General features: G+C 65.2%; 54 protein-coding genes and 2 pseudogenes. 44 read left to right on the top strand and 12 right to left on the bottom strand.

Features of this window, described 5'->3' with window-relative positions; genetic code table 11:
- From AC3IFE_RS04530 to AC3IFE_RS04490, 9 genes are all read left to right on the top strand, one after another.
- A partial coding sequence (locus AC3IFE_RS04530; RefSeq protein ID WP_489189726.1) for a type VI secretion system Vgr family protein occupies nt 1–2,076 on the top strand: 2,076 nt, incomplete at its 5' end.
- A gap of 3 nt (nt 2,077–2,079) precedes the next feature.
- Nucleotides 2,080–4,020, top strand: coding sequence for a T6SS effector phospholipase Tle3 domain-containing protein (locus tag AC3IFE_RS04525; RefSeq protein WP_489189725.1), 1,941 nt, complete (start codon nt 2,080–2,082; stop codon nt 4,018–4,020).
- Entirely contained in the window at nt 4,020–4,733 is a 714-nt protein-coding gene (locus AC3IFE_RS04520) for a T6SS immunity protein Tli3 family protein (RefSeq protein ID WP_489189724.1), read from the top strand. Before AC3IFE_RS04525 ends, AC3IFE_RS04520 begins: the two co-directional genes overlap by 1 nt.
- A gap of 13 nt (nt 4,734–4,746) precedes the next feature.
- Nucleotides 4,747–5,487 (top strand): T6SS immunity protein Tli3 family protein, encoded by a 741-nt coding sequence (locus AC3IFE_RS04515; RefSeq protein ID WP_489189723.1) that lies wholly within the window; start codon nt 4,747–4,749, stop codon nt 5,485–5,487.
- A gap of 82 nt (nt 5,488–5,569) precedes the next feature.
- Complete coding sequence (locus AC3IFE_RS04510; RefSeq protein ID WP_089469356.1) at nt 5,570–5,827, top strand: PAAR domain-containing protein; 258 nt, start codon at nt 5,570–5,572, stop codon at nt 5,825–5,827.
- Entirely contained in the window at nt 5,824–7,236 is a 1,413-nt protein-coding gene (locus tag AC3IFE_RS04505) for a hypothetical protein (RefSeq protein WP_489189722.1), read from the top strand. The genes AC3IFE_RS04510 and AC3IFE_RS04505 overlap by 4 nt, the downstream gene beginning before the upstream one ends.
- A gap of 215 nt (nt 7,237–7,451) precedes the next feature.
- Nucleotides 7,452–7,778, top strand: a complete 327-nt coding sequence (locus tag AC3IFE_RS04500) for an ArsR/SmtB family transcription factor (RefSeq protein ID WP_489189721.1) — start codon at nt 7,452–7,454, stop codon at nt 7,776–7,778.
- A complete protein-coding gene (locus AC3IFE_RS04495; RefSeq protein ID WP_489189720.1) occupies nt 7,775–8,206 on the top strand; it encodes an SRPBCC family protein in 432 nt (143 codons plus the stop codon). Before AC3IFE_RS04500 ends, AC3IFE_RS04495 begins: the two co-directional genes overlap by 4 nt.
- On the top strand, nt 8,203–8,643 hold the full coding sequence (locus tag AC3IFE_RS04490) for a DUF1801 domain-containing protein (protein WP_489189719.1): 441 nt from the start codon (nt 8,203–8,205) through the stop codon (nt 8,641–8,643). Before AC3IFE_RS04495 ends, AC3IFE_RS04490 begins: the two co-directional genes overlap by 4 nt.
- Before the next feature lie 177 nt (nt 8,644–8,820).
- Here the strand turns inward: AC3IFE_RS04490 and acnA are convergent, their stop codons facing one another.
- The 5 genes from acnA to AC3IFE_RS04465 all read right to left on the bottom strand — a co-directional run bounded on the left by acnA (nt 8,821) and on the right by AC3IFE_RS04465 (nt 15,986).
- Nucleotides 8,821–11,538: an aconitate hydratase AcnA gene (acnA, locus tag AC3IFE_RS04485; protein ID WP_089469360.1), complete on the bottom strand. Its 2,718-nt coding sequence runs from the start codon at nt 11,536–11,538 to the stop codon at nt 8,821–8,823.
- Nucleotides 11,539–11,590: 52 nt separating this feature from the next.
- Nucleotides 11,591–13,042, bottom strand: coding sequence for a bifunctional 2-methylcitrate dehydratase/aconitate hydratase (locus AC3IFE_RS04480; RefSeq protein WP_489189718.1), 1,452 nt, complete (start codon nt 13,040–13,042; stop codon nt 11,591–11,593).
- Between the two features lie 22 nt (nt 13,043–13,064).
- Entirely contained in the window at nt 13,065–13,577 is a 513-nt protein-coding gene (locus AC3IFE_RS04475) for a hypothetical protein (protein ID WP_301739157.1), read from the bottom strand.
- 230 nt (nt 13,578–13,807) lie between these two features.
- Nucleotides 13,808–14,815, bottom strand: coding sequence for an HpcH/HpaI aldolase/citrate lyase family protein (locus AC3IFE_RS04470; RefSeq protein ID WP_489189717.1), 1,008 nt, complete (start codon nt 14,813–14,815; stop codon nt 13,808–13,810).
- Nucleotides 14,816–14,999: 184 nt separating this feature from the next.
- Nucleotides 15,000–15,986, bottom strand: a complete 987-nt coding sequence (locus AC3IFE_RS04465; protein ID WP_006479357.1) for a malate dehydrogenase — start codon at nt 15,984–15,986, stop codon at nt 15,000–15,002.
- A 297-nt stretch (nt 15,987–16,283) separates the two neighbouring features.
- Here AC3IFE_RS04465 and AC3IFE_RS04460 point away from each other — a divergent pair, with 297 nt between their 5' ends.
- From AC3IFE_RS04460 to gltA, 7 genes are all read left to right on the top strand, one after another.
- On the top strand, nt 16,284–17,099 hold the full coding sequence (locus tag AC3IFE_RS04460; RefSeq protein WP_489189716.1) for a GntR family transcriptional regulator: 816 nt from the start codon (nt 16,284–16,286) through the stop codon (nt 17,097–17,099).
- 167 nt (nt 17,100–17,266) lie between these two features.
- A complete protein-coding gene (sdhC, locus tag AC3IFE_RS04455; protein WP_059582807.1) occupies nt 17,267–17,683 on the top strand; it encodes a succinate dehydrogenase, cytochrome b556 subunit in 417 nt (138 codons plus the stop codon).
- 4 nt (nt 17,684–17,687) lie between these two features.
- A complete protein-coding gene (gene sdhD, locus AC3IFE_RS04450; RefSeq protein ID WP_006487767.1) occupies nt 17,688–18,056 on the top strand; it encodes a succinate dehydrogenase, hydrophobic membrane anchor protein in 369 nt (122 codons plus the stop codon).
- 3 nt (nt 18,057–18,059) lie between these two features.
- A complete protein-coding gene (gene sdhA / locus AC3IFE_RS04445; RefSeq protein WP_089469365.1) occupies nt 18,060–19,835 on the top strand; it encodes a succinate dehydrogenase flavoprotein subunit in 1,776 nt (591 codons plus the stop codon).
- Between the two features lie 21 nt (nt 19,836–19,856).
- On the top strand, nt 19,857–20,558 hold the full coding sequence (locus tag AC3IFE_RS04440; protein WP_006479352.1) for a succinate dehydrogenase iron-sulfur subunit: 702 nt from the start codon (nt 19,857–19,859) through the stop codon (nt 20,556–20,558).
- A 6-nt stretch (nt 20,559–20,564) separates the two neighbouring features.
- Nucleotides 20,565–20,837 carry an FAD assembly factor SdhE gene (locus AC3IFE_RS04435; RefSeq protein ID WP_089469366.1) on the top strand — a complete coding sequence of 91 codons (273 nt, stop codon included), beginning with the start codon at nt 20,565–20,567 and terminating at the stop codon, nt 20,835–20,837.
- Between the two features lie 66 nt (nt 20,838–20,903).
- The gene (gene gltA, locus AC3IFE_RS04430; protein WP_089469367.1) at nt 20,904–22,205 is read left to right on the top strand and encodes a citrate synthase; all 1,302 of its coding nucleotides are present in this window, start codon (nt 20,904–20,906) and stop codon (nt 22,203–22,205) included.
- Between the two features lie 90 nt (nt 22,206–22,295).
- Here the strand turns inward: gltA and AC3IFE_RS04425 are convergent, their stop codons facing one another.
- Nucleotides 22,296–23,273: a helix-turn-helix domain-containing protein gene (locus AC3IFE_RS04425; protein ID WP_489189715.1), complete on the bottom strand. Its 978-nt coding sequence runs from the start codon at nt 23,271–23,273 to the stop codon at nt 22,296–22,298.
- 70 nt (nt 23,274–23,343) lie between these two features.
- Between AC3IFE_RS04425 and AC3IFE_RS04420 the strand changes: the two genes are divergently transcribed.
- The 5 genes and pseudogenes from AC3IFE_RS04420 to AC3IFE_RS04400 form a co-directional block, all read left to right on the top strand.
- The gene (locus AC3IFE_RS04420; RefSeq protein ID WP_489189714.1) at nt 23,344–23,733 is read left to right on the top strand and encodes a VOC family protein; all 390 of its coding nucleotides are present in this window, start codon (nt 23,344–23,346) and stop codon (nt 23,731–23,733) included.
- Between the two features lie 111 nt (nt 23,734–23,844).
- Entirely contained in the window at nt 23,845–25,095 is a 1,251-nt protein-coding gene (locus AC3IFE_RS04415) for a DUF1479 domain-containing protein (RefSeq protein WP_489189713.1), read from the top strand.
- A 209-nt stretch (nt 25,096–25,304) separates the two neighbouring features.
- Nucleotides 25,305–26,063 (top strand): dimethylarginine dimethylaminohydrolase family protein, encoded by a 759-nt coding sequence (locus AC3IFE_RS04410; protein ID WP_489189712.1) that lies wholly within the window; start codon nt 25,305–25,307, stop codon nt 26,061–26,063.
- A gap of 98 nt (nt 26,064–26,161) precedes the next feature.
- Nucleotides 26,162–26,626 (top strand): Lrp/AsnC family transcriptional regulator, encoded by a 465-nt coding sequence (locus tag AC3IFE_RS04405; protein WP_489189711.1) that lies wholly within the window; start codon nt 26,162–26,164, stop codon nt 26,624–26,626.
- A 102-nt stretch (nt 26,627–26,728) separates the two neighbouring features.
- A pseudogene (locus tag AC3IFE_RS04400) lies at nt 26,729–27,139 on the top strand (amino acid permease); the annotation flags it as partial.
- A 96-nt stretch (nt 27,140–27,235) separates the two neighbouring features.
- On the opposite strand, the gene AC3IFE_RS04395 reads toward AC3IFE_RS04400, so the two are convergent.
- On the bottom strand, nt 27,236–27,961 hold the full coding sequence (locus AC3IFE_RS04395; RefSeq protein ID WP_489189710.1) for a glutathione S-transferase: 726 nt from the start codon (nt 27,959–27,961) through the stop codon (nt 27,236–27,238).
- A 402-nt stretch (nt 27,962–28,363) separates the two neighbouring features.
- Between AC3IFE_RS04395 and AC3IFE_RS04390 the strand changes: the two genes are divergently transcribed.
- The 8 genes from AC3IFE_RS04390 to asd all read left to right on the top strand — a co-directional run bounded on the left by AC3IFE_RS04390 (nt 28,364) and on the right by asd (nt 35,073).
- Complete coding sequence (locus AC3IFE_RS04390) at nt 28,364–29,182, top strand: hypothetical protein (protein WP_489189709.1); 819 nt, start codon at nt 28,364–28,366, stop codon at nt 29,180–29,182.
- Between the two features lie 41 nt (nt 29,183–29,223).
- Nucleotides 29,224–29,982, top strand: a complete 759-nt coding sequence (locus tag AC3IFE_RS04385; protein ID WP_489189708.1) for a Tat pathway signal protein — start codon at nt 29,224–29,226, stop codon at nt 29,980–29,982.
- A gap of 214 nt (nt 29,983–30,196) precedes the next feature.
- A complete protein-coding gene (gene leuC / locus AC3IFE_RS04380) occupies nt 30,197–31,606 on the top strand; it encodes a 3-isopropylmalate dehydratase large subunit (RefSeq protein WP_301739166.1) in 1,410 nt (469 codons plus the stop codon).
- Between the two features lie 3 nt (nt 31,607–31,609).
- Complete coding sequence (locus tag AC3IFE_RS04375) at nt 31,610–31,756, top strand: entericidin A/B family lipoprotein (RefSeq protein WP_089469376.1); 147 nt, start codon at nt 31,610–31,612, stop codon at nt 31,754–31,756.
- 68 nt (nt 31,757–31,824) lie between these two features.
- Entirely contained in the window at nt 31,825–32,475 is a 651-nt protein-coding gene (gene leuD / locus AC3IFE_RS04370) for a 3-isopropylmalate dehydratase small subunit (RefSeq protein WP_089469377.1), read from the top strand.
- Between the two features lie 79 nt (nt 32,476–32,554).
- Nucleotides 32,555–33,622 (top strand): 3-isopropylmalate dehydrogenase, encoded by a 1,068-nt coding sequence (leuB, locus tag AC3IFE_RS04365; protein WP_011548096.1) that lies wholly within the window; start codon nt 32,555–32,557, stop codon nt 33,620–33,622.
- A gap of 124 nt (nt 33,623–33,746) precedes the next feature.
- The gene (locus tag AC3IFE_RS04360) at nt 33,747–33,866 is read left to right on the top strand and encodes a hypothetical protein (protein WP_006756675.1); all 120 of its coding nucleotides are present in this window, start codon (nt 33,747–33,749) and stop codon (nt 33,864–33,866) included.
- Between the two features lie 85 nt (nt 33,867–33,951).
- Nucleotides 33,952–35,073: an aspartate-semialdehyde dehydrogenase gene (gene asd, locus AC3IFE_RS04355; RefSeq protein WP_069618461.1), complete on the top strand. Its 1,122-nt coding sequence runs from the start codon at nt 33,952–33,954 to the stop codon at nt 35,071–35,073.
- 78 nt (nt 35,074–35,151) lie between these two features.
- Here asd and AC3IFE_RS04350 read toward each other — a convergent pair.
- A pseudogene (locus AC3IFE_RS04350) lies at nt 35,152–35,226 on the bottom strand (flagellar basal body rod C-terminal domain-containing protein); the annotation flags it as partial.
- Between the two features lie 32 nt (nt 35,227–35,258).
- Between AC3IFE_RS04350 and AC3IFE_RS04345 the strand changes: the two are divergent.
- The 13 genes from AC3IFE_RS04345 to AC3IFE_RS04285 all read left to right on the top strand — a co-directional run bounded on the left by AC3IFE_RS04345 (nt 35,259) and on the right by AC3IFE_RS04285 (nt 49,330).
- Nucleotides 35,259–35,519 (top strand): hypothetical protein, encoded by a 261-nt coding sequence (locus tag AC3IFE_RS04345; protein WP_489189728.1) that lies wholly within the window; start codon nt 35,259–35,261, stop codon nt 35,517–35,519.
- Nucleotides 35,520–35,955: 436 nt separating this feature from the next.
- A complete protein-coding gene (locus tag AC3IFE_RS04340; RefSeq protein ID WP_489189707.1) occupies nt 35,956–38,100 on the top strand; it encodes a FimV/HubP family polar landmark protein in 2,145 nt (714 codons plus the stop codon).
- Nucleotides 38,100–38,912, top strand: a complete 813-nt coding sequence (truA, locus tag AC3IFE_RS04335) for a tRNA pseudouridine(38-40) synthase TruA (RefSeq protein WP_179233483.1) — start codon at nt 38,100–38,102, stop codon at nt 38,910–38,912. Before AC3IFE_RS04340 ends, truA begins: the two co-directional genes overlap by 1 nt.
- Nucleotides 38,909–39,610, top strand: coding sequence for a phosphoribosylanthranilate isomerase (locus tag AC3IFE_RS04330; RefSeq protein ID WP_489189706.1), 702 nt, complete (start codon nt 38,909–38,911; stop codon nt 39,608–39,610). The genes truA and AC3IFE_RS04330 overlap by 4 nt, the downstream gene beginning before the upstream one ends.
- A gap of 54 nt (nt 39,611–39,664) precedes the next feature.
- Nucleotides 39,665–40,858: a tryptophan synthase subunit beta gene (gene trpB, locus AC3IFE_RS04325; protein WP_089469382.1), complete on the top strand. Its 1,194-nt coding sequence runs from the start codon at nt 39,665–39,667 to the stop codon at nt 40,856–40,858.
- A gap of 9 nt (nt 40,859–40,867) precedes the next feature.
- Entirely contained in the window at nt 40,868–41,719 is an 852-nt protein-coding gene (locus tag AC3IFE_RS04320; RefSeq protein ID WP_089469383.1) for a DNA-methyltransferase, read from the top strand.
- Nucleotides 41,720–41,761: 42 nt separating this feature from the next.
- Nucleotides 41,762–42,577, top strand: coding sequence for a tryptophan synthase subunit alpha (gene trpA / locus AC3IFE_RS04315; protein WP_489189705.1), 816 nt, complete (start codon nt 41,762–41,764; stop codon nt 42,575–42,577).
- A gap of 64 nt (nt 42,578–42,641) precedes the next feature.
- Nucleotides 42,642–43,514 (top strand): acetyl-CoA carboxylase, carboxyltransferase subunit beta, encoded by an 873-nt coding sequence (accD, locus tag AC3IFE_RS04310; protein ID WP_009691548.1) that lies wholly within the window; start codon nt 42,642–42,644, stop codon nt 43,512–43,514.
- 99 nt (nt 43,515–43,613) lie between these two features.
- Nucleotides 43,614–44,924, top strand: a complete 1,311-nt coding sequence (folC, locus tag AC3IFE_RS04305; RefSeq protein WP_089469386.1) for a bifunctional tetrahydrofolate synthase/dihydrofolate synthase — start codon at nt 43,614–43,616, stop codon at nt 44,922–44,924.
- 29 nt (nt 44,925–44,953) lie between these two features.
- Entirely contained in the window at nt 44,954–45,793 is an 840-nt protein-coding gene (locus AC3IFE_RS04300; protein ID WP_089469387.1) for an SPOR domain-containing protein, read from the top strand.
- A 7-nt stretch (nt 45,794–45,800) separates the two neighbouring features.
- The gene (locus tag AC3IFE_RS04295; RefSeq protein ID WP_089469388.1) at nt 45,801–46,295 is read left to right on the top strand and encodes a CvpA family protein; all 495 of its coding nucleotides are present in this window, start codon (nt 45,801–45,803) and stop codon (nt 46,293–46,295) included.
- 51 nt (nt 46,296–46,346) lie between these two features.
- Entirely contained in the window at nt 46,347–47,879 is a 1,533-nt protein-coding gene (purF, locus tag AC3IFE_RS04290; protein WP_069618451.1) for an amidophosphoribosyltransferase, read from the top strand.
- 260 nt (nt 47,880–48,139) lie between these two features.
- Nucleotides 48,140–49,330: an O-succinylhomoserine sulfhydrylase gene (locus AC3IFE_RS04285; RefSeq protein ID WP_489189704.1), complete on the top strand. Its 1,191-nt coding sequence runs from the start codon at nt 48,140–48,142 to the stop codon at nt 49,328–49,330.
- Between the two features lie 106 nt (nt 49,331–49,436).
- On the opposite strand, the gene AC3IFE_RS04280 is transcribed toward AC3IFE_RS04285, so the two are convergent.
- From AC3IFE_RS04280 to AC3IFE_RS04270, 3 genes are read right to left on the bottom strand one after another with little or no spacing between them, the layout of a single operon-like run.
- The gene (locus AC3IFE_RS04280) at nt 49,437–50,402 is read right to left on the bottom strand and encodes an NAD-dependent epimerase/dehydratase family protein (RefSeq protein ID WP_489189703.1); all 966 of its coding nucleotides are present in this window, start codon (nt 50,400–50,402) and stop codon (nt 49,437–49,439) included.
- Entirely contained in the window at nt 50,389–51,435 is a 1,047-nt protein-coding gene (gmd, locus tag AC3IFE_RS04275; RefSeq protein WP_011548084.1) for a GDP-mannose 4,6-dehydratase, read from the bottom strand. The genes AC3IFE_RS04280 and gmd overlap by 14 nt, the downstream gene beginning before the upstream one ends.
- Before the next feature lie 35 nt (nt 51,436–51,470).
- Entirely contained in the window at nt 51,471–52,535 is a 1,065-nt protein-coding gene (locus tag AC3IFE_RS04270) for an acyltransferase family protein (protein ID WP_089469391.1), read from the bottom strand.
- Nucleotides 52,536–52,589: 54 nt separating this feature from the next.
- On the opposite strand from AC3IFE_RS04270, the gene AC3IFE_RS04265 reads away from it, so the two are divergent.
- Entirely contained in the window at nt 52,590–52,880 is a 291-nt protein-coding gene (locus tag AC3IFE_RS04265) for a hypothetical protein (protein ID WP_179233484.1), read from the top strand.
- 123 nt (nt 52,881–53,003) lie between these two features.
- Entirely contained in the window at nt 53,004–55,196 is a 2,193-nt protein-coding gene (locus tag AC3IFE_RS04260) for an NHL repeat-containing protein (protein ID WP_489189727.1), read from the top strand.
- 49 nt (nt 55,197–55,245) lie between these two features.
- Here the strand turns inward: AC3IFE_RS04260 and AC3IFE_RS04255 are convergent.
- The coding region (locus tag AC3IFE_RS04255) for an IS5 family transposase (protein WP_489189702.1) at nt 55,246–55,658 on the bottom strand (413 nt) is incomplete at its 5' end.

Raw genomic sequence — 55,658 nt, 5'->3', positions numbered from 1 at the left:
CGGGAGCATGAGTTCAATCAGATCTTCGTGCGCTTTGAATTCCAGCTACATCGTACCTATCGCAAGCGCAGCTTCGTGATGCAATGGGGTGAGGACGACCTGGCGTTCATTACGCGCTTGTGCAGACGCTCTGGCATCTGGTTCGTGTGCGAGGAAGGCAAGCATTGCGAGCAGGTGCGCTTCGGCGACGACTATGCGCACTACCGCCGCGATCCCGAGCGTCTGACAGTTGCGTACCGGCCGTACAGCGGCCTGGAGGCGGGAGGTGTCGAATCGGTCAGCGCGCTCGAAATGCGCGCGACGACGTTGCCGGCAACCTACATCGTGCGCACTTTCAATACCGAAGCGGCGATCTCGAATCCGATCGAGGCTGTCAGCCCGATCCGCGACGACCGCACCACGTATGGTGAAGCGTATACCTGGGGGATGCCGAATCAGAGCGAGGACGAGGCGAAGGAGGAAGCGCAATTGCGTCGCGAAGCAGCGCTGACCGGACAGGTCGCATATCGCGGCGAGTGCGACATGCTGGACCTCACGCCCGGTTCGGTGCTGAAACTGTCCAACCGGACGCTGTCTGATGCGAAGCATGGCCTGCTTGTAGTGCGGGTGACGTGCGGCGCGAGCCGGAAGAGTGCGTATCACGTGAAATTCGACGCGATTCCGTCCGATCGCCAGTATCGAATGCCGCTGATGGAAGAAACGTGGCCGCGGATCGACGGTGTCATAACCGGGACGATCGCTTCGTCGGGAGGCTGGAGGGATCCTTATCTGGATGGTCAGGGCGAATACATCGTGGATCTCCATCTGGATCGAGACACGCGGGCGCCCGGTCTGCAAAGCTGTCCAATGCGGCTGGCAAAGCCGTTCGCGGGGCCGAACCAGACGGGTTTTCATTTTGGGCTGGTTGACGGCACCGTGGTCGGCGTGAGCTTCCTGTGGGGCTGTGTGGACCTGCCATTCATCAGTCACGTGCTGCATACCGCGCAGCATACGGATCCGATTGCCGCGGGCGTCCCCTGGGGCACGCGCAACACGATCCGCACGCGCTCGAACAACACCGTCGAGTTGGATGACCGGGAGGGCCAGGAACACATCAAGGTCGCGACAGAGCACGGCAAGACGCAGCTCAATCTCGGCTATACGGTGGACCGGGACCAGCGACTGCGCGGCGAGGGCTTCGAACTGCGTACCGACGAGCGGGGGCACGTCCGTGCGGGTGGCGGCCTGCTGGTGTCGTCCGACAGGCAGGAGAAGGCGATTGGACAGTCGTCCGACACGCGGCCGATGACGAACCAGTTTGCATTGACGCAGGCACAGGCTCAGGGATTGACCAACGCCGCAGCCGTTGCGCATGCGGAGATCGCGGACCTGAAGGCCGAGAACGCGTGGCTGAAGGACGAACTCGCTAGTCTGAAGACGGCCGTGATCGCGTTGTCCGCACCGAACGGCATTGGCCTGGCGACGCCGGATCGGGTGATGGTGTCGGCGGGCAAGGACGTGAGCGTCGGTACGTCGGCGCGATTCAACGTGAATGCGATTCGGAATGTTGCTATTGCGGCAGGCGAGGTGCTGTCGCTGTTTGCGCACAAGTTCGGCATCAAGCTCTATGCCGCGCGCGGGAAAGTTCAAATCCAGGCGCAGTCGGATGCAATGGAGATGGTGGCGCAGAAAGACATGCGAATCACCAGTGCCGACGGTACTACAACGGTCAATGCCGCTAACGGGGTCGTGCTCGGCGGCGGCGGCACGGCTTACATCAAGGTACACGGCGATAACGTCGAGATTGGCGGGGCTGGTTGCCTTATCCTCAAGATCATCGAAATCCAGAAGGAAGGACCGGGTGCGCTGTCGCTGCCACTGCCGAAATTCAGCCAGACCGATATCGCGAACGATGAGCGCTTCGTTCTCAGCGACGACATCACCGGCCGACCAATTGTGAACCGGCCGTACAAGATTCAGTTGGCTAGCGGGCAGATTATCGAGGGGGTCACCAACGGCAAGGGGGAGACTTCGTTGAGCCGGCAGGAAGTTGCGCGAGGGCTCAAGCTGCTGCTTCAGAACAATAAGGAAGCCTGATTCATGACCGACCAGTCAAACCAGTCAGATGGTACGGGCGACGATGACGATGCGGCGCAGCTCTATCAACATGACACTGCAACGCGCATCGTGCCGATGAAGCGCGATCATCTTGGGCAACCGTATTGGGAGTCTTATCACACGCCGAGCAGTTTTCAGGTGCGGGCAGAGTGTCGAATTCCGCCTCATATGCCCGGCGTCATCATCTTTGTGCATGGTGTGAATTCCACGGGGGAGTGGTACGACGCGGCTGAAAAGGCGTTGTGTGAAGGACTAAATGTGCGCTTGAATCGTGCTGACGGTTGGAAGCTCAGAGAGAACAGATACATTACCTACGATAAGAAAACTGATATGCCGATCGCTCGCCAGCTTGATCCAGAGTGGAGCGGCCATTCTCCCGTGATCCGCTTCTATTGGGGCTACAGCGCAGCTCCTGGGACCGAGCGCAACTGGCGCATCCCGATGCGCAATCCGCGCGGCTTCGATATCTGGGCGCCAGCGTGCACGAACGAGAACGGTCCGTGGTATTGGGGCGGCGGCCCTTTCCAGAATGGCACCAACAACCTGCCGCAGTTGTGGAGTTGCGAGGGATTCAAGCGTCATGTGTTCAGGTTCGACATGGAGTCGTTGAATACGGAGGCTGATCGCCAATTGCAGGACGCCCCTCCGCGCACGTACTACGCGCACGCGGCTCAACGGCTGGCCGACCTGATCGATCGGATTCGAAACGAGTGCCCGCGCGATACGGTGTCAGTGATGTCGCATAGCCAAGGGACGATGATCGCGCTGGCGGCGACCGCCTTATGCAAGACGCGCGCGCCCGATGCCGTGTTCGTGATGAATTCGCCTTATGCCCTGGATGACAAGATCACGGACGCGCTGGCCTGCGGTGCGGAGCGTCCCACACCGGAGGCACGCGTCAACACGTTCAGGAATATCGCAAGCCGGATCAAGCAGGACAAGCGTGTTTTCACTGAGGCGGAATTGAAACAGCTTCAGTGCGGCGCGTCCGAAGACATGGATTTCTGGCGGCCTGACAACCAGCGCAAGTCCGGCCTGCATGAGCGCGACAATCATGGCCGGCTGTACGTGTACTTCACGCCGCATGATCGAGTAATGGGCGCGGTGCCGCTGCAAAGCATCGGCTGGCAGGGCGTGGATGACGAATTGCTTAAAGAGTTGGATGACATCGTGAAGCAGCGCATGCTGGCGCGCGGTACGCCGGTGGGCGATGCGCCTGGTGCAAAGAGATTCGGCACGCTGCCACCGACTCCCGAAGACAAACTTGTACCTGGAACAAAGTCTACCGATTTCTGGAACGGCAACCGGAATATCTTTACGCCCCTCGTGAAGCTATGGGCGGTACCGCATCCCGATAAAACGGTGGCGATCAATGCCGAGCAGGTGCCGAATCCGGTCACGGAAGAGGAAATGAAATACTTCGATTTATCTCGGCTGACCGCACCAGAGATGGGTAAGTGGGTCAAGAATCCAATCGATCCGAACCAGGGCCAATACGCTGATCCCGACTACCGGTACATGCGCTCGATTTTTCAGCCCGCACGTACCGTTACTACCGAGGATATTTACAGGTCCAAACGCGCAAATCGACTTGAGACCCAAGACGAAATGCTGCACCGACTCGATACCTATCTCGCCGAGCCGACTAATCACAGCACGTTGCCGCAGCATCAGGCGTTCATGCGCCGAGTGGTGGCCTACGATCTCCCAATCGGCTTTTGTGATGCATATGAGAAGCCGGCGTTCTGGACCCTCCTGATGAAGTCTGCCGACTGGACGCAGGGCTATGACGATTATTTCGAGCTTGGCGCTCCCCAAAGCATTGTTAAACCTGCCTATATCGATTGGGACACGGTGGCCGAGGAACAAAGCAAGGCCGAAGCTGAACAATTGCGGCAGCAGCAGTGGAAAGGAGGGGCGTGATGAGGTGCTCGATTGTTATCGTTGTACTGGTAGCCCTGATGCAGGGATGTGCGGCACAGCAAAGGCAGATATTCTCATTGGGTAATTTTTTACGTGTAAATGCACTTCCCTATGATTCGCCGACTCAGATAATTTATAGGATCGATGATCATCGCTTTGTTACGCTCGAGAACTATCGAGACTGCAATTATGGTCAAGCCTATTACAACGATACGCGCATTGGTATAAAAACGGGCCTGGGTAGGGCTAGTATCGAAGATTACCAAGGTAGACTCATTAATGCCGATATGACCGGGAAAAATTTGGCATTTCCGTCCGGTGCGCCACCGCATCTTGGAACATCAGATCACGGAGTTGACGTTGGATTGTTGTATTCGACGGACGGTGGGAGGAACTTTTCCGCAATGGTTTATATGAAACACAGCTTTGATCCGTTCGAGGATTCGCGGGACTATTCGGTCTTTGTAACCGGCGACCGACTCTATGTCTCCAATAGATCGGCAGACAATGACGCCTACGTTGTCGAATATCCGATGGTGCCAGGCATTGATTTAAGCAAACCCTATCCTCCTGGCGTCCGGGGCGGGAGTTTCGCTGCATCAAAGCGGCCTAGTGTTTTCTCAAAGCTTCGCACACCCTCCGGCCAGGACCGAATCACCTGCGACACATCGATCAAACCAACTAACCCGGATGCGCCGTTGATACCTCAGTGAAGTGCAAACGCCGATGAAAAACGTCATGACCATAATTGCGCTGATCGCCCTGATGCAAGGGTGCACCGCGCAGACTCCGCGCCGTCCGGCCTTCGGGCTTAGTGATTTCATGAGCTCAGCGCTCAAGGAGTTGCCGTATGATTCGCCGCCACAAGTGATCTATCGGATTGATGACAACCGCTTTGTAACGTTGGAACGTTACCGGGACTGTTATCACGGGGAGTCGTACTACAACGACACCCGTGCTGGGATTCGAAAATTTTTAGGGCGAGGCATGTTTGAAAATTTCCAGGGCCGCATCATTAATGCCGATCCGAGCGGTCAGAATATTGTGTTGCCTTTGGCCTACCCAAATGGACTGGTTTGTGGAAATGGTGAAAAAGGTTGCGTAGTGCCGTTTTGGTACTCGACAGATGGTGGAAAAACGTTCGCCACGAAGGTCTACGCGGATCATAGCTTCAATCCGTTTGAGGATTCGAAAAGATATACGTTTTCTGCAACGAATGATCGATTATTTTTTGCTCAGGTCGATTATGGAAACGAGGGCGGTAGTGCTTATGTTAAAGAGTACCCGTTAGTTCCTGGGATCGATTTGAGCAAGCCCTATCCACCCGGGATACACGGTTCAACCTTTTCCACATCTAAGCGACCGGACTACTTATATGGTGTCGTTACGCCCTCCGGCCAGGACCGAATCACCTGCGACACATCGATCAAACCAACCAACCCGGATGCGCCGTTGATACCTCAGTGAAGTGCAAACGCCGATGAAAAATATGCCCCTGATGCTTCAGTGAGGCGCTCCGTTCATATCACCGTACACGCACCACATCATCATGAAGAACCCAATATGCATAGGCGATGCGACGACACACGGCGGCATCGTAAAGACCGCTTCATCGACGTTCGACCTCGACGGCCGCAAGGTCGCGTTGTTGCATGACATCGTCTCGTGTCCGGAGCACGGTGACAACGCGATCGTTGAATGTGCCGAGGGCTACAGCGAAGGCGGCCGGAAATGGGCTGTGCATATGTGCCGAACGCGGTGCGGCAGCCAGGTGATCGCCAGCAGCACGGGGATGAAAATCGTATGAGCAGAACATGGGCCCTCCCAGGTGTCGCTGAGTATCAGTACGGCAAGCCGCCCTCGATCTGGTGGTGTGTGCTTGCCGTAGTCGTCATACAGACCGCCGGCATACTCATCACGGTATTCAACTGGGAGCAGGGTAAACCGGTGATGTCCGAACCATTCTTCGTGCGCGCGTTCCTGTTGCCGCTGCTGATATCGGGCGGCGTATGCTCGGCGATCTATTCCGGCTACGAGGATTGGATCGAGCGGGTTGATTGGTGGAATTTCCTGTGCCGCGCCGAGCGGGCTGCATGGCGGCAATGGGCACAAGCTCATGTGATGATCGTTGATAGCATCGCGTTGACGGCCGAGCCCGAGTTGGGCGAACGTCTGCTTGGCCTGGAGGGCAGCGCGCCGATCAACCCCGGCAAGATCCTGCCTTTGCCGCAAACGGAAGGCTCGGCAGGCGTATCGCGGCTTGCGGTGGTACTGGAGCAACTGACGAGCCGGTTTTCGGCCAGCCTCGTGCGTCATGATGCGTCGGGTCATGCGATCGACGTGATCCTGCAATCCGCCAACAAGGACGATCTGGCCGAACTGCGAGCGGTCTGGAAAAAACTGAATCTACCCAATCTCGTGCAGTTCTTGTGGGTGCCGTTCGATGCGAACGAGGCGAATATCGACACGTGGTTCGACAAGGACTGGACGTCCGATTTCCGGCTGTTGCTGGCCTGCCAACTGCATGCGGAGCGCATCGAGCCGGTCTGGTCCGAGGCCGCTGTGGCGATGTTGCTTACGTCGCCGCGTGTAGCCGCGAGCCTCAAGGCAACGGTCTTGCCGCAGGCGCGATTATTCCGCCCGATCGCGATGCCGTCCGATTCCGTGGTGGACGGCCTGGAGATGCTGCTGTCCTCGGAGCAGACGCCACGCCGGCGAATCCGGCACGCCTGGATGAGTGATCTACCGTCCCAGGGCCGTCATGCAACGCTGGGCGCCATCAAGGACGTAAGCCCGGAGCTGCCGGTGCACGACGTCGATCGCGCGATCGGCAAACCGGGGCCGGTAAATGCGCTCTTGCTTCAGGCGCTCGCGGCGCAGATGGTCGCGCATGGCCAGGGCGCGCAACTGATTGCTTCAGTTAGCGCCCAAAAGGTGCGGCTGAACCTGGTTGGAACCGAGTTCGTTCCTGTGCCTCGCGTCGATGCAGCCTATGCGCGTCTGCTGAGCTTGTCTGTCACCGTGGGCGGGAGTTGCTGCCTGCTCGTGATGATGATTGCGTTGCATGCCCTCAACGCATCTCAAGGCTGGTTTTGGGCCTGTATAGGCGGGTTCGTCTTGCTGTTTCTGATACAACTCGGCGGCTCGTTTTTAAGGCGTAACCTGGTGGAAGATGACTTTTTCCGACAACTGCGACGCATGGAAGCCCGAACATGAGAGCGCTTGATGCGTGGCGCCGGACTGTACGCGACGATTGAATAAGAAATAGAAAGGGCTGGATTCCGGCTGCGTAGTGTGGAGACTTCTCGCAATCTTCCTTGCCACAGGCCTCGTCGCCACGATCGTGGACGTCAGCAAAATTCCTCCTTGACACTCGCTGCCTGGCCGCTATCCTTCAATCCATAACCAGTCGGTTATGGATTTTGGACACTATGCAAAACGCTCAGGACACGCTTTTCCGGACACTCGCCGACCCCACGCGCCGTGCGCTTTTCGAGCGGCTCTGCGTGGAGGGCGAACTGACGGTTGCCGCGCTGACGACCCATGCGGGCGTGTCGCAGCCGGCGGTATCGAAGCATCTGGGCGTACTGAAGCAGGCCGGGCTCGTGAGCGACCGTCACGAAGGCCGGCAGACGCACTACAGCGCGCAGCCGCAAGCGCTGGCCCCGTTGATCGACTGGACGAGCCAGATGGCAGGCTTCTGGCAGCGCCGGTTCGATGCCCTCGAAGATCTGCTCAAAAGGATGGATCAGTCATGAACCAAGCCTCTACCGAAACGCGCTCCGTCGTCGTCGACCGGGAGCTGCCGCATCCGCCGGAGAAGATCTGGCGCGCGCTCACGCAACCGCACTTGATCGAGGCGTGGCTGATGACGAGCGATTTCGAGCCCGTCGCGGGCCGTGCGTTCACCTTTCGCGCGGACTGGGGCTCGGTCGACTGCACGGTCCTCGCGATCGAGCCGCACCGCACGCTGTCCTATACGTGGGCGGCCCACGGCCTCGAAAGCGTCGTCACGTGGACACTCACGCCGACGCCGGCCGGCACGCACCTGCGCATGGAGCAGGTCGGCTTCCGCGCGGATCAGGAGCAGGCGTATCGCGGTGCGCAGCACGGCTGGGTACGGTTCTTCGAATCGCTCGAACAGGTGCTGTCGCGTCCTGACTCGCAAACGGAGGCCCACGCATGAGTGCAACGGACCTCACGCCAGCCGAGCGCATCGATGCGCTGATCGCCGGCATCGCCGACTGGCGCGGCAAGACCTTCGCCGAGCTGCGCCGGACGATCCTCGCGAGCGACGACCGCATCGTCGAGGAATGGAAGTGGATGGGCAGCCCCGTGTGGTCGTGCGACGGGATGATCGCGGTCGCGAACGCGCACAAGGGCAAGGTGAAGCTGACGTTCATGCACGGCGCGAAATTGCCCGATCCCGACCAGTTGTTCAACGACGGTCTCGAAGGCAATGCGCGGCGCGCGATCGATTTCTTCGAAGGCGATAAGCTCGACAAGCGGGCGTTGAAAAACCTCGTGCGCGAGGCGATCGAATACAACCGCACGCATCTGAAGAAGAACGCGCGGGCGGGTTCCTCCGCGGGCGCGAAGGTGCGAAGCAGCAAGGCGGCGTGACGCGCGAGCCGGATGCCGGCCGGTGGCATCCCGCGAAAGCAGGGCGCTGCCGCGCGGTCGGCGCTACGCCGCGCGCCAACCGAGCGGCAGGCGAAAAAAAGCCCGACACGAGGTCGGGCATCCAAATCGGCCGCAACCGCCCGCGAGGCGGCTGCGGCACCTGCAAAAGCAGGGCGCTTACGCGGCGAGCAGCGAGCGCAGCACGAACGGCAGGATCCCGCCGTGCTTGTAGTAGTCGACTTCGATCGGCGTATCGATACGCAGCAGCACCGGCACGCGCTGCGTTTCGCCGTTCTTGCGGTGAATCACGAGCGTGACGTCCTGCTGCGGCTTGAAGTCGTCGCCGAGGCCTTCGATGTCGTACGTCTCTTCGCCGGTGATGCCGAGCGACTGCACGCTGTCCGCGCCCTTGAACTGCAGCGGCAGCACGCCCATGCCGACCAGGTTCGAGCGGTGGATGCGCTCGAAGCTGCGAGCGATCACGGCCTTCACGCCGAGCAGTTGCGTGCCCTTCGCGGCCCAGTCGCGCGACGAGCCCGTGCCGTACTCTTCGCCCGCGAACACGACGGTCGGCGTACCGGCGGCGACGTACTGCATCGCTGCATCGTAGATCGACTGCTGTTCGCCGCTCGGCTGGTGGATCGTCAGGCCGCCTTCGACGCGCGTGCCGTCCGCCTTCGCCGGGATCATCAGGTTCTTGATCCGGACGTTCGCGAACGTGCCGCGCATCATCACGTCGTGGTTGCCGCGGCGCGAGCCGTAGCTGTTGAAGTCGGCCTTCTGCACGCCGTTTTCCTTCAGCCACTTGCCTGCCGGCGAGTCTTCCTTGATCGAGCCTGCCGGGCTGATGTGGTCGGTCGTGACCGAATCGCCGAAGATGCCCAGTGCGCGCGCGCCCTTGACGGTCGGGATCGACGCAGCCGGTTCCATCGAGAAGTCGTTGCCGAAGAACGGCGGCTCGGCGATGTACGTCGACTTCGGCCAGTCGTAGACCTCGCCCGTCTCGCCCTCGATCTTGCTCCAGAGGTCGCCCTTCTTGGTCAGCTTCGAGTAGTTGTCCTCGAACTTCTTCGGATCGAGCGCGAACTTGAGCAGCGCGTGGATTTCTTCGCTCGTCGGCCAGATGTCGCCGAGGTAGATGTCGCGGCCGCCCTTGCCCTTGCCGACCGGCTCGGTCATCAGGTCGCGCGTGATGTTGCCGGCGATCGCGTACGCGACGACGAGCGGCGGCGACGCGAGGAAGTTCGCGCGGATGTTCGGGTGGATACGCGCTTCGAAGTTACGGTTGCCGGACAGCACGGCCGCCGCGACGATGTCGTTCTTCGTGATCGCTTCGTTCAGTTCCGGCGTCAGGTCGCCCGCGTTGCCGATACAGGTCGTGCAGCCGTACGCCGCGACTTCGAAACCGAGCTTCGACAGGTAGGGCAGCAGGCCCGTCTTCGTCAGATACTCGGTGACGATGCGCGATCCCGGCGCGAGCGAGGTCTTGATCTTCGGATCGACCGTGAGGCCGGCCTCGACCGCCTTCTTCGCGAGCAGGCCGGCGGCCAGCAGCACGCTCGGGTTCGACGTGTTCGTGCACGACGTGATCGCGGCGATCAGGATGTCGCCGTTCTTCACGTCGACGCCGTTGCTCGTCGTGTACTGCGTGCCCAGGTCGTCCGCCTTCTTCGCGAAGCCGTTTTCCGCGACCGGCTTCGAGAACAGGTCGGTGAACGTCGACTTGACGTGGCCGATCTCGATGCGGTCCTGCGGGCGCTTCGGGCCGGCCAGCGACGGAGCGACCGTCGTCAGATCCAGCGTCACGACCTTCGTGTAGTCGATGTCGCCGGCGTTCGGGATGCCGAACAGGTTCTGCGCCTTGAAGTAGTTCTCGAACGCGGCGATTTCGGCCTTCGTGCGGCCCGTGCCTTCGAAGTAGTCGATCGTCTTTTCGTCGACCGGGAAGAAGCCCATCGTCGCGCCGTATTCGGGCGCCATGTTGCCGATCGTCGCGCGGTCCGGCAGCGACAGCGAGCGCGTGCCTTCGCCGAAGAATTCGACGAACTTGCCGACGACCTTCTCCTTGCGCAGCATTTCGGTGATCGTCAGCACCAGGTCGGTGGCCGTCACGCCTTCGCGCAGCTTGCCCTTCAGCTCGACGCCGACGACGTCCGGCGTCAGGAAGTACACCGGCTGGCCGAGCATGCCGGCTTCCGCCTCGATGCCGCCCACGCCCCAGCCGACCACGCCGATGCCGTTGATCATCGTCGTGTGGCTGTCCGTGCCGACGAGGGTGTCCGGGTAGTACACGGTGTCGGCGCCGTCCGTCTTCTTGTGGACGCCGCGCGCCAGATACTCGAGGTTCACCTGGTGGACGATGCCCACGCCCGGCGGCACGACCTTGAACGTGTCGAACGCCTGCATGCCCCACTTCATGAACTGGTAGCGCTCGTTGTTGCGCTGGAATTCCAGCTTCATGTTCAGGTCGAGCGCGTCTTTCTGGCGGAAGTAGTCGATCTGGACCGAGTGGTCGACGACGAGATCGACCGGGACCAGCGGCTCGATCTTCTTCGGGTTCTTGCCCGTGCGCTCGGCGACGCCGCGCATGGCCGCGATGTCGGCGAGCAGCGGCACGCCCGTGAAATCCTGCAGCACGACGCGCGACACGACGAACGGAATCTCGTCGACGCGCTTCGCGGTCGGCTTCCAGTTCGCGAGCTGCTCGATGTGCTCTTCGGTGATCTTCTTGCCGTCGTAGTTGCGCAGCACGGACTCGAGCACGATGCGGATCGACACCGGCAGGCGTTCGATCTTCGTCTTCAGTTCCTTGCCGAGCTGCGGCAGCGAGTAGAACTTGCCTTTGCCGGAACCGCTGTCGAATTCCTTGAGGGTCTTGTGGAGATTGTGGGCCATGGTGATTTTCCTGGGTTTAAGGCTAGGAAACAAAGAGTCCTGTAAATGACGGCTATATCACGTACAAGTCGACGTACTCATCGACCGGCATCGCTTCGAGCTTTGCCTGGTCCAGCGACACGTCGAGAATCGCTTGTTGCTGCTTGGCCGGGAAGCGGCGCGCAAGGTTGGTCCGGAATTTATCGACCAGCAGCGGGACGCCTTCGGCCCGGCGCCGCCGATGGCCGAGCGGATACTCGACCGCCACTTCGGCAAGCTTCGATCCGTCCTTGAACTCGATCGTCAGCGCATTCGCGATCGATCGCTTGTCCGGATCGTGGTAATCCTTCGTGAACTGCGGATCCTCGACGCACACGGTTTTCGCGCGTAGCGCGTCGATGCGCGGGTCCGCGGCGGCCGCGTCTTCGTAGTCGGCCGCGGTCAGACGGCCGAACAGCAGCGGCACGGCGACCATGTACTGGATGCAGTGGTCGCGGTCGGCCGGATTGGCGAGCGGGCCCTGCTTGTCGATGATGCGGATCGCCGCTGCATGCGTGCGGATCGTGATCCGGGCGATGTCGTCAGCCGTGCGGCCCGTCGCGGCGAGCTGCGCATGCAGCTGCAGCGCGGCCTCGGCGGCCGTCTGCGCATGGAATTCGGCGGGGAACGCGATCTTGAACAGCACGTTTTCCATCACGTACGTGCCGTACGGGCGCTGGAAGCGGAACGGCCTGCCGTCGAACAGCACGTCGTAGAAGCCCCAGGTTTTGGCGGTGAGCGCCGACGGATAGCCCATTTCACCCGTCTTCGCGATCAGCGCGAGGCGCACCGCGCGGGACGTCGCGTCGCCGGCCGCCCAGGATTTGCGCGAACCGGTGTTCGGCGCATGGCGGTAGGTTCGCAGCGCTTGGCCGTCGACGAACGCGTTGGACACAGCGTTGATCAGCTCGTCGCGCGTGAGCCCGAGCAGGCGCCCGACGACGGCCGTCGACGCGACCTTCACGAGCAGCACGTGGTCGAGCCCGACGGCATTGAACGCATTCTCGAGGGCGAGGCAGCCCTGGATCTCGTGGGCCTGGATCATCGCGATCAGCACGTCGCGCATCGCGAGCGGCTTCCGGCCGGCCGCGCGGGCCGTGCGGGAGAGCCAGTCGGCCGTCGCCAGGATCCCGCCGAGGTTGTCGGACGGATGACCCCATTCGGCGGCGAGCCAGGTGTCGTTGAAGTCCAGCCAGCGGATCATCGCGCCGATGCCGAACGCGGCCTGGACGGGATCGAGCTGGAAGGACGTGCCGGGCACCTTCGCGCCGTTCGGCACGATCGTGCCGGGCACGACGGGGCCGAGCAGCTTGGTGCAGGCAGGGTAGGACAGCGCCTCGAGTCCGCATCCGAGCGTGTCGATCAGGCAATGACGCGCCGTCTCCAGCGCGAGTGCGCTGTCGATGCCGGTGTTCAGCACGTAGTCGACGATGTCGACGAGTACCGAATCCGGCGCGGGGCGGACGTTGGAGACCGGGGCGGACATCGAGGGGCCGGAGGGAACGCGCTTAGTTCGTTGCCGGCTTCAGCTCGTTCGACTGCGTCGGTGCTGCCGTGCCTTGCGCCATTTCCGGCGTCACGCATTCGTCCGCGAGGCGCTCGCCGCCGTTTGCGTCGGAGAACAGCATCGCCTTGGTCGGGATCACGACCAGCTTGAAGCCCGCGGCCGGATCGTAGAACGTGTCGGCGCCCGTCGTCGTGGCTTGACGCGGCAGCTTGTAGTTCTTCTTCGCCCAGTGAACCGTGACGACCTGGTCGCGCTTCATGTCGCCGGCGAGGTCGAACGACAGGCCTTCCTTACAGGACCACTTGACCGCGCCGTCCGGTACCGGATCGACCTTGGCGGCCGCGCGTGCCTGCGCCTTCTTGCTGCGCGGGATGATGCGCTTGGCCGGCGCCGGACGCTTGGCCGTGGCCTTCTTCGCGGTGGTGGCCGTACCCTGGGCAAACGCGCTCGGAGCCGACACCAGCATCGTGGCGGACAAGGCGCCGATGGCGGTAGCGATCAGGAGTTTCTTCATGGAGTCAGAACCTTTCGATAATCAGTTGACAAGGGCCGGCAATCGAAACTGCCGGCCGGTTTGAAACTGCACGCGCCCCGAAAGCGCGCAGCGGCCGCTATTTTCACCTATTTGGCCGCGCATATATCAGGTTTTCGGGCTCCGTTACGTTTTTTGTCGTTTCGCAAACGTCTGTCCGGTTGGCGAAACCGCGAATGCATGAAATGCGTGCATCGACGGGCGGCGCACGCTCACGGCGCGACGCCCTCGGCGGCCGGGCCGAACAGCGGCGCGGCCTCGTCCGGTAAGGGCTGGCCGGTGGCCCGCGCACGGCGCAGCACCGACCAGTAATAACGATAACTCGCGCGATCGTGCAGCGTATCACCGTGGCGCGTCGGGCCCCAGTCGGCGGCCTGCGCGGCCAGCAGGATCTCGGCGGCCAGCGTGACTTCGTCGACGCGCGGCGCGAACGCGTCGACGATCGGACGGATCTGCGCGGGGTGGATGCTCCACATCCGCGTGAATGCGAATTCGTCGCGCGCGCGGCGTGCATCGCCTGCGACGACGGCCATGTCGCGCACTTCCGTGGTCACGTTGTGCGACGGCGTCTTGCCGTGCGCATGACAGGCGGCGGCGATTTCCAGCTTCGCGCGGCGCACGAGCGGGTGGTCGAACTGGCCGGGCGAGCGCATCGCGGAATCGGGAATCGCGCCGTGGTGCGCGGAGACGAAGTCCATCAGCCCGAAGCTCAGCGTGCCGACCGTCGGCAGCGCGGCGAGGGCGGCTGCCTGCGCGAGCGCGCCGTGCGTCTCGATCAGCACGTCGACCGGGATCGGTTGCGCGATGCCGAGCTCGCGGCGCGTGCCTTCGATGAACGCGGTCATTTCGGCCGCGTCGGCGGCGCTCGCGATCTTCGGCAGCGTGATGTAGGCGGGGGCGCGCGATGCGCGCAGCACGATACGCACGTCGTCGCGCCAGTGCGGGTGGGAAAAGTCGTGAATGCGGACGCCGACGCGGCCGAAGCGGTTCTCGGCGCTGCCGAGCAGATCGGCGACGAGCGCCGCGTGCGCGGCTTCCTGGCCGACGGCCGCGCCGTCCTCGCAGTCGAGCGTGAGGTCGAACACGGGGCCCAGCTCCGCCTGCAGCGCGAGCGACTTGCGCATCAGCTTCTCGCTGCCCGCGTAGTGATCGCAGCAGGGCAGGATCGCGGGCGGGGACGCCCCGTCGTACAGCACTTGTGCAGGAGTGAGCGCGGCCATCTCTTCTACGTCAGGGAAGCGGATCAACGTGGCGGAAATCGGATTCGGGCAGGCTCTGGGCCGGTGCGCGGCGAAGCGCGGGCGGCAAAGCGTGCGCGAATCGGATCGGCCGGCAGGGCCGGCGGCGTGCCGGCCCGTGCCGAAGCCGGGCGCCCCGAAGGCCGCCCGGCATGATGCATGATGCTTAGTTCTTCAGCAGGTGGGCGACGCCGTCGCGCTCTTCGAGCAGCTCGGCCAGCGTGCCGTCCATCTTCTCGCGCGAGAATGCGTCGATTTCCAGGCCTTCGACGCGCTTGTACTCGCCGTTTTCGCAGGTGACCGGCACGCCGTAGATGATGTCCTCGGGGATGCCGTACGAGCCGTCCGACGGGATACCCATCGTGACCCACTTGCCGTTCGTGCCGAGCACCCAGTCACGCACGTGGTCGATCGCCGCGTTGGCTGCCGACGCGGCCGACGACAGGCCGCGCGCTTCGATGATCGCCGCGCCGCGCTTGCCGACGGTCGGAATGAACGTGTCGCGGTTCCACACGTCATCGTTGATCAGCTTCAGCAGCGATTCGCCTTCGGCGGTCGCGAAGCGGAAGTCCGGGTACATCGTCGGCGAGTGGTTGCCCCACACGGCGAGCTTCTCGATCGACGCGACCGGCTTGCCCGACTTGGCGGCGAGTTGCGACAGCGCGCGGTTGTGGTCGAGGCGCAGCATGGCCGTGAAGTTCTTCTTCGGCAGATCCGGCGCCGACTTCATCGCGATGTACGCGTTCGTGTTCGCCGGGTTGCCGACGACCAGCACCTTCACGTCGCGGCTCGCGACTTCGTTCAGCGCGGCGCCCTGAACCGTGAAGATTTCGGCGTTCGCCGACAGCAGGTCCTTGCGCTCCATGCCCTTCGAGCGCGGGCGTGCACCCACCAGCAGCGCGACGTCTGCATCCTTGAATGCAACCTTCGGATCGTCGGTGATCACGACGCCGGCGAGCAGCGGGAACGCGCAGTCGTCGAGTTCCATCACGACGCCCTTGACGGCGCCTTGGGCTTGCGGGAGGTCGAGCAGTTGCAGGATGACCGGCTGATCCTTGCCGAGCAGGTCGCCGTTCGCGATGCGGAACAGCAGGGAGTAAGCGATTTGACCTGCGGCGCCGGTGACGGCAACGCGCTTTGCGGGCTTAGCCATTGAAAATCTCCAGGACGGATGAAGCGTTGGACGCGAGCGAAAACGCCATTCTATGCGCGTTGTGCGTAGCGTTGCATTGAAGCAGGGCGGAGGACTCGCGATGGCGGACGCGGTGAACCTGGAGACGGCCGTGGCACGTAGCCGGGGACGCGCTGTTGCACCCGCGAACCCTTGCTCGACCGGGAGTGTAGGAGCCGTCACGCGCAAAGTCAAATGGTATCATATGTCTTATATAAGACAGATGTTTTGCGGAAATTGAGTGGACGAAAAAGTGCGGTTTGTGATGAAATGCGCGCCATGACATCGAACCAGGCGAACACCGCGAATCAGACCGGCGCAGGCAGCCCAGGGCAGCCGGGCGCGGGCGATCCCGCAGCCTCGCCCGCGGCCTCCGCGTCGCCGACGTTCAGCCCGTTATACCAGCAGATCAAGTCATTGATCACGCAAAGTCTCGAATCCGGCGAATGGAAGCCGGGCGAGATCATCCCCAGCGAAGTCGAGCTCGCGGCCCGCTACAAGGTCAGCCAGGGCACCGTGCGCAAGGCGATCGACGAGCTGGCCGCCGAAAACCTCGTGGTCCGGCGGCAGGGCAAGGGTACTTTTGTTGCAACGCACAACGAAGATCGCGCGCAATTCCGCTTTCTGCGTCTGCTGGCCGACGACGGCGCCGAGCACCCGCACGTGAGCCGGCTGCTCGAATGCCGGCGCCTTCGCGCGCCGGCCGAGATCGCGCGGCAACTCGACCTGAAGCCCGCCGATTCGGTCGTGCAGGTGCGCCGCCTGCTGGAGTTCGACAGCGAAGTGACGGTGCTCGACGAGATCTGGCTGCCGGGCGCGATGTTCCGCGGGCTGACGTTCGAGCGGCTGAGCGAGTACAAGGGGCCGCTCTACGCGATGTTCGAGACGGAGTTCGGGACGCGGATGATCCGCGCGACGGAGAAGATCCGCGCGGTCGCTGCGGATCCGGCGGTGGCCGACCTGCTGCACGTGCCGGCCGGGTTCCCGCTGCTGTCGGTCGAGCGCGTGTCCTATACGTATGGGGACCGGCCGGTGGAAGTGCGTCGCGGCTGGTATGTCACAACCGGGTACTACTATCAGAATGACTTGAGCTGACGACGTTCGGCTCAGCCGCGTGCATCGCGTTTCCCACGCTCGCGGAGCACGTTTCGGGCCGCCTTTGTTCGTATTCGCGCAATTATCCAGAGCAGACTTTCGCTGCAGCGCGATATAAAAAGGCGCTAAAATCGCGGATTAGTGTGACAACATAGTAGGGGTCTAGCATGACTGACGCAGTAAGAAAGCCGAGGCCGGAATACCGGAACATCGGAATCGGCGACATCACGTTGAAATATCGCATGCCCCTGGCGGCGATATTGTCGATTCTCCACCGAGTCAGCGGCGCGCTGCTGTTCCTGTTCCTGCCGTTCCTGCTGTTCCTCTTCGACCAGAGCCTCACCTCCGAGCTCAGCTTCGAAGTCTTCAAGGCTTTCCTCTCCAACATCGTCGTCAAGCTGATCGTCCTCGCGTTGTCGTGGGCCTTCTTCCACCATTTCTGCGCCGGCATTCGCCACCTGCTGATGGACGTCAACCACGACGCCGTCTCGAAGGAAGGCGGCAAGCGGACGGCCGTCGTCGTCTTTGTCGTCTCGATCGCGCTGACGATCGCCATGGCACTCAAACTGTTCGGAGCATTCTAAGAAAATGGCAGCCAACAACCGAATCGGCTCGAAGCGCCTCGTCGTCGGCGCTCACTACGGCCTGCGCGACTGGCTCGCGCAGCGCGTCACCGCCACGATCATGGCGGTCTACACGGTCATTCTGCTCGTCCTGTTCTTCGGCGCGCACGATTTTTCGTACGAAGGCTGGGCATCGATCTTCGCCGCGCAATGGATGAAGCTCGCGACCTTCGTGATGCTGCTTTCCCTCTTCTACCACGCATGGGTCGGCGTGCGCGACATCTGGATGGACTACGTGAAGCCCGTCGGTGTGCGCCTGCTGCTGCAATCGCTGACCATCGTCTGGCTGCTCGCATGTGCGGGCTACGCCGCGCAGATTCTCTGGAGAGTGTAAAGAATGGCTGCAATCAAAACTTCCCTCCCGCGCCGCAAATTCGACGTCGTGATCGTCGGCGCAGGCGGCTCCGGCTTGCGCGCAGCGCTGCAACTGTCGCGCGCGGGGCTGTCGGTCGGCGTGCTGTCGAAGGTGTTCCCGACTCGTTCGCACACGGTGGCCGCGCAAGGCGGTATCGGCGCGTCGCTCGGCAACATGAGCGAAGACAACTGGCACTACCACTTCTACGATACGATCAAGGGCTCCGACTGGCTCGGCGACCAGGACGCGATCGAGTTCATGTGCCGTGAAGCGCCGAACGTCGTGTACGAGCTCGAACACTTCGGCATGCCGTTCGACCGCAACGCGGACGGCACGATCTACCAGCGCCCGTTCGGCGGCCACACCGCGAACTACGGCGAGAAGCCGGTCCAGCGCGCTTGCGCGGCCGCCGACCGTACCGGTCACGCGCTGCTGCACACGCTGTACCAGCAGAACGTCGAAGCGAAGACGCAGTTCTTCGTCGAATGGATGGCGCTCGACCTGATCCGCGATGCGGACGGCGACGTGCTCGGCGTGACGGCCCTCGAGATGGAGACGGGCGACGTCTACATCATGGAAGGCAAGACGACGCTGTTCGCGACGGGCGGCGCAGGCCGGATCTTCGCGGCGTCGACGAACGCGTTCATCAACACCGGCGACGGCCTCGGCATGGCGGCACGCTCGGGCATCGCGCTGCAGGACATGGAGTTCTGGCAGTTCCACCCGACCGGCGTGGCCGGCGCGGGCGTGCTGATCACCGAAGGCGTGCGCGGCGAAGGCGGTATCCTGCGCAACGCGAACGGCGAGCGCTTCATGGAGCGCTACGCGCCGACGCTGAAGGATCTGGCGCCGCGCGATTTCGTGTCGCGTTCGATGGACCAGGAAATCAAGGAAGGTCGCGGCGTCGGTCCGAACAAGGATCACGTGCTGCTCGACCTGTCGCACATCGGCGCCGAGACGATCATGAAGCGTCTGCCGTCGATCCGCGAAATCGCGCTGAAGTTCGCGAACGTCGACGCGATCAAGGAACCGATTCCCGTCGTCCCGACGATCCACTACCAGATGGGCGGCATCCCGACCAACATCCACGGTCAGGTCGTCGGCACGTCGCGCGATCACAAGGAGCCGGTCAACGGCTTCTACGCGGTGGGCGAATGCTCGTGCGTGTCGGTGCACGGCGCGAACCGTCTCGGCACGAACTCGCTGCTGGACCTCGTGGTGTTCGGCCGTGCGGCCGGCAACCACATTGTTCAGCACGTGAAGAACCAGAAGGAACACAAGCCGCTGCCGGCCGATGCAGGCGAATTCTCGCTGGCGCGCCTCGCGAAGCTCGACAAGTCGAGCTCGGGCGAGTACACGCAGGACGTCGCGAACGACATCCGCGCGACGATGCAGAAGCACGCGGGCGTGTTCCGCACGTCGGCGCTGCTGAAGGAAGGCGTCGAGCAGATGGCCGGCCTGGCGGCACGCGTGGAAAACATCCACCTGAAGGACAAGTCGAAGGTGTTCAACACCGCGCGCGTCGAAGCGCTCGAGCTGGAGAACCTGATCGAAGTGGCTCGCGCCACGATGGTGTCGGCCGAAGCACGCAAGGAAAGCCGCGGCGCACACGCGCACAGCGACTACGAGCATCGCGACGACGACAACTGGCTGCGCCACACGCTGTGGTACAGCGAAGGCGATCGCCTCGACTACAAGCCGGTTCAAATGAAGCCGCTGACGGTCGAATCCGTGCCGCCGAAGCCGCGCACGTTCTAAGCCGAGTCAAAGGAATCCGAAATGGCAAAACGCATTTTTGAAGTCTACCGCTACGATCCGGACAAGGACGCAGCGCCGCGCATGCAGACGTACGAGCTCGAGATCCAGCATGAGCGCATGCTGCTCGACGCGCTGGTCAAGCTGAAGGCACTGGACGAGACGCTGTCGTTCCGCCGCTCGTGCCGTGAAGGCGTGTGCGGTTCGGACGCGATGAACATCAACGGCAAGAACGGTCTCGCGTGCCTGACGAACCTGAACGACCTGCCGCAGAAGATCGTGCTGCGTCCGCTGCCGGGCCTGCCCGTCGTGCGCGACCTGATCGTCGACATGACGCACTTCTTCAACCAGTACCACTCGATCAAGCCGTACCTGATCAACGACGCGCCGCCGCCGGAGAAGGAACGTCTCCAGTCGCCGGAAGAGCGCGACGAACTCGACGGCGTGTACGAGTGCATTCTGTGCGCGAGCTGCTCGACGTCGTGCCCGAGCTTCTGGTGGAACCCGGACAAGTTCGTCGGCCCGGCCGGCCTGCTGCAGGCTTACCGCTTCATCGCGGACAGCCGCGACACCGCCACCGGCGAGCGTCTCGACAACCTGGAAGACCCGTACCGTCTGTTCCGTTGCCACACGATCATGAACTGCGTCGACGTTTGCCCGAAGGGCCTGAACCCGACGAAGGCGATCGGCAAGATCAAGGAACTGATGGTTCGCCGCGCGGTATAAAGATTGATGAGCGACGATTCGCATCAATCCGACCCGCACCGCCGCGCGCGCCTTCGCTGGCGTGCGCGGCGGGGTCTGCTGGAGAACGACATCGTTTTCGAGCGTTTCTTCAGCCGATACGAGCATGACCTCACCGATGCAGACGTAGGCGCGTTGTCGCGCCTGCTCGATCTGAGCGACAACGACCTGATGGACTTGCTCCTCGCGCGCAAGGAACCAGAGGGCGACCTAGACAGCCCGGACATTCGCCGGCTGTTGGAGATGCTGCGCAACGTGTAACGCCAAGGTGTAACACGCTGCGCCCGTTATCGAATCCCGTTTCTTTATTTCGATTGAGGATGTGCCATGACTCCGTCTGATGTTAAAGCCACGCTATCGTTCAGCGACAACTCGCCGAGCGTCGAACTGCCGATCTACAAGGGCACGATGGGCCCGGACGTGATCGACATCCGCAAGCTGTACGGCCAGACCGGCAAGTTCACGTACGACCCGGGCTTCATGTCGACGGCAGCTTGTAATTCGGCGATCACGTACATCGACGGCGACAAGGGCGAACTGCTGTATCGCGGCTACCCGATCGACAACCTCGCGCAGAACGCGGACTTCCTCGAGTCCTGCTACCTGCTGCTGAAGGGCGAACTGCCGAACGCCGCGCAGAAGAAGGAATTCGTCGACACCGTCACGAAGCACACGATGGTGCACGAGCAGATGCACTTCTTCTTCCGTGGCTTCCGTCGCGACGCGCACCCGATGGCGGTGCTGGTGGCGGCCGTCGGCGCGCTGTCGGCGTTCTATCACGATTCGCTCGACATCAACGATCCGCGTCACCGCGAAGTGTCGGCGATCCGCATGATCGCGAAGCTGCCGACGCTCGTCGCGATGGCGTACAAGTTCAGCATCGGCCAGCCGTTCGTCTATCCGAAGAACGAACTGTCGTACAGCGCGAACTTCATGCACATGATGTTCTCGAACCCGTGCGAAGAGTACAAGGTCAACGACGTGCTCGTCCGCGCGCTCGATCGTATCCTGATCCTGCACGCCGATCACGAGCAGAACGCATCGACGTCGACGGTCCGCCTGGCCGGTTCGTCGGGTGCGAACCCGTTCGCGTGTATCGCGGCCGGTATCGCCTGTCTGTGGGGCCCGGCGCACGGTGGTGCGAACGAAGCCGCGCTGAACATGCTCGAGCAGATCGGTTCGCCGGACAACATCCCCGAATTCATCAAGCAGGTGAAGGACAAGAATTCGGGCGTGAAGCTGATGGGCTTCGGTCACCGCGTGTACAAGAACTACGACCCGCGTGCGAAGCTGATGCGCGAAACGTGCTACGAAGTGCTGAACGAACTGGGCCTGCATGACGACCCGCTGTTCAAGCTCGCGATGCAGCTCGAGAAGATCGCGCTGGAGGACGAATACTTCGTGTCGCGCAAGCTGTATCCGAACGTCGACTTCTACTCGGGTATCGTTCAGCGCGCGCTGGGCATCCCGACGTCGATGTTCACGTGTATCTTCGCGATGGCACGTACGGTCGGCTGGATCGCGCAGTGGAACGAAATGATTGCCGATCCGGAACAGAAGATTGGCCGTCCGCGCCAGCTGTTCATCGGCGATACGCCGCGCGAAGCGAAGCCGATCGACGCACGTTAAATCGTGTGCGGCGCGAACGGCCGGCAGGCCGCTCGCGTCGGGCAATCGCCACGCCACGACACCCCGACGGGTCCGCCCGTCGGGGTGTTTTCATTTGGGCGGCCGGCGCTCGCGCGATCCGGCGCGACGCTCCAGCGACGGCGGTCGCGCGTCGAGCGCGGGCGCGCCGTCGTCGGATGCGTGGCCGTGCTGCTTGAAGAACTGGCGGTACGCACCGGGTGTCATGCCGCGCGCGGCGAGGAACTGGCGGTTGAAGTTCGCGGCATTCGGAATGCCGCAGCGCGCGGCCACCGTCGCGATCGGCCAGTCGGTGCCGACGAGATGGCGGCACGCGTGCGCGAGCCGCAGCCGTTGCACGTAGCGGCCGACGCTTTCGCCGAGATGGCGCGCGAACAGCCGCTGCAGCGTGCGTTCGGACAGGTGCGCGAGGGCCGCGAGCGCGTCGATGCGCAGCGGTTCGTGGAACTGCCGGTCGATCGCGTCGAGCACGCGGTCGAGGCGTTCGGTTTCGGGGGCCACCGGGCCGGCGGGTGATGGAGCGCCGTCGGGCCGCTCGTACGCCTGCGCGGTGGCGAGCGGTTCGCCGCCGGCTTCCGCGAGATCGGCCAGCGTATCGAGCGTGGCCGCGAGCCGCATGCGCGGCGACGGATCGAGCAACCGCGACAGCCGCGCGCGCATCGCGCGGGCCGTCTCCACGTCGAAGCGCAGGCCGGGCGCCGCGCGCCGCAGCAGCGAGCGCAGCGGCGCGTATTCGGGACAGCAGTCGGCCAGCCGCCGTACCCAGTCTCCGTCGAACCAGACGACGAGCGCGACCTCGGGCGCGTCGCGATCGATGCGCGCGTTCGACGACCACGTATGCGGCAGGTTGGGCGGCACGAGCACGAGATCGTCATCCGCGTAGCGCGCGACGTGATCGCCGATGAAGCGCTGGCCGCGGCTGTTGAGCGTCAGCGTCAGTTCGTACTCGGGATGGCGATGCCACTCGAACGGAATGCGTGCGAGCTGGCGGTGATACACACGGATCGAACAGCCGGACGCGAACGTTACGTGCTCGTATTGCGGTTTCATCGCGCCTCCGGTGGGAGCGGGCAGCGCGCCGTGGCATGATCGTGAACGATCTTCACGACGGAGCGATGCCATGTTTTCACATGTTTGCGTGGGTGTCGGCGATACGGCGCGCGCCTACGATTTCTACGCGCCGCTGTTCGCGGAACTCGGGCTGCGCCTGAAATTCCGCGAACCGGACGGCTGGTCGGGCTGGATGCCGGCCGACGCCGATCGGCCGCTGTTCTTCTTCGGCGAGCCGCTCGACGGCCGCCCGCCCGAGCCGGGCAACGGCCACACGATCGCGTTTGACGCGCCGACCCGCGCGCACGTCGACCGCTGCCACGCGCTGGCGCTGCAGCACGGCGGCACTTGTGAAGGGCCGCCGGGCCTGCGGCCGCACTATCACCGCGACTACTACGGCGCGTATTTCCGCGACCCGGACGGCAACAAGCTGTGCGTGGTCTGCCATCGTGCCGAGTAACACGCGGTTGTCAGGATTGTATCGATTATTGGCCGAATAGTGTCGATGGCGACCGTGCGGCGGCCGTACGCTGAGTGCTCATCAGAACGCGATTCAGCGAGGAGACAAGCGATGCATCTGACGATTGACGATCTGCCGGCCGCGATCCGCACGGCGAAACGGGCGCTGCGCACCGACCTGTCCGGCTACGCGGCCACGTTCCGCGAAGTGGAAGGCGACATCGCGCGGCAGGTCGATGCGATCCGCCGCGCGCACGCGCATGGCGACGACGTGATTCCGGTCGTGCCGTTCGCGGATATCGCGGGCGGGACCGTCGATCCGCTCGCGATCGCCGCGATCCGCACGCGTGGTGCGGTCGTGATCCGCGGCGTGTTCGATGCGCGGCAGGCACGCGACTGGAACGACGAGATCGGCGCGTATCTGGATGCGAACCGCTTCACCGACCGGCTGCATGCGCGCGCGGAAGACCGCTACTTCGGCAACCTCGCGTCGGGCAAGCCGCAGATCTACGGCGTCTACTGGTCGAAGCCGCAGGTGGCCGCGCGCCAGTCGCCGGCGCTCACGCAGGCACGGGTGTTCCTGAACCGTCTGTGGCGGCATGCGGACGGCGCGCGCACGCATTTCGATCCCGACCAGGTGCCCGCGTATGCGGACCGGATTCGTCGCCGGCCGCCCGGGTCGACGTCGCTCGGGTTGTCGCCGCATGTCGATGGCGGCTCCGTCGAGCGCTGGCTGGGCACGAATTTCCGCCAGGTCTATCGCCACGTGCTGGCCGGCCGGTGGCGCGATTACGATCCGTTCGATGCGGCGTTCCGCCCCGACGTCGAGGAGATTCCGTCGCCGGCCGTGTGTTCGATGTTTCGCACCTTCCAGGGCTGGACCGCGCTGACGCCGCAGGGGCCCGGCGACGGCACGCTGCAGCTGATTCCGGTCGCGACCGCGATGGCCTATGTCGTGCTGCGCGCGCTGCAGGACGACGTCGCAGACGACGACCTGTGCGGCGCGCGTCCCGGCCGCGCGCTGTCGATCCGCCCCGAATGGCACGCGCTGCTGCTCGACGCACTGGTGCCGATCCCGCACATGGAACCGGGCGACGCGGTGTTCTGGCACGGCGATGTCGTGCATGCGGTCGAGGATGCACATCGCGGCAGCGGCGACAGCAACGTGATGTACATCGCGGCCGCGCCCGGCTGTGCGAAGAACGATGCGTACCTGCAGCGGCAGCGGCGCGCGTTCCTGCGCGGCGACAGCCCGCCCGATTTCCCGGCCGATCATTTCGAGGTCGATTTCGACGGCCGCGCCGGGGAGGGCGATCTCACGGCGCTCGGCCGTTTGCAGATGGGATTCGAACCCGGCGCGTAACGCGCATGCAGGCGGCGAAACGGCCGTTCGCGAGACGGCGGGCGGCCTGTCTGCCGAATCCGCTGCGTGTTGCGCGCAATTCGACGCAATCGGCTGTCGGCGCCGCCGAAATCGACGCGAATTGCGTAATTTGGCTTCCGATAATGGTCCGGATACAACGCCGCCGGCCCGTGCGTCGCACGGAGGCGGCGCAGATCATGGAGGAGTCGATGCAATTCACGCAAGCGATCGTTCGCCGTCCCGCGCCGTCCTGCGGCGCGGGCCTGACCACCGCCGAACTCGGCGCACCCGATTACGACAAGACGCTCGCGCAGTTCCACGCATACTGCGACGCGTTGCGCATGCTCGGCGTCGAGCTGACCGAATTGCCGCCGCTCGATGCGTTTCCCGATTCGCATTTCGTCGAGGACGTCGCGGTCGTCACGCCCGAATTCGCGGTGATCACGCGCCCCGGCGCGCCCGCCCGGCGCGGCGAGATCGCGCACATCGAAGCGGCGCTGCGCGTGCATCGCGAACTGCTGCCGATGCAGCAGGGCCGCCTCGACGGCGGCGACGTGATGCTGGTCGGCAAGCGCTTCTTCATCGGCCTGACGAGCCGTACCGACGCGCAAGGCATCGCCGCGTTCGAGTCGCTGGTGTCGCGCTACGGTTACTCGGTCGTCGCGGTGCCGGTTGGCGCCGGCCTCCACCTGAAATCGGTCGTCAACGCGCTCGGCGACGACACGCTGCTCGTGACCGACGCGCTGGCCGCGCATCCGGCGTTCGCCGACTATCGCCGGATCGCGATCCCGGCCGCCGACGAATACGCGGGCAACACGCTGCGCGTGAACGGCACGCTGATCACGCCGGCCGGCTATCCGCGCGTGCATGACGCGATCGCGTCGCTCGGCATGTCGCTGCACGTGATCGACACGAGCGAGTTCCGCAAGATGGACGGCGGCCTGACCTGCCTGTCGCTGCGGTTCTAGCCGATTGGCGCGCGGCGGCTTCGGCCGGATAATGTGGCCCGCATGCGGACCGGCAGGCGGCCCGCGCATGAGCCACGACCCGACCGGAGCGAACGCGGATGACCGACAGGAAGATGCAGCTCGACAAGATCGATCTCCGGATTCTCGACATTCTGCGCACCGACGGGCGAATTTCCTACCGGAAGCTGTCGGAACTCGTGAACCTCACGCCGCGGCCGTGCCAGGCGCGCGTGGAGCGGCTCGAGGCGCTCGGCGTGATCGAAGGGTACCGCGCGGTGATCAACGCGCCGCGCGCGACCAAGCCGATCGTCGTGATCGCGCAGATCGTGCTGGCCGACCACGGGCGTTCGCAAGCGCCGTTCGAAGAGGAAATGCGCGCGAGTCCGTCCGTGCTCGATTGCTGGCTGGTGAGCGGCACGTTCGATTTTCTGGTGCGGCTCGCGTGCGAGGATCTCGACGAGTACCGGCGGGTCGCGAACGCGTGGCTGGAAAGCCCGCGGTTCCGGATCGAGAAGATCGTGACGACGGCCGAACTGCAGGCGATCAAGCGCAGCGTCGTGTGATGCGACCGGCCCGGCAGGGCCGGTTTCGATGCGAATGACCCAGGCAATCGATTTGCATTCCAGATGAAATCGGCTGGCCGGCTCACAATCGGGGTGAACACTATGGATGCCATGCAAGCGGCAGCGGAGACGGCCGCACCGTCCGGGACGACGCTGAAGCGCCATCTGCAGGGCCGCCACATCGCGATGATCGCGATCGGCGGCTCGATCGGCATGGGGCTGTTCGTCGCGTCGGGCGCGTCGGTCGCGCAGGCGGGGCCGGGCGGGGCGATCGCCGCGTATGTCGCGATCGGGATCATGGTCTACTTCGTGGTCACCGGGCTGGGCGAGATGGCCGCGCTGATGCCGGTATCGGGCTCGTTCGCGATCTACGGCGAGAAGTACGTCGACGAAGGCTTCGGCGTCGCGCTCGGCTGGACCTACTGGTACAGCTGGGCGGTGACGATCGCGATCGAGCTGGTCGCCGCGCAGATCGTGATGCGCTACTGGTTTCCGTCGGTGCCGGGCGTGTGGTGAGGCGCGACGCGGCCGCCGCGCGGCACGGGCGGCCGCACTGATCCTGCGTGCGATCCACCGGCGCGCGTACGTTCTTCGGTACGTGCCGGGCCGTTACTTGTCCAGCTCCGGATAGTGCCGGAAGATCCCCATGTCGTTGAACGGGATGCGGCGTTCCGACTCGAGGTAGCGCGCGATGGGCGGATGCTGCGCGACGCGATCGTGCAATGCGACGAGCGCCGCGATCTTGCGCTCCGCGCGCTTCATCGCTTTCGGGAACGCATAGCGCAGGCCCTCGATCAGCTGGAACATCGTCAGGTCCGCGTAGCTGAGCGCGCTGCCCGCGATATAGCCGCTCTTGTGCGGGTTCTGTTCGAGCACGCGATCGAAGTAGCCGAGGAATTTCGGCAGCCGGTTCTCGAGGAAATCGGCCGCGCGCTCGGCCGCTTCCGCTTGCTGGTCCTCGTAGTACAGGCCGCTGCCGATCGGATGGTGCGTGTCATGGATCTCGGTGATGAAATCGGCGGCGGTCAACTGGATCTGGTGCACCCACAGCCGGCCGGCTTCGTCGTCGGGTGCGAGCCCGAGCCGCGAGCCGAGAAACAGCAGGATGTTCGCGGTTTGCCCGACGACCACGTCGCCCGCCTTCAGGAACGGCGGCGCGAACGGCACGCATTCGGCCTTCGCGCTGTCCATCATGCGCATCATGGCCGACACGCCCATCCCGCGCCCCGATTCGCGCGCGACGTCGACATAGTCGGCGTCGGCTGCCTCGAGCGCGAGCCGCACGTACTCGCCGCGGCCCTGGATATCGGGCCAGTAATAGAGTTCGTATCGCATGCTGTTCTCCTGTTCGTTGCGCCGAATGCTGTCGGCTGCGTGACGACGGGGCGGCCATGCGGCGCCCGCTGCGAATAGACAGTCTAGGAGATCGTCGGAAAAGTTCCGCGTGCGTCGTGCGCCACGCGCCGGCCACCGGCGAAACAACAGTGCGATGCGCTTGCCACCGATGAAACGGATTCGTCCATCGGCGAAACGCAGCGGCGGCCGAACGGATCCGATCGGTGTTTTCACCGCAATTTAACCAACGCCGCCTACGATCGCGCTTCACCAGCCGGCGATGCGTCGCGATGCCGATGCGTGCGTGGTTGCTCGATGGCCTTTCCTCTTGACCCCGCGAAATCCGGCGGTCGCGCCTGTGGTCGGGCGCGTTCGTGGTTCGCATCCTTTCGTCCCGCACTCATGAGTCAACATACCCCGGCTTCGTCCCGCAGAACGTTCCTTTGCACCGCGCCGGCCGCGGCGGCTTCATTGCTCGGCGCATGCGGCGGCGACTGCGTCACGTCGGCGCCGATCGGCGACGCCGCGCTTGCCGCGCAGATATCCGCGAAACTGAACGCCCAGCTCGGCGATGCGGCGACCGTCGATGCGATCGTGCCGGCAATGACCGACGTCGGCTTCACGTGGGCGCTGCCGACGGTGCCGGCCGCCCAGATCGGCGCGATCGTCGCGTACAGCTTCGGCAATCGTCCGAACGCGGCGAGCGGCAATACGTCGAGCACCGGCGGCAACCAGTCCGCGCTGCCCGATCCGGGGCCCGTGAACGAAGCGCTTGCGGACGCCGTGTTCCGCATCCGCCAGTTGAAGCCCGTCAAGGTGTACGCGCAGTGGGAAATCGCGCGCTTTCTCGTATCGAAATACGGGCTGGGCGCCGACGTGCTGTCGTCGATCGAACCGGTGACCGCGAGCGACGGCTCGATCGTGTACCTGAGCACCGCGGGCGTCGCCGCCGTGGCCGTATCGCGCGCGGGCGGCGCGGCGGCGATGGGCGCCGTCGCGGTGGTCGGCCATCGCGATCATGCGAAGCGCTGCATCCAGACGTCGCGGCAGGCGGGCATGCAGGCGGCCGCGGTCGCCGAGGTGCCGCTGCCGACGACGTACGACCCGCAGTCGGGCCAGCCGTGGACGCGCAACCGCAGCCTCTATCTCGTGCACGACATGTATGCGCAGATGCTGACGCGCGCGATGACCGCGACGATGCAGGCGTTCCCGAAGGGCTGAGACCTTCCCTCGTTTCTCATTCGAATTCCCTATCCCTGACCATGACGAACCGCCGCCATTTCCTGGCTTCCACTTCATTGCTCGCCGCGTCGTGCGCCGCCGCCGCACCTGCTTTCGCGGACGACGCGCCCGTTTCCGACGCGGAACTACAGCGCCAGATGCTCGGCAAGCTGACGAACGAACTGAACGATCGCGCGACCGCCGCCGCCGAAACCGGTTACCTGCTCGACACGTTTTTCTCGTGGACGCCGCCGACCGTCGATGCTGCCGCCATCAACGCGATTGCCGCGTTCGGTTTCGGCGGTCGCGCCGGCACATCGGCTGCGGCGCCGGTGCCGGGCCCCGTGAACGAGGCGATCGCCGATGCGGTGTTCCAGCTTCGGCAGAAAGTCGTGGCGCCGGTCTTCGCGCAGCAGGAAGTCGCAAGCATGCTCGCGTCGAAATACGGACTGACGGCTGGCGTGACGTCGATCGCGACGCCCGCCGCAGTCGCCGGCAGCCCGATACCGACGCCCGACGGCGTGGTCGCCGCGATCGTCAGGCAAGCCGGGTCGGCTGCGGCGCTCGGCAAGGTCGGCGTGGTCACGCATCGCGACCAGGCGTCGCTCGCCGTGCGCGTGTCGAACGCGGCGGGGATGCAGGCGGCGGTGCCGGCCGGACTGGCGCTGCCGGGCATCTACGATGCATCGGCCCAGCAGCCGGCGATGCGGCGGCGCGATCTTTACCTGATGAGCAACGCCGGCATGCAACTCTCGATGCTGCGGCTCGCGCTGATCAATCGCGAATATCCGAACGGGTAGGCGAGGGGCGAACACGGGCACCGCACGCGCAATCGTCTCGCGCCGGATCGTGTGTGCCCGTTTTGGCTGGTAATGCCGATACAGGTATTGGCACTACCAGCCAAACCACTGTTTTTAATGGGTTTTTTCGCGTCCGGCCCGCGCCGGCGCGCGTTCCGCGTGGCATAATCGACCGCATCCGCAAGGCTTGTAGTCACAACGACCCCGCATACCCATGGCACAGACTCTCTACGACAAACTGTGGAACACCCACGTGGTCCACACCGAGGAAGACGGCACGACCCTGCTCTACATCGACCGTCAGCTGCTGCATGAAGTCACGAGCCCGCAAGCGTTCGAAGGGCTGAAGATCGCGCAGCGTCCGGTGTGGCGCATCAGCGCGAACCTGGCCGTGTCCGACCACAACGTGCCGACCACGGACCGCAGCCACGGCATCGCCGATCCCGTCTCGAAGCTGCAGGTCGACACGCTCGACGCGAACTGCGACGCTTTCGGCATCACGCAGTTCAAGATGAACGACATGCGCCAGGGCATCGTCCACATCATCGGGCCGGAGCAGGGTGCGACGCTGCCGGGCATGACGATCGTGTGCGGCGATTCGCATACGTCGACGCACGGCGCATTCGGCGCGCTCGCGCACGGCATCGGCACGTCGGAAGTCGAGCACGTGCTCGCGACGCAAACCTTGCTGCAGAAGAAGAGCAAGAACATGCTCGTGAAGGTCGAGGGCGCACTGCCGCGCGGCTGTACCGCGAAGGACATCGTGCTCGCGATCATCGGCAAGATCGGCACCGCGGGCGGCACGGGCTACGCGATCGAATTCGGCGGGTCGACCATTCGCGCGCTGACGATGGAAGGCCGCATGACCGTCTGCAACATGGCGATCGAGGCCGGCGCGCGCGCAGGCATGGTCGCGGTGGACGACACGACGATCGAATACCTGAAGGGCCGTCCGTTCGTGCCGACCGGCGCGGAATGGGATCAGGCCGTCGAGTACTGGCGCCAGTTCAAGTCGGACGACGGCGCGCAGTTCGACCGCGTGGTCGAACTGAACGCCGCCGAGATCGTCCCGCAGGTCACGTGGGGCACGTCGCCGGAAATGGTCACGTCGATCGACGGCCGCGTGCCCGATCCCGAGCGCGAGAAGGATCCGGTTAAGCGCGACGCGATGGAGCGCGCGCTGGCGTACATGGCGCTCGAGCCGAACACGCCGATCGAATCGATCAAGGTCGACAAGATCTTCATCGGCTCGTGCACGAATGCGCGAATCGAGGACATCCGCGCGGCCGCGTACGTTGTGAAGAAGCTGAACCGTCGCGTCGCGTCGAACGTGCGGCTCGCGATGGTCGTGCCGGGCTCGGGCCTCGTGAAGGCGCAGGCCGAGCGCGAAGGGCTCGACAAGGTGTTCACCGATGCGGGCTTCGAATGGCGCGAGCCGGGCTGCTCGATGTGCCTCGCGATGAACGCCGACCGGCTCGAGCCGGGCGAGCGTTGCGCGTCGACGTCGAACCGCAACTTCGAAGGGCGGCAGGGCGCGGGCGGTCGCACGCACCTCGTGAGCCCCGCGATGGCGGCGGCCGCGGCGATCGAAGGTCACTTCGTCGACATTCGCCAGCTGGGGTAACACGTGACGGCATCGAAGGTCATCGCGCGGCTGGTCGCCGCGCTGGCGCTGGCGGGGTTGGGCTTCGGCCTGGCCGGCTGCAATACCGTCCAAGGCTTCGGCGAGGACGTCAACGCCGCCGGCAACGCGCTGAAGCGCGCTGCGGAGTGACGTTTCCCGCCGAGAATTTGTCGATGTGCGCCGGCTGACTGCCGGCCCTTCAACCGGATAGACGGATCATGGAAAAATTCACTGTACATACCGGCGTCGTGGCGCCGCTCGATCGCGAGAACGTCGACACCGACGCGATCATCCCGAAGCAGTTCCTGAAGTCGATCAAGCGCACGGGCTTCGGTCCGAACGCGTTCGACGAGTGGCGCTACCTCGATCACGGCGAGCCGGGCCAGGACAACTCGAAGCGTCCGCTGAACCCGGATTTCGTGCTGAACCAGCCGCGCTACCAGGGCGCATCGGTGCTCCTCGCCCGCAAGAACTTCGGCTGCGGCAGCTCGCGCGAGCACGCGCCGTGGGCACTGCAGCAGTACGGCTTCCGCGCGATCATCGCGCCGAGCTTCGCGGACATCTTCTTCAACAACTGCTACAAGAACGGTCTGCTGCCGATCGTGCTGACCGAGCAGCAGGTCGATCACCTGTTCAACGAGACGGTCGCGTTCAACGGGTTTGAACTGACGATCGATCTCGACGCGCAGGTCGTGCGCGCGGGCGACGGCCGCGAGTATCCGTTCGAGATCGCCGCGTTTCGCAAGTATTGTCTGATGAACGGCTTCGACGACATCGGCCTCACGCTGCGCCACGCGGACAAGATCCGCCAGTTCGAGGCGGAGCGGCTCGTGAAGCAGCCTTGGCTCGACACCAAGCTGGTCGGCTGACGTCGCCTTCGAGGCGGGCGCGCTTTTCGCGCGCTCGCCGGCCTGCCTCCATCACCATCTACCCAGTCAGGAATTTCGCATGAAGATTGCAGTGCTGCCCGGCGACGGCATCGGTCCGGAAATCGTCAATGAAGCGGTGAAGGTGCTGAACGCACTCGACGAGAAGTTCGAACTCGAACAGGCGCCGGTCGGCGGCGCGGGCTACGAGGCGAGCGGCCATCCGCTGCCCGACGCGACGCTGGCGCTCGCGAAGCAGGCCGACGCGATCCTGTTCGGCGCGGTCGGCGACTGGAAGTACGACTCGCTCGAACGCGCGTTGCGCCCCGAGCAGGCGATCCTCGGGCTGCGCAAGCACCTCGAGTTGTTCGCGAATTTCCGCCCGGCGATCTGCTATCCGCAGCTCGTCGATGCTTCGCCGTTGAAGCCGGAGCTCGTCGCGGGCCTCGACATCCTGATCGTGCGCGAACTGAACGGCGACATCTACTTCGGCCAGCCGCGCGGCGTGCGCGCGGCGCCGGACGGCCCGTTCGCCGGCGAGCGCGAAGGTTTCGACACGATGCGCTATTCGGAGCCGGAAGTGCGCCGCATCGCGCACGTCGCGTTCCAGGCTGCGCAAAAGCGCGCGAAGAAGCTGCTGTCGGTCGACAAGTCGAACGTGCTGGAGACGTCGCAGTTCTGGCGCGACATCATGATCGACGTGTCGAAGGAGTACGCGGATGTCGAGCTGTCGCACATGTACGTCGACAACGCGGCGATGCAGCTCGCGAAGGCGCCGAAGCAGTTCGACGTGATCGTCACCGGCAACATGTTCGGCGACATCCTGTCGGACGAAGCGTCGATGCTGACGGGCTCGATCGGCATGCTGCCGTCGGCATCGCTCGACAAGCACAACAAGGGCCTGTACGAGCCGTCGCACGGTTCGGCGCCGGATATCGCCGGCAAGGGCATCGCGAACCCGCTCGCGACGATCCTGTCGGCCGCGATGCTGCTGCGTTACTCGCTGAATCGCGCCGAGCAGGCCGATCGCATCGAGCGCGCGGTGAAAACGGTGCTCGAACAGGGTTACCGCACCGGCGACATCGCGACGCCGGGCTGCAAGCAGGTCGGCACGGCCGCGATGGGCGATGCGGTGGTCGCCGCGCTGTAAGCGCATGGCGATGAAGTGCGGTAATTGATTCATGTGGAAAAGGGCGCGAACGGGCCGTCAAAATCGGCTGGTTCGCGCACGGTTGGCCGTTGTGCGGGCCACCGGCTTTGTGTAGACTCGAATGATGGCGCTGATTTCCCTGATCTCCCCGGTCCTGAAACTCCACGGCAACACTGCCCGTGCGGGTGCGCGCGCCATCGTCATCACGAAAACCATTACCACGAAAACGATCATTAAACGCTGATCGCCGTCGTGCCCGCCTGTTTCCCCGCGCGGTCACGCGGGGACGGAAATGGCGGGGAAGCTCCATTCAAAGCAAAGGGTTAGTCATGAACGTAGGTCTCGTAGGTTGGCGCGGCATGGTCGGCAGCGTCCTGATGCAGCGCATGCAGGAAGAGGGCGATTTCGACCTGATCGAACCGGTGTTTTTCAGCACCAGCAACACGGGCGGCAAGGCGCCGTCGTTCGCGAAAAACGAGACCACGCTCAAGGACGCGACCAACGTCGACGAGCTGAAGAAGTGCGACGTGATCATCACGTGCCAGGGCGGCGACTACACGAACGACGTGTTCCCGAAGCTGCGCGCGGCCGGCTGGAACGGCTACTGGATCGACGCGGCATCGTCGCTGCGGATGCAGGACGACGCGGTCATCATCCTCGATCCGGTCAACCTCGACGTGATCAAGGACGCGCTCGTCAAGGGCACGAAGAACTTCATCGGCGGCAACTGCACGGTCAGCCTGATGCTGATGGCGCTCGGCGGCCTGTTCCGCGAGAACCTCGTCGACTGGATCACCGCGATGACCTACCAGGCCGCATCGGGCGCGGGCGCGCAGAACATGCGCGAGCTGCTGTCGCAGATGGGCACGCTGAACGGCGCGGTGCAGGAACAGCTCGCCGATCCGGCTTCCGCGATCCTCGACATCGACCGCCGCGTGCTGGCCGCGATGAACAGCGACGCGATGCCGACGAGCCACTTCGGCGTGCCGCTCGCCGGTTCGCTGATTCCGTGGATCGACAAGGATCTCGGCAACGGGATGTCGAAGGAAGAGTGGAAGGGCGGCGCGGAAACCAACAAGATCCTCGGCAAGCCGGCGATGGGCGAGCCGGGTTCGATCCCGGTCGACGGCCTGTGCGTGCGGATCGGCGCGATGCGCTGCCACTCGCAGGCGCTGACGATCAAGCTGAAGAAGGACGTGCCGCTCGACGAGATCAACGGCATCCTCGCATCGGCGAACGACTGGGTGAAGGTCGTGCCGAACGAGCGTGAAGCGTCGATGCGCGACCTGTCGCCGGCGAAGATCACCGGCACGCTGACGGTGCCGGTCGGCCGCCTGCGCAAGCTCGCGATGGGCGGCGAATACCTGTCGGCGTTCACGGTCGGCGACCAGTTGCTGTGGGGCGCGGCCGAGCCGCTGCGCCGCATGCTGCGCATCCTGCTCGACAAGTAAGCACGCCGGCTGCACGATACGACGCGCCGCGTCGGCCTCGAGATTCGGGGCCGGCGCGGCGCGTTTTTCATGCGCGATTCAGCGCAGGTTCAGCAGCGTCTGGTCGACGGTTTGCTGGGTCTTGATCGTCTGCGCATTCGCCTGGTAATTCCGGCCTTTCCGGCATGGGCGAGCGCGGGGTCGACATGTGCCGATTCCTGTTTGAAGGCGATCGTATCGACGGGAATTATTGGGTCTGTGTAATTTTGTGTGATGCAATTGAATTAATGCAGAAAAAATCGATTTTGTATGGGCAATGGAGCGTGCAGAAGGCGGCCAAAGCCATACGGGGCGGGGATTTGGCGGTGTGGATTTTTATTTCTCCTATAAGAGAGGGAAATTGCCTTCTTATCGACGAATTGGAATTGATTGGAGCGGAGTGGGGCGTCGGTCGGAATGGGTTTTGATTTTTACGGCTGCTCATTCATTAACGACGGGCGAGGTGAATTGTCGAGGCCGCGTTTTCGATTCTGTCGCTGCGACCCAGCGGCGGACGCCCGCTGAGCGCAAGAAAGCTGCGTCATTCGAGCGGGGCGCGAGGCTGCCGCGAGACGGCTTTCAACTGAGGTACGCAGGTCGTTTTGACCGATCGGGTACATGGGCTGGGGGCACGCGGACTCGCGCGGCACGAGCGCCCGCCTGCGCCCGGCCGTACCCCGGCCGTACGTGTCGGGCGACGAATTCGGCCGGAATCCGATCGTGTGAAGTAAACTACGCGGTTACGACGCACAGACCCGCCGAAAGCGTCGCGTTCCGCGCGACGCTTTTGCATTTCTGCGGCACTTTATTGACGCTTCCAACCGCGAATCCGAGCCGCGCCCGTGCGCGGCGATAGAGCCAACGATGTCCCGAATTTCCTTGTTTCCGCGCCAGTCCCGTCTGTCGCGCGCCGTGCGTGGCGCGCTGGCGGTCCTGGCGCTCGGCGCAGCCGCATCGGCGTGGGCCGTCGGCACCGGCGACCTGCCGGCATCCGGCGTCGGCGCCGCCGCACCGCTTACCGTGACGGTCCAGCCGGGCCAGTCGCTGAACGACATCGCGAAAGCGGCCACGCAATCGCACGATCCGGCCGTGCTCGCGCGCGCCGGTCGTGCGCTGTTCGACGCCAATCCGCAGGCGTTCATGAAGCGCGATGCGAGCCGTTTGAAAGTCGGCGCGACGCTGACGGTGCCCGCGCTCGACGCCACCGGCGCGGCGCTCGCGCCGGCCGGCGCATCCGCCGCGTCGGGTACGGCGGCCGCGTCCGCGCCCGCCGCCGCATCGGGCGGGGCGGCGATCGCGCAGCACGGCGCATCCGCGCCGCATCCCGGTTCGGCCGCGCAACCCGCGCCGGTGGCGCCGGCCGCGCATGCGGCTTCGGCGAGCGGGGCGAGTGCCGCGACGGCGGCAGCGGCGGGCGCGTCCGTTTCGAGCGGCGTTTCGGCGTCGATCGGCGCGTCGGCTACCCATGGCGCGTCGGCTGTCGATGGCACGCAGCCGGCTGCGCCCACGGGCGGTGCGAGCGGTCCGCATGTATGGAGCGGTGCGATCCAGTCGGCGCCGTCGTCCGCGAGCGAGGCCACGGCGCAGTCAGTGCCGGGCAACCCCGTTTCCGGCGTGCGCGAGCCGGCCGGCGCAGCGCCCGCCGTGGGTGCGTCGCAGCCGCGGCCGTCGAGCCTGCAGCAATTGCTTGCGTTGAAGAACCGCGTGCTGATGGAGTTGCAAAAGCACGGCATCGGCAAGCCGGCGACGACGACCGGCGTCGCGCCTGCTCCGGCGCCCGCCGCGCCGCGTGCGGCCGCGAATGACGCGGGTGCATCGGCCGCTGCAGCGAGGGCGGACGAAGCCGCGTCGGGTGTGGCAGCCAGTGCGCCGCAACCGGCATCGGCGTCCGTGCAACCGGTCGCGCCTGTCGCGACTCCGGCACGTCGTACCGAACAGATGGACTGGCGCCCGGCTGCCGCGGCCGGCGCTGCCGTGATCGTGCTCGCGGCCGGCTTCGCATGGCGCAAGCGCCGGAAGGGGCGCCGCGCGGGTGAGGCGGGTGCTGCTGCGACCGCGACTGCAGTAGGCGCCGCCGCGGCTGCAGAAGCGCAAGCCGCGCCGTCCGTCGAACGCGAACTGCCGATCACGCCCGAGATGCCGGTCGCACGCGATGCGGCAGCCGACATGAATCTCGCCGAGGCGACTGCCGCCGCGGCGGAGACGATCGAGCCGCCGGCAGTGGATACGTCGCCCGCGCCCGAAATGGCGGCGCTGCGCGACGAGTCGCCCGAATTGCCGGCTGCTGACGCTGTCGTGTCGGCCGCGAACGAGGTGAGCCCGGTTTCGGCTGAGGCCCCGCATGACGCAGAACCGGCGGAACAACCTCCTGCCGCCGATGAGCCGGCCGAGCCGACCGTCGCACCTACCGCGCTTGCCGCACCTGCTGCGCCTTCGAGCACCGACGCGCAGCACGCGGCACTGATGCAGAACGCGATCAGCGCGCTCAACAGTCTCGACATGCCGTTGCCGCCGCGGACGGGGGACGAGCCGTCGACGGCGGAGGAGGAACCGTCTGCGCGCGCACCGCAGTCCGACGCCGATAAAATTGCAACTAACGGTCAATCCGCCCTGCATCCGCCGATGGGTTCGGCTGAAACGACACCGGAACATCCAGCCGACCAGGACGACGAGTTCGACTGGGATCCGGACGCGGCGACGCCTGTCGGCCAGGCGGGTATCCCGCCTGCGACAACTTCGCTGCCGCCGCTTGGCGGCGCGCAGTTCGGCGCGCTGAAGCTCGACTTCGATCTCGACCTCCCGTCCACGCCGGGCGTCGCGTTGCCCGCGCTCACGCCGGACGAGCTCGCGCGCATCGCCCGCAACAAGCTCGACCTCGCGGTCGAGTACGTCGAACTGGGCGACCTGTCCGGCGCGCGGACGCTGCTGCAGGAAGTGGTCGACGCGAACGACGCCGCGACGCGCGACGATGCCAGCGCGCTGCTCGCGAAACTGGCGGACGAGGCGTGATGCGAATCGCGCTGGGCATCCAGTACGACGGCGCGGCGTTCTGCGGCTGGCAGGCGCAGCCGCATGGAAAGACCGTGCAGGACCGGCTCGAACATGCGCTGGCCGAGTTCGCGCGGGTGCCGCTGCATACGACGGTGGCCGGGCGGACCGATACCGGCGTGCACGGGCTCGGGCAGGTCGTGCATTTCGACACGGATCTCGAGCGCGAGGTGTTCTCGTGGGTGCGCGGCACCAATGCGTTCCTGCCGCCGACCGTGTCGGTGCAGTGGGCGAAGCCGATGCCGGACACGTTCCATGCGCGCTTCTCGGCGTTCGAGCGCACCTATTACTACGCGCTGTACGTGCATCCGGTGCGTTCGCCGATGCTGGCCGGGCGCGCGGGCTGGATCCACACGCCGCTCGACGACGACGCGATGCGCGCCGCCGCCGCGCACCTGATCGGCGAGCACGACTTTTCGTCGTTCCGGTCGTCGGAATGCCAGTCGAAGACGCCGGTCAAACACCTGTATCAGATCGACGTGCGGCGCGCGGGGCATTTCCTCCATTTCCGCTTCCGCGCGAACGCGTTCCTGCATCACATGGTGCGCAACCTGATGGGCTGTCTCGTCGCGGTCGGGCGCGGCCGCTATCCGGCCGACTGGCTCGCCGACGTGCTGGCCGGTCGCGACCGCAACCTCGCGGCCCCGACGTTCATGGCCGACGGGCTGTACCTCGCCCACGTCGGCTACCCGGCGGAATTCGCCGTCCCGCCCGCGCAGCTCGGCAGCGTGCCGTGGAGCAGCGTCTGGGCGGATCTGGACCCACAAACATGACGGAGCACGCCGTGTCTTCTTCGACTTCAGCCTCGGTCGGCCTGCCGCCGCGCACGCGCATCAAGCTGTGCGGGCTGTCGCGCCCCGAGGACGTGCTGCACGCGGCGGCGCTCGGCGCCGACGCGATCGGCCTCGTGTTCTACCCGAAGAGCCCGCGCGCGGTGACGATCGCGCAGGCGGCCGAGCTGGCGAGCCTGGCGCCGCCGTTCGTGTCGGTGGTCGGGCTGTTCGTGAATGCGACGGATGCCGAGATCGAAGCCGTCGTGCGCGACGTGCCGCTCACGATGCTGCAACTCCACGGCGACGAGACGCCGGCGCAGTGCGACGCGCTCGGCCGCGCGGCCCGCCTGCCGTGGCTGCGCGCGGTGCGCGTCGGCCCCTCGACGCAGCGTGCCGATTTGGTAGAATCGGCTCTTCATTATTCGAAAGCGCGCGGCCTCCTGTTCGACACTTTGGTGCCGGATTACGGCGGTAGCGGCAAGGTCTTCGATTGGTCTCTTATTCCCGCAGAGCTCGCGCGTCGGGCCGTTTTGAGTGGTGGCTTGAACGCGCAAAACGTCGGTGATGCGATCCGCCAGCTGCGCCCGTTTGCTGTCGATGTCTCGAGTGGCATCGAAGTGGAGGGCGCGAAGGGCGTGAAGGATCACGCCCGGATGGCGGCGTTCGTACGCGCGGTGCGCGAAGCGGACGCCGGGTGATGCAAGCCGGTGCGGCCCCAAAAGCGGGCGCACCGACCGATCGAGAGAGACACCATGTACAACCTTCCTGATGATCGCGGCCATTTCGGCCCGTATGGCGGCGTGTTCGTCGCCGAGACGCTGATTCACGCGCTGGACGAATTGCGCGCGGCGTATGAAAAGTTCCAGAACGATCCCGACTTCGTCGCCGAATTCGAGCGCGAGCTGAAGTATTTCGTCGGCCGCCCGTCGCCGATCTATCACGCGCAGCGCTGGAGCGAGATGCTCGGCGGCGCGCAGATCTACCTGAAGCGCGAAGACCTGAACCACACGGGCGCGCACAAGATCAACAACGTGATCGGCCAGGCGCTGCTCGCCAAGCGCATGGGCAAGAAGCGCGTGATCGCGGAAACGGGCGCCGGCCAGCACGGCGTCGCGACCGCGACGATCTGCGCGCGCTTCGGGATGGAATGCGTCGTCTACATGGGCTCGGAGGACGTGCGCCGGCAGGCCGCGAACGTCTATCGGATGAAGCTGCTGGGCGCGACGGTCGTGCCGGTCGAATCGGGTTCGCGCACGCTGAAGGACGCGCTGAACGAAGCGATGCGCGACTGGGTCACGAACATCGAAAGCACGTTCTACATCATCGGCACGGTCGCGGGCCCGCACCCGTATCCGATGATGGTGCGCGACTTCCAGCGCGTGATCGGCGACGAGTGCAAGGTGCAGATGCCGGAACTCGCCGGCCGCCAGCCGGACGCGGTGATCGCGTGCGTCGGCGGCGGGTCGAATGCGATGGGCATCTTCTATCCGTACATCGACGACCAATCGGTGCAGCTGATCGGCGTCGAAGCGGCCGGCGACGGCCTCGACACGGGCCATCACGCGGCATCGCTGATCGCCGGCAGCCCGGGCGTGCTGCACGGCAACCGCACGTACCTGCTGCAGGACGACAACGGCCAGATCATCGAGACGCATTCGGTGTCGGCGGGCCTCGACTACCCGGGCGTCGGCCCCGAGCACGCATGGCTGAAGGACAGCGGCCGCGCGCAGTACGTGCCGATCACCGACGACGAAGCGTTGAAGGCGTTCCACGACTGCTGCCGGATCGAGGGAATCATCCCCGCGCTCGAGTCGAGCCACGCGATCGCGTATGGCGTGAAGCTCGCGCCGACGTTGCCGAAGGACAAGATCCTGCTCGTCAACCTGTCGGGCCGCGGCGACAAGGACATGCACACGGTCGCCGAGCGATCGGGCATCGAGCTCTGACCCCGACCGATGCGTGACCTGATCGAAGAGCCGGGCGGCGGCGCCGCGAGCGAGGCGGAGGCGGTTCAGCCTGCCGCTGCCGTGCCGCGCGCGCTGCCGTCCGGTATCGAACTGCACAACCGCGATTTCCTGACCGATGCCGCGCACCTGCCGGACGCGTCGATCGACCTGATCGTCGCCGATCCGCCGTACGGGCTCGGCAAGGACTACGGCAACGATTCGGACAAGCGTTCGGGCGACGATTTCCTCGCGTGGACGCGCGGGTGGCTCGAGCTAGCGATTCCGAAACTGAAGCCGAGCGGGTCGATGTACATCTTCTGCACGTGGCAGTACGCGCCGGAAATCTTCAGTTTCCTGAAGACGCAGCTCACGATGGTCAACGAGATCATCTGGGACCGGCGCGTGCCGAGCATGGGCGGCACGACGCGCCGTTTCACGTCGGTGCACGACAACATCGGCTTTTTCGCGGTTTCCAAGGCGTATTACTTCGATCTCGATCCGGTCCGCATCCCGTACGACGCCGACACGAAGAAGGCCCGCTCGCGCAAGCTGTTCGAGGGCAGCAAGTGGCTGGAGATGGGCTACAACCCGAAGGACGTCTGGTCGGTCTCGCGCCTGCACCGGCAGCACGCGGAGCGCGTCGATCATCCGACCCAGAAGCCGCTCGAAATCATCGAGCGGATGGTGCTCGCGAGCTGCCCGCCGGGCGGCCGCGTGCTCGATCCGTTCATGGGCAGCGGCACGACCGCGGTGGCCTGCGCACGGCAGGGGCGCGACTTCGTCGGCTACGAGATCAACGAAAGCTATTGTGCGATCGCGCACGAGCGCGTGAGCGCGCTCGCCGCGCCGGCGTGCGCGTGAATCGCGCCGCCGCATCGCCGAACGCATCTAGGAAAAATTGCCATGTCCCGCATTCAGCAGACCTTCGCCGCGCTCGCCGAACAAGGCCGTAAGGGCCTGATCCCGTTCATCACGGCCGGCGACCCCGATCCCGCGAAAACCGTCGAATTCATGCACGCGCTCGCCGCCGGCGGCGCGGACGTGATCGAGCTCGGCGTGCCGTTCTCCGATCCGATGGCCGACGGCCCCGTGATCCAGCGCTCGTCGGAACGCGCGCTCGCGCGCGGCGTCACGTTGAAGAGCGTGCTCGCCGACGTGAAGCGTTTTCGCGAAACCGACCCCCAAACCCCCGTCGTGCTGATGGGGTATGCGAACCCGATCGAACGGATGGGCGTCGACACGTTCGCGGCCGAAGCGCACGCGGCTGGCGTCGACGGCGTACTGGTGGTCGACTATCCGCCGGAAGAGGCGGGCGTGTTCGCCGAGAAAATGCGTGGCGCGCAGATCGATCCGATCTTCCTGCTCGCGCCCACGTCGACCGACGAACGCATCGCCGACGTCGGCAAGATCGCGAGCGGCTACGTGTATTACGTGTCGCTCAAGGGGGTGACCGGCGCGGGAAATCTGGATGTTTCGAGCATTGCGGGTAAAATCCCGGCCATCAAGTCGCGCGTGCCGGTTCCGGTGGGCGTCGGCTTCGGCATCCGCGACGCCGAAACGGCGCGCGCGGTGGCCGAAGTATCGGACGCCGTCGTAATCGGCAGCCGCCTCGTGCAACTGCTCGAGAGCGCCGCGCCGGAAGGTGCCGCCGCCGCGCTGAAGTCGTTCATCGCCGAGCTGCGCGCCGCCCTGGACGGTGCCGGCAACACGGCGCGGTAAACACAACACAGGAAGCGGGAACGGGCCGGTCGGCCCGCCCCGCCACGGAACAGGAAACCATACGATGAGCTGGCTCGACAAACTGTTGCCGCCGAAGATCAAGCAGACCGACCCGAAAAGCCGCAAGGGCATTCCGGAAGGCCTGTGGGTCAAGTGCCCGTCCTGCGAGGCCGTTCTCTATCGCAACGACGTGGACGCGAACCTGCACGTGTGCCCGAAGTGCGATCACCACATGCGCATCGGCGCGCGCGAGCGCCTCGACGGGCTGCTCGATCCGGAAGGCCGCTATGAAATCGGCCAGGAAATCGTGCCGGTCGACTCGCTGAAGTTCAAGGACAGCCGCAAGTACCCCGATCGTCTGAAAGAAGCGATGGACGAAACCGGCGAAACCGACGCGATGGTCGTGATGGGCGGCGCGATCCACACGCTGCCCGTCGTCGCGGCCTGCTTCGAGTTCTCGTTCATGGGCGGCTCGATGGGTTCGGTCGTCGGCGAGCGCTTCGCGCGCGGCGCGCAGAACGCGCTGGAGCAGCACGTGCCGTTCATCTGCTTCACGGCGTCGGGCGGCGCACGGATGCAGGAAAGCCTGCTGTCGCTGATGCAGATGGCCAAGACCACCGCGATGCTGACCAAGCTGGCCGAAGCCAAGCTGCCGTTCATCTCGGTGCTGACCGACCCGACGATGGGCGGCGTGTCGGCGAGCTTCGCGTTTCTCGGCGACGTCGTGATCGCCGAGCCGAAGGCGCTGATCGGCTTCGCCGGCCCGCGCGTGATCGAGCAGACGGTCCGCGAGAAGCTGCCGGAAGGCTTCCAGCGCGCCGAATTCCTGCTGAAGACGGGTGCGATCGACATGATCGTCGACCGTCGCAAGATGCGCGACGAGATCGCGCAGTTGCTCGCGCTGCTGCAGCGACAGCCGGCCGACGCGCTGGCCTGACCGGCGCAAGGTTGTGACTCTGCGCGTCGCCTGGCTTCAGCGTCAGGCGGCGCGCTTCGTTTTTTGGCGTAGTGGCGGTACCGATCCAGATTTGATCCGATGAGCACTTTTCCCACTCTCGACGCGTGGCTTTCGCATCTCGAACGCGCGCACCCGGTCGGCATCGACATGGGCCTGACCCGCATCGGGCAGGTCAAGGCGGCGCTGCAGCTCGAATTCGCGTGCCCGGTGATCACCGTCGGCGGCACGAACGGCAAGGGCTCGACCTGCGCGTTCCTCGAGACGATCCTCGTGCGCGCGGGCTACAAGGTCGGCTGCCACACGTCGCCGCACCTGCTCGAATTCAACGAGCGCGCGCGCGTGAACGGGCAGAACGTGACCGACGACGAACTGCTGCCGCATTTCGAGGCCGTCGAAGCCGCGCGCACGTCGCTGGCCGAACCGGTGTCGCTCACGTATTTCGAATTCACGACGCTCGCGATCCTGCATCTGTTCGCGTCGCGCGGGCTCGATGCGGTGATCCTCGAAGTCGGCCTCGGCGGCCGGCTCGATGCGGTGAACATCATCGATACCGATTGCGCGATCGTCACGAGCATCGACATCGACCACACCGAATACCTCGGCGACACGCGCGAGAAGATCGCGTTCGAGAAGGCCGGGATCTTCCGCGCGGGCAAGCCGGCGATCTGCGGCGATCCGGCCGCGCCGCAAACGCTGATCGACCACGCCGAAGCGATCGGCGCCGACCTGTGGCTGGTCGGCCGCGATTTCCGCTACGAGGCGCAGGCGGGCGCCGAGCGTCAGCAATGGAGCTACCTTGGCCGCGACAAGCGCTATCCGGCGCTCGCTTATCCGGCGTTGCGCGGCGCGAATCAGCTGATCAATGCGTCGGCCGCGCTTGCCGCGCTCGAGGCGCTGCGTCCGGTGCTGCCGGTGTCCGCACAGGACATCCGGCTCGGGCTGGCGAACGTCGAGCTGCCGGGGCGTTTCCAGGTGCTGCCCGGCAAGCCGGCGATCGTGCTCGACGTCGCGCACAACCCGCATGCGTCGGCCGTGCTCGAGCAGAACCTCGGCAACATGGGCTTCTTCCCGTACACGTACGCGGTGTTCGGCGCGATGCACGACAAGGACATCGACGGTGTGCTGCGGCACCTGAAGGGCGAGATTGACCACTGGTGCGTGACCGATCTGCCGCTGCCGCGCGCGGCCTCGGCGGAGCAGCTCGAAGCGGCGCTGCGCAAGGCTGGCGTGGAGGAGGGGCCCGATTCGAGCGTGACGCGCTACGCGTCGCCCGCGGAAGCGTTTCGCGATGCACTAAAAAGAGCATCCGAGAATGATAGAATCGTGGTTTTCGGCAGTTTCCATACGGTTGCCGGCGTGCTGGCCTACCGTAAATCGCAGCAACACTGACTGACGGGCAGTTTCGGACTCAGCCATTCATGGGAATTTTCTCGTTCGGCAAGAAAGACGACGACGCGCCCCCGCGGCGCGGCGGTCGCACCGGGGCCTCCCGGAACGTGCGCACGGAGCGCACTGAGCGCGTCGAGCGACGCTCGCGCCGTACCGAGCGTCCGGAATCGGATGCCCTGCTCCTCGATCCGACCCTTCCAGAAAAGCAACGCGCGCGCCGTCGTCTCGTCGGCGCGATCGCGCTCGTCGTGGCCGCGGTGATCGTCCTGCCGATGGTGCTCGATTCGCACCCGAAGCCGGTCACCGATGACATCGCGATCGACATCCCGAACCGGCCCGCGCATCAGGCGGTCGCGCCGCGCGACGACGATGTGTCCGACGTGCAGGCAGGCGTCGCGCATGACGAACCGCCGGCCTCCGACACGACCGTTGCGGCCGCACCGGCGCCCGCACCCGCGCCGAAGGATGCCGCCAAGCCGGTGGCGAAACCCGATACGACCACCACCGCGAGCGTGACGCCGCCGAAGCCCGCGCCGAAGCCGGCTGCAGCGCCCGCGCCGAAACCTGCCGCGCCGAAGCCCGCCACCGTCGCGAATGACGGCGCCGCGAGCCCGGACAGCGGCGACGCATCGTCGCCGGCGTCGCCGGCCGGTGCGCGCTTCGCGGTACAGCTCGGCTCGTTCAAGGACGACGCGACGGCCCGTTCGTGGGCGACCAAGTTGAAATCGGCGGGCGTGCCCGCATATGTCGAGCATCGCAAGCAGGCAGACGGCAGCACGGCTACACTGTTGCGTGCCGGCCCGTTCGCGGATCGCTCGGCGGCCTCCGCCGCGATCGCGAAGGTGCGCGAAGCCGGCCTGACGCAGTAAGGCCACGATGCTGACGGCTTTCGACTACGCTGTATTGGCGGTGATCGTGTTGTCGGCGCTGCGCGGTGCGTGGCGCGGCTTCGTGTCCGAGATTTTCGGGCTGATCGGCTGGATCGCGGCGATCGTGATCGCGGGCCGCTACGTCGGGATGGTCGTGCCGTACATTCCGGCGAACTGGCCGGGCGGCGCGCTGACGCAGTGGGTGATCGCCTTCGCGTTGCTCGTGATCGGCGTCGTGCTGGTCGCCGGCGTGGCGAACGCGCTGCTGTCGCGGATCGCGCAGGCGAGTGGCCTGGGCGGCGTCGATCGCTCGCTGGGCATGATGTTCGGGCTCGTCCGCGGCTGTGTGCTGGTGGTGCTGCTGGTCGCGGCGGCCGGGCTGACCGAACTGCCCAAACAGGATTTCTGGCGCAATGCGCTATTGCGTCCTTTTGCCGAACAGGGCGTGCGCGAGCTGAAGCAGCTCCTGCCCGACGGCATGGCCCAGTACGTACGCGTGTGACGACGCGGCCGGGCAGGACGGAACCGATTTTGTCATTCTGAAGGACATGCCATGTGCGGCATCGTAGGCGTTATCTCCCAATCCCCGGTCAATCAGCTGATCTATGACAGCCTGCTGCTGCTGCAGCATCGCGGTCAGGACGCGGCGGGCATTGCGACGGCGGACGGCAGCAATTTCCACATGTACAAGGCGAACGGCATGGTGCGCGACGTGTTCCGCACGCGCAACATGCGCAGCCTGCCCGGCACCTACGGCATCGGCCAGGTCCGCTACCCGACGGCCGGCTCGGCGTCGAGCGAGGCCGAGGCGCAGCCGTTCTACGTGAACGCGCCGTTCGGGATCATCCTCGCGCACAACGGCAACCTGACGAACTGGATGCAGCTGAAGGACGAGATGTTCCGGATCGACCGCCGGCACATCAACACCAACTCCGACAGCGAAGTGCTGCTCAACGTGTTCGCGCACGAACTGCAACTGTCGACCACGGGCCTCGAGCTCGATCCGGCGTCGGTGTTCAAGGCGGTCTCGGGCGTGCATCGCCGCCTGCAGGGTTCGTACGCGATCGTGTCGCTGATCGCCGGCTACGGCCTGCTCGCGTTCCGCGACCCGTTCGGCATCCGCCCGCTCTGCATCGGCAAGCTCGAAACCGAGCACGGCACCGAATGGATGGTCGCGTCGGAGTCGGTGGCGGTCGAAGGCATCGGTTTCGAATTCGTGCGTGACCTGGAGCCGGGCGAAGCCGTCTTCATCGACAAGGCCGGCAACTTCCACAGCCAGCAGTGCGCGGAGAATCCGACGCTGAATCCGTGCATGTTCGAATACGTGTATCTGGCCCGTCCGGATTCGTGCCTCGACGGGGTGCCGGTCTACAACGTGCGCCTGCGCATGGGCGACTATCTCGCTGAGAAAATCAAGCGCGAACTGCCGAACGTGCCGATCGACGTCGTGATGCCGATTCCCGATTCGTCGCGCCCGGCCGCGATGCAGGTCGCCGCGAAGCTCGGCGTCGAGTATCGCGAAGGCTTCTTCAAGAACCGCTATGTCGGCCGCACCTTCATCATGCCGGGGCAGGCCGTGCGCAAGAAGTCGGTGCGCCAGAAGCTCAACGCGATGAGCATCGAGTTCAAGGACAAGCACGTGCTGATCGTCGACGATTCGATCGTGCGCGGCACGACCTCGCACGAAATCGTGCAGATGGCGCGCGATGCGGGCGCGAAGTCGGTGATCTTCGCGTCGGCGGCGCCGCCCGTGAAGTTCCCGAACGTATACGGCATCGACATGCCGACGCGCGGTGAGCTCGTCGCGCATGGCCGCACCGACGAGGAAGTCGCGAAGATCATCGGTGCCGATCATTTGATCTATCAGGACGTCGACGATCTGCGCCGCGCGGTGCGCGACATCAACCCGAAGCTCGAGCGCTTCGAGGCGTCGTGTTTCGACGGCAACTACATCACCGGTGCGGTGACGCCCGAGTACCTCGATGCGATCGAGCGCGCGCGCCTCACGCCGGCGTCGCAGGCCGATCGAGACACGGCCGGCGATACCGAGCGTTCGCAGATGAACCTGCAGCTGTCGGTCGAGTAACGCCGGCGCACGCTTTGATCGAGGCGTGATAGGATGTGGCCTTGCGTCGATTTGATATCAGCTTGCGGACGCGGGGCAACTTCCCGAAACAGCTAAAGCGAAGGCCGGCGGCAGCCGGCCCGAGTCGATCGCTGTCGTACCGCACCCGAAGCCCGCTGATGCCGACGCATAGCGGGCTTTTTGCTTTTTGGCCTCGGTTTTGACCGGTCCGCGCCGCAAGAGCGACCGTCGGCGCGGCCCTCGAATACGGAAAACGGAACATGGACGACTCCCTCAACTTCGACACGCTCGCGGTGCGCGCGGGCACGCTGCGCAGCGACTTCAACGAGCATTCGGAAGCGCTGTTCCTCACGTCGAGCTTCTGCTTCTCGAGCGCGGCCGACGCGGCCGAGCGTTTCGCGAATTCGGAAGACTATTTCACGTATTCGCGCTTCACGAATCCGACCGTCACCATGTTCCAGGAGCGTCTCGCGGCGCTCGAGGGCGGTGAGGCGTGCATCGCGACGGCATCGGGCATGGCCGCGATCATGTCGGTCGTGATGTCCGCGCTGCAGGCGGGCGACCACCTCGTCAGCTCGCGCAGCCTGTTCGGCTCGACGCTCGGGATGTTCTCGCAGATCTTCAGCAAGTTCGGGATCACGACGACCTTCGTCGACCCGACCGACCTGAACGCGTGGCAGGAAGCGGTGCGGCCGGAAACGAAGATGTTCTTCCTCGAGACGCCGTCGAACCCGCTGACCGAACTCGCGGACATCGAGGCGATCGGCAAGATCGCGAAGGCGGCGAACGCGCTGTTCGTCGTCGACAACTGTTTCTGCAGCCCGGTGCTGCAGCAGCCGCTGAAGCTCGGCGCGGACGTGGTGATGCACTCGGCGACGAAATTCCTCGACGGGCAAGGCCGCGTGCTTGGCGGCGCGCTGGTCGGCTCGAAGGAATTCATCATGGGCAAGGTGTTCCCGTTCGTGCGCAGCGCGGGCCCGACGCTGTCGGCATTCAACGCATGGGTGCTGCTGAAGGGGATGGAGACGCTGTCGCTGCGGGTCGAGAAGCAATCGGCGAACGCGCTGGAGATCGCGCGCTGGCTCGACGCGCATCCGGCGGTCGCGCGTGTGTTCTATCCGGGGCTCGAATCGCATCCGCAGCATGAACTCGCGAAGCGTCAGCAGAAGGCGGGCGGCGCGATCGTGTCGTTCGAGCTGAAGGGCGACACGCCCGAGCAGCAGCGCGCGAACGCATGGCGCGTGATCGACGGCACGAAGCTGGTGTCGATCACCGGCAACCTCGGCGACACGCGCACGACGATCACGCATCCGGCCACCACGACGCACGGCCGCATCACGCCGGAAGCGCGCGCGGCGGCCGGGATCACCGAAGGGCTGATCCGCCTCGCGGTCGGCCTCGAGCACGCAGCCGACGTTCGCGCTGATCTGGCGCGTGGTCTGGGCGGCTGAGCGATACAGCCGGTTTTCGCTCGGCATCAGTGAAACGGGCCGCTCTCGAGAGAGAGCGGCCCGTTGTCGTTTCTGCGCCTGCCGTCGCGCGCGTGTTGTGCCGTCGTCAGCCGGCGGTGTGCCCTGACGGTGCAGCGCGCATCGCGTCCACCATCCAGCGCAGCGTTTCGTCGAGCGGCGTGACCGGTAATTCGCCCACCGCGCGCCGCAGTTTGTCGCGCGACCCGCTCAGGCTTTTCACTTCGTTGTGCCGCACGAAGCGTGGATCGATCGTCACGTCGATCACGTAGCCGGCGATCCGCGACAGCATCGCCAGTACTTCCTTCAGCGAATACGCACGCTCGGAGCACACGTTGAACGTCTCGCCGGCCGGCCCGGCTTCGACCAGCTTCAGATAGGCGGCCGTCACGTCGCGCACGTCGGAGAAATCGCGGCTCACGTCGAGGTTGCCGAGCGAGATCCGCGGCGCGTTGCTCGCATAGTGCGCGACGAGCTTGGGCAGCAGATACGCATCGCTCTGGCCGACACCCGTGTAGTTGAATGGCCGCGCGATCACGATCGGCAGCCGGTCGGCCCACAGCTTCGCCGCATATTCCATCGCGAGCTTGCTGATCGCGTAGTCGTTCGCCGGCGCGGGCGCGACGGTTTCGTCGAGCACGCCGGCCGTCGAGTTGCCGTAGATGTTCGCGCTGCTTGCCAGCAGCACCGCCGACGGGCGGCGGTCGAGGCCGGCCAGCGCCGCCAGCAGATTGCGCGTGCCGACGATGTTGACCGCGTAGGTCTGCGTCGGTTCGTCGTCGGCGACATGCGCACGGGCGGCGAGATGCACGACCGCGTCGGGCCGTGCGTCGGCCGCGGCCGCGCGCATGGCTTCCGCGTCGAGCAGGTCGACGGGCAGCAGCGTGCAGTGTGCGAATGCCGGATCGGCGGGACGCGGCGTGCCGGGCGCGACCGTGCCCCAGACGTCATAGCCGGCCGCCTGCAGGCGTTCGGCCATGTGGCGACCGGTGAAACCCGTCAGGCCCGTGACGAACGCACGGCGCGACGGACGCCCGGTTTCAGAACGTGTCATGGTGTTGGTTCCGCGTCAAATCCGCTTCGACCATCATCTGACAAAGTTGTTCGAGCGTCGTTTTGGGTGCCCAGCCCAGTTTGCTTTTCGCCTTGTCCGCGCAACCGATCAGCAGGTCGACTTCGGCAGGACGGTAGAACTTCGGGTTCACTTCGACGAGCACGTTGCCGGTCGCCGCATCGAGGCCGCGTTCCTGCTCGCCCTTGCCGGTCCATTCAATCTGGTAGCCGGCCGCCGCGAACGCCATCCGCACGAAGTCGCGCACGGTTTCGGTGCGGTTGGTCGCCAGCACGTAGGTGTCGGGTTCGTCGGCCTGCAGCATGCGCCACATGCCTTCGACGTATTCGAGCGCAAAGCCCCAGTCGCGCTTCGCGTCGAGATTGCCGAGCTCGAGCTTGGTCGCCTTGCCCAGCTTGATCTTCGCGATCGTGTCGGTGATCTTGCGCGTCACGAATTCGCGGCCGCGCAGCGGCGATTCGTGGTTGAACAGGATGCCGCTGCTGCCGAACAGGCCATACGATTCGCGGTAGTTCACGGTCATCCAGTGCGCGTACAGTTTCGCGACGCCGTACGGGCTGCGCGGATAGAACGCGGTGGTTTCCGTTTGCGGAATCGCCTGCACCTTGCCGAACATCTCGGACGTCGACGCCTGATAGAAGCGCGTTTTCGGGCTCACGACGCGAATCGCCTCGAGCAGGTTCAGCGGGCCGATGCCGGTCACTTCGGCGGTCGTCGCCGGCTGGTCGAACGACACGCCGACGAAGCTTTGCGCGGCCAGGTTGTACAGCTCGTCCGGCTGCGTGCGTTCGAGCAGGCGCAAGCTCGAGCCTGCGTCGGTCAGGTCGTGTTCGACGAGCGTCAGGTTCGGGTGCGTGTCGACACCCAGCTCGGCGATGCGCCAGAAATTCACCGAGCTGGTGCGGCGGTAGGTGCCGGTGACCTCGTAGCCCTTGTCGAGCAGCAGTTTGGTCAGGTACGCACCGTCTTGCCCCGAAATTCCGGTGATGATGGCCTTTTTACGCGTTTGGCTCATGGCGTTGTCCTGGTAGAAACGTTGGATGATGAAATTCACGCAGCCGTGCCGGCGGCGGCTGGCACCGCGCGGCGCGCGGGCCCGCGCGTCAGGCGCCGTTCGAAGCCGTACCAGCTCAGGGTCGCGTACGCGAGCGTGATCGCCAGCGCGAGCGCGGCCGTGACGAAGCGGTTCAGGTGCAGCGGCCACAGCGCGTACAGCACGCTCAGGTGGATCAGGTAGACGGTGTAGCTGACGGTGCCGACGTAGACGAGCATCGGGTTCGTCAGCACGCGCTGCACGAGGCCGCGCCCGCGCAGCGCGATCACGACGATCGACGTGCACAGCAGCAGCGAGATGCTGTAGAGCGCCGCGTTCGACAGCGGCGTGTTCGCGGCGCGAAAGCGCGGGAACGACAGGTGCAGCCAGCCGAGGATCGCGAGCGACACGAGCGCGCCGACGATCGCGAGCGGATAGAACGGCTCCAGCGCGCGCCGGTCGCGGCGCAGCACGATCGCGAGCAACGCGCCTGCCGCGAGCAGGTCCATCCGGAACGGCGTCAGGTAGTAGATCGGCCAGAACGAATCGAACCACGGCGTCGCGATCGCGCGCAGCACCGGCGCCGCGACGATCAGCGCGGCGGCGACCCACAGCAGCGCACGCTCCGAGCACCACAGCACGACGAACGGCCAGAAGATGTAGAACTGCTCCTCGACCGCGAGCGACCACAGCACGTTCAGGCTGTCATGGCCGATGCTGCCGAGCGACAGCCCGATATTGGTCGAGAAGAACGCGAACCACGGCCAGTGCGGCAGCCAGCTTGCGCCGAACAGCAGCGTCGACACCAGCAGCAGCAGCACGTACGGCGGCAGGATGCGGCGCACGCGGCGCGCGTAGAAGTGGCTGAAGTACGACTGCCCGCGCGCCTTGCGATCGAGCAGGATGCCGGTGATCAGCAGGCCGCTCAGCACGAAGAACAGATCGACGCCCATCCATAGCGGCGCCTTCAGCGCGTGTTGCAGGAATACGGCGCCCACCGCGATCGCGCGCAGCCCGTCGAGCTGCACGATGCGGCCGTGTTGTGGCGGGACGAGGTCGGCGGGGCGCGACGGGGCCGTCATCGCGCGGCTCCTTCACGACCCGCATCGGATGCGTGTACGTATTGCATGCTTTAAATGGAATATGAAATCGAAATCGATTCTAGGGAAAAGAAATCGGTAAAAAAACGCGGGCCATTTATCCGCGGACAAACAGGCAAATGCCGATTATCACGATCACGGGACGAAAGGTTTGCTCGCCGAGGGGCGCGGCAGGCGGCGCGGAACGGAATTTTCTACGCAGCGGCGCGAAAAAGGCGGTCGTTATTGCCGCTTTCGGCGGGCATTTACGCGCTGTTCCGTCTCGATATTTCAGGCGGAAACATCCCCAAATATTTCCAAATTTCTTGTGATTATTTTTGCTTGTAACCTGCATCGCGACGTTTGAAACCCATTTAGCGACAGGGCGCCGCCGCGGGCGATCCGTGGCGGCGCCGGTCGCTGTTGCATCGAGTCTGGAGAAGCGCATTGCGACGTCTGATTCTGGTTGGCATGACGGTATGCGCGGCACTGCTGACGAGCACCGTGCCGGCCGAAACGGTGTTGCCCGCGACGACGTCGTGGATCGGCAACACGTTCGGCTATGGCGACGGCACGTGGACGCAGATCGACATCCGCGCGATCGCGGTGACGCCGGCGGGCAAGGTGTATACGAATGCGCCGTGGGACGAGAGCGGCGCCGAGGCGAGCGTCTATCAGGACGGGAAGATGCTCGGCTTCGCCGGCGGCACGCACGGCTGGGGCAACCTCGGCGGCAGCGCGATCGCGGTGAACGGCAAGTACGCGTATGTCGCGATCGGCGTCGGCAATGAGCGCGGCCACCTGCAGTCGCCCGGCATCTGGCCGGACAAGGGCAAGCAGTGGTTCGGCATCTCGCGGCGCACGATCGGCGACATGAAGCAGCCCGCGCCGTTTCGCGCGGCGCCGCAGGTCGCGCCGGGCGGGCGCGCCGATACCGGCCGCGCACGGATGGCCGCGAGCTTCATGATGATGAACGAGGTGTCGGCCCCCGCGCGCTCGGAAGTGGGTGAGGCGAAGGCGGAAGTAGGCGGCCTCGCGGCCGACGACAAGACGCTGTTCGCGACCAATCCGTCGCGCGACGTGGTGGATGTCTACGACGCGGAGACGATGCAGCAGAAGGGCACGTGGAGCGCGCACGAGCCGGGCCGCATCGCGCTGGCGGGCGACGGCACGCTGTGGCTGCTGACCGATACGCTCGGCGGCCCCGCGCATCTCGTGCATGTGCGGGCCGACGGCCGCAAGCTCGACGACGCGCCGGCGCTGCCGGAAGGCACCGACGCGGTGGACGTGGCGGTCGACGCGAAAGGGCGCGTGCTCGTCGCGGACAACGGGCCGCGCCAGCAGATCCTGATCTTCTCGAAAGGCGGCAAGGGCTATGCGCCGTCGGGCACGCTCGGCGAGCGCGGCGGCATCTTTGCGGGCCCGGTGCCGGGGCGGCCGGGGCCGCAGCGCTTCAACGGGCTGACGGGCGTCGGCGTCGACCGCGCGGGCAACATCTATGTATCGATGAACGGGATCGGGCCGCGCCACGACACGATCGGCGCGGGGCTCGGCGCGGTGCTGGAAAGCTACACGCCGGACGGCAAGCTGCGCTGGCAGGTGCAGGGGCTGCTGTTCGTCGACGGCGCGTGGCTCGACCCCGCGCGGCCGAACAGCGTGTACACGGGCAACAAGCGCTTCGAGCTCGACCTGTCGAAGCCGCCGGGCCAGGACTGGAAATACGTCGGCTTCCTGTCGAACCGCTTCAAGTATCCGGACGACCCGGTGTTCCACACCGACCAGTATCCGGGCATGCCGATCGCGCGGCGTGTCGACGGCCGCACGTTCCTGTACCTGACCGACATGTACGCCGATCACCTGAAGATCTACCGCTTCGACGCGAAGCGCGACGGCGAGGTCGCGATTCCGTCCGGCCTGATCGCGGGTCGCGCGCGGCCGGTCGACAAGGTGCCGAACAAGCCGCCGGGCGGCGACTGGCTGTGGCGCGACGCGAACGGCAACGGTCGGATCGATGCCGACGAGTCCGAGATCAACACGACCGGCAAGGCGAAGGCCGGCGGTTGGGGCTGGTGGGTCGACACGAAGGGCGACATCTGGCGCACGAGCGACGTGCGAGGGATTCATCGCTTCGGCTATGGCGGCGTCGACAAGGCCGGCAACCCGATCTATTCGTACGACAAGGTCACGACCTACCCGATGCCGCAGCCGTTCACGCAACTGCGCCGCGCGATCTACGAGCCGCAGACGGACACGCTGTACGTGACGGGCTACACGGCCGACGCGCCGCCGCAGGCAGGCATCAACAAGGAAGTTGGCCGCGTGCTGGTGCGTTTCGACAAGTGGTCGAGCGGCTCGCCGGTCGTGCGCTACACCGTCGCGCTGCCGTGGCAGCTCGACGCGAAGCCGATCCTCGACCTGATCGGCATCACGGTCGAGGGCCGCTACATCTTCACCGTGGAGCCGGTCGGCAAGATCCACGTGTACGACAAGGAAACCGGCAAGGAAGTCGGCGTGATGAGCCCGGGCGCGGAGGTCGGCAAGGCGTCGGGCTGGGTCGACGTGCCGTTCGGCATCAGCGCGTTCCGGCGCGAGAACGGCGAGTACCTGGTGTTCGTCGAGGAAGACGCGCGCGGCAAGGTGCTCATGTACCGCTGGAAACCGTGACGGGCGGCGCGCCGTCGGCGTCAACGTCACACAAGGCTTAGAGACGGTTTCATAAAGGCTGCTGAGTCCGCTGCAAAATGTTCCAGCAGATCATGGAGCAACCGAGTTTGAGGAACGCTTCATGAATGTCGGCACGCCGTTCGAATCGGATACGGAGACGTCGAAAGTGGTGCATCCAGGCATGCGTGCGCTCCACGACCCATCGAACCTTCCCAAGCCCGCTGCCGTGTGGTTGTCCGCGTCGAGCAATGCTGGTGGGAATGCCTCGCTCGTGCAGGATGCGCCGGTACTTGTCGTGATCGTAGCCTCGATCCGCATAGACGCGTTTGGGCCTGCTCAGTGGCCGACCGCGAACGCCTTTGATCGGCGCGATCGCCTCGATCAGGGGGATCAGTTGCGTGACGTCATTGCGGTTGGCTCCGGTCAAGATTGCCGCGATCGGTGTGCCGTTGGCGTCGGTGG

This window comes from Burkholderia sp. APQ4-4ca (genome assembly GCF_057837105.1).
The sequence above is the reverse complement of the archived record's forward strand: the minus strand, read 5'-3'. Positions and strand labels throughout refer to the sequence as shown.

Excerpts from the sequence above, each read along its gene's own strand:
- AC3IFE_RS04525 (WP_489189725.1), top strand. The coding sequence starts at position 2,080 with ATGACCGACCAGTCAAACCAGTCAGATGGTACGGGCGACGATGACGAT.
- AC3IFE_RS04520 (WP_489189724.1), top strand. The coding sequence starts at position 4,020 with ATGAGGTGCTCGATTGTTATCGTTGTACTGGTAGCCCTGATGCAGGGA.
- AC3IFE_RS04515 (WP_489189723.1), top strand. The coding sequence starts at position 4,747 with ATGAAAAACGTCATGACCATAATTGCGCTGATCGCCCTGATGCAAGGG.
- AC3IFE_RS04510 (WP_089469356.1), top strand. The coding sequence starts at position 5,570 with ATGAAGAACCCAATATGCATAGGCGATGCGACGACACACGGCGGCATC.
- AC3IFE_RS04505 (WP_489189722.1), top strand. The coding sequence starts at position 5,824 with ATGAGCAGAACATGGGCCCTCCCAGGTGTCGCTGAGTATCAGTACGGC.
- AC3IFE_RS04500 (WP_489189721.1), top strand. The coding sequence starts at position 7,452 with ATGCAAAACGCTCAGGACACGCTTTTCCGGACACTCGCCGACCCCACG.
- AC3IFE_RS04495 (WP_489189720.1), top strand. The coding sequence starts at position 7,775 with ATGAACCAAGCCTCTACCGAAACGCGCTCCGTCGTCGTCGACCGGGAG.
- AC3IFE_RS04490 (WP_489189719.1), top strand. The coding sequence starts at position 8,203 with ATGAGTGCAACGGACCTCACGCCAGCCGAGCGCATCGATGCGCTGATC.
- acnA (WP_089469360.1), bottom strand. The coding sequence starts at position 11,538 with ATGGCCCACAATCTCCACAAGACCCTCAAGGAATTCGACAGCGGTTCC.
- AC3IFE_RS04480 (WP_489189718.1), bottom strand. The coding sequence starts at position 13,042 with ATGTCCGCCCCGGTCTCCAACGTCCGCCCCGCGCCGGATTCGGTACTC.
- AC3IFE_RS04475 (WP_301739157.1), bottom strand. The coding sequence starts at position 13,577 with ATGAAGAAACTCCTGATCGCTACCGCCATCGGCGCCTTGTCCGCCACG.
- AC3IFE_RS04470 (WP_489189717.1), bottom strand. The coding sequence starts at position 14,815 with ATGGCCGCGCTCACTCCTGCACAAGTGCTGTACGACGGGGCGTCCCCG.
- AC3IFE_RS04465 (WP_006479357.1), bottom strand. The coding sequence starts at position 15,986 with ATGGCTAAGCCCGCAAAGCGCGTTGCCGTCACCGGCGCCGCAGGTCAA.
- AC3IFE_RS04460 (WP_489189716.1), top strand. The coding sequence starts at position 16,284 with ATGACATCGAACCAGGCGAACACCGCGAATCAGACCGGCGCAGGCAGC.
- sdhC (WP_059582807.1), top strand. The coding sequence starts at position 17,267 with ATGACTGACGCAGTAAGAAAGCCGAGGCCGGAATACCGGAACATCGGA.
- sdhD (WP_006487767.1), top strand. The coding sequence starts at position 17,688 with ATGGCAGCCAACAACCGAATCGGCTCGAAGCGCCTCGTCGTCGGCGCT.
- sdhA (WP_089469365.1), top strand. The coding sequence starts at position 18,060 with ATGGCTGCAATCAAAACTTCCCTCCCGCGCCGCAAATTCGACGTCGTG.
- AC3IFE_RS04440 (WP_006479352.1), top strand. The coding sequence starts at position 19,857 with ATGGCAAAACGCATTTTTGAAGTCTACCGCTACGATCCGGACAAGGAC.
- AC3IFE_RS04435 (WP_089469366.1), top strand. The coding sequence starts at position 20,565 with ATGAGCGACGATTCGCATCAATCCGACCCGCACCGCCGCGCGCGCCTT.
- gltA (WP_089469367.1), top strand. The coding sequence starts at position 20,904 with ATGACTCCGTCTGATGTTAAAGCCACGCTATCGTTCAGCGACAACTCG.
- AC3IFE_RS04425 (WP_489189715.1), bottom strand. The coding sequence starts at position 23,273 with ATGAAACCGCAATACGAGCACGTAACGTTCGCGTCCGGCTGTTCGATC.
- AC3IFE_RS04420 (WP_489189714.1), top strand. The coding sequence starts at position 23,344 with ATGTTTTCACATGTTTGCGTGGGTGTCGGCGATACGGCGCGCGCCTAC.
- AC3IFE_RS04415 (WP_489189713.1), top strand. The coding sequence starts at position 23,845 with ATGCATCTGACGATTGACGATCTGCCGGCCGCGATCCGCACGGCGAAA.
- AC3IFE_RS04410 (WP_489189712.1), top strand. The coding sequence starts at position 25,305 with ATGCAATTCACGCAAGCGATCGTTCGCCGTCCCGCGCCGTCCTGCGGC.
- AC3IFE_RS04405 (WP_489189711.1), top strand. The coding sequence starts at position 26,162 with ATGACCGACAGGAAGATGCAGCTCGACAAGATCGATCTCCGGATTCTC.
- AC3IFE_RS04395 (WP_489189710.1), bottom strand. The coding sequence starts at position 27,961 with ATGCGATACGAACTCTATTACTGGCCCGATATCCAGGGCCGCGGCGAG.
- AC3IFE_RS04390 (WP_489189709.1), top strand. The coding sequence starts at position 28,364 with ATGAGTCAACATACCCCGGCTTCGTCCCGCAGAACGTTCCTTTGCACC.
- AC3IFE_RS04385 (WP_489189708.1), top strand. The coding sequence starts at position 29,224 with ATGACGAACCGCCGCCATTTCCTGGCTTCCACTTCATTGCTCGCCGCG.
- leuC (WP_301739166.1), top strand. The coding sequence starts at position 30,197 with ATGGCACAGACTCTCTACGACAAACTGTGGAACACCCACGTGGTCCAC.
- leuD (WP_089469377.1), top strand. The coding sequence starts at position 31,825 with ATGGAAAAATTCACTGTACATACCGGCGTCGTGGCGCCGCTCGATCGC.
- leuB (WP_011548096.1), top strand. The coding sequence starts at position 32,555 with ATGAAGATTGCAGTGCTGCCCGGCGACGGCATCGGTCCGGAAATCGTC.
- AC3IFE_RS04360 (WP_006756675.1), top strand. The coding sequence starts at position 33,747 with ATGGCGCTGATTTCCCTGATCTCCCCGGTCCTGAAACTCCACGGCAAC.
- asd (WP_069618461.1), top strand. The coding sequence starts at position 33,952 with ATGAACGTAGGTCTCGTAGGTTGGCGCGGCATGGTCGGCAGCGTCCTG.
- AC3IFE_RS04345 (WP_489189728.1), top strand. The coding sequence starts at position 35,259 with ATGTGCCGATTCCTGTTTGAAGGCGATCGTATCGACGGGAATTATTGG.
- AC3IFE_RS04340 (WP_489189707.1), top strand. The coding sequence starts at position 35,956 with ATGTCCCGAATTTCCTTGTTTCCGCGCCAGTCCCGTCTGTCGCGCGCC.
- truA (WP_179233483.1), top strand. The coding sequence starts at position 38,100 with ATGCGAATCGCGCTGGGCATCCAGTACGACGGCGCGGCGTTCTGCGGC.
- AC3IFE_RS04330 (WP_489189706.1), top strand. The coding sequence starts at position 38,909 with ATGACGGAGCACGCCGTGTCTTCTTCGACTTCAGCCTCGGTCGGCCTG.
- trpB (WP_089469382.1), top strand. The coding sequence starts at position 39,665 with ATGTACAACCTTCCTGATGATCGCGGCCATTTCGGCCCGTATGGCGGC.
- AC3IFE_RS04320 (WP_089469383.1), top strand. The coding sequence starts at position 40,868 with ATGCGTGACCTGATCGAAGAGCCGGGCGGCGGCGCCGCGAGCGAGGCG.
- trpA (WP_489189705.1), top strand. The coding sequence starts at position 41,762 with ATGTCCCGCATTCAGCAGACCTTCGCCGCGCTCGCCGAACAAGGCCGT.
- accD (WP_009691548.1), top strand. The coding sequence starts at position 42,642 with ATGAGCTGGCTCGACAAACTGTTGCCGCCGAAGATCAAGCAGACCGAC.
- folC (WP_089469386.1), top strand. The coding sequence starts at position 43,614 with ATGAGCACTTTTCCCACTCTCGACGCGTGGCTTTCGCATCTCGAACGC.
- AC3IFE_RS04300 (WP_089469387.1), top strand. The coding sequence starts at position 44,954 with ATGGGAATTTTCTCGTTCGGCAAGAAAGACGACGACGCGCCCCCGCGG.
- AC3IFE_RS04295 (WP_089469388.1), top strand. The coding sequence starts at position 45,801 with ATGCTGACGGCTTTCGACTACGCTGTATTGGCGGTGATCGTGTTGTCG.
- purF (WP_069618451.1), top strand. The coding sequence starts at position 46,347 with ATGTGCGGCATCGTAGGCGTTATCTCCCAATCCCCGGTCAATCAGCTG.
- AC3IFE_RS04285 (WP_489189704.1), top strand. The coding sequence starts at position 48,140 with ATGGACGACTCCCTCAACTTCGACACGCTCGCGGTGCGCGCGGGCACG.
- AC3IFE_RS04280 (WP_489189703.1), bottom strand. The coding sequence starts at position 50,402 with ATGACACGTTCTGAAACCGGGCGTCCGTCGCGCCGTGCGTTCGTCACG.
- gmd (WP_011548084.1), bottom strand. The coding sequence starts at position 51,435 with ATGAGCCAAACGCGTAAAAAGGCCATCATCACCGGAATTTCGGGGCAA.
- AC3IFE_RS04270 (WP_089469391.1), bottom strand. The coding sequence starts at position 52,535 with ATGACGGCCCCGTCGCGCCCCGCCGACCTCGTCCCGCCACAACACGGC.
- AC3IFE_RS04265 (WP_179233484.1), top strand. The coding sequence starts at position 52,590 with ATGGAATATGAAATCGAAATCGATTCTAGGGAAAAGAAATCGGTAAAA.
- AC3IFE_RS04260 (WP_489189727.1), top strand. The coding sequence starts at position 53,004 with ATGACGGTATGCGCGGCACTGCTGACGAGCACCGTGCCGGCCGAAACG.